General features: G+C 65.9%; 45 protein-coding genes, 1 tRNA gene, 2 rRNA genes and 1 riboswitch (2 of these 49 cut by a window edge). Of the genes, 16 read left to right on the top strand and 32 right to left on the bottom strand.

Annotation, left to right across the window (positions count from 1 at the left end; genetic code table 11):
- Positions 1-1,134, bottom strand: the 5' portion of a protein-coding gene (locus ACOEQ2_RS10460; protein ID WP_419727921.1) for an alpha/beta hydrolase-fold protein. It extends 51 nt beyond the left edge of the window; 1,134 of the gene's 1,185 nt are visible here — the first part of the coding sequence; its start codon is at positions 1,132-1,134; the stop codon falls past the left edge of the window.
- Between the two features lie 362 nt (positions 1,135-1,496).
- Here ACOEQ2_RS10460 and ACOEQ2_RS10455 point away from each other — a divergent pair, with 362 nt between their 5' ends.
- Positions 1,497-2,552, top strand: coding sequence for an aldo/keto reductase (locus ACOEQ2_RS10455; RefSeq protein ID WP_419727920.1), 1,056 nt, complete (start codon positions 1,497-1,499; stop codon positions 2,550-2,552).
- 73 nt (positions 2,553-2,625) lie between these two features.
- Here ACOEQ2_RS10455 and ACOEQ2_RS10450 read toward each other — a convergent pair whose 3' ends face one another.
- Positions 2,626-4,227 carry an aryl-sulfate sulfotransferase gene (locus tag ACOEQ2_RS10450; RefSeq protein WP_419727919.1) on the bottom strand — a complete coding sequence of 534 codons (1,602 nt, stop codon included), beginning with the start codon at positions 4,225-4,227 and terminating at the stop codon, positions 2,626-2,628.
- Positions 4,228-4,236: 9 nt separating this feature from the next.
- Here ACOEQ2_RS10450 and ACOEQ2_RS10445 point away from each other — a divergent pair, with 9 nt between their 5' ends.
- On the top strand, positions 4,237-4,677 hold the full coding sequence (locus ACOEQ2_RS10445) for a hypothetical protein (RefSeq protein ID WP_419727918.1): 441 nt from the start codon (positions 4,237-4,239) through the stop codon (positions 4,675-4,677).
- Positions 4,678-5,217: 540 nt separating this feature from the next.
- Here ACOEQ2_RS10445 and ACOEQ2_RS10440 read toward each other — a convergent pair.
- Genes ACOEQ2_RS10440 through ACOEQ2_RS10425 form a run of 4 tightly spaced genes read right to left on the bottom strand, consistent with a single transcriptional unit; the run spans position 5,218 to position 9,787 of the window.
- Complete coding sequence (locus ACOEQ2_RS10440) at positions 5,218-6,186, bottom strand: ABC transporter permease (RefSeq protein WP_419727917.1); 969 nt, start codon at positions 6,184-6,186, stop codon at positions 5,218-5,220.
- The gene (locus ACOEQ2_RS10435; protein WP_419727916.1) at positions 6,183-7,169 is read right to left on the bottom strand and encodes an ABC transporter permease; all 987 of its coding nucleotides are present in this window, start codon (positions 7,167-7,169) and stop codon (positions 6,183-6,185) included. The genes ACOEQ2_RS10440 and ACOEQ2_RS10435 overlap by 4 nt, the downstream gene beginning before the upstream one ends.
- Positions 7,169-8,695, bottom strand: a complete 1,527-nt coding sequence (locus ACOEQ2_RS10430; RefSeq protein ID WP_419727915.1) for a sugar ABC transporter ATP-binding protein — start codon at positions 8,693-8,695, stop codon at positions 7,169-7,171. The genes ACOEQ2_RS10435 and ACOEQ2_RS10430 overlap by 1 nt, the downstream gene beginning before the upstream one ends.
- 12 nt (positions 8,696-8,707) lie before the next feature.
- A complete protein-coding gene (locus ACOEQ2_RS10425; RefSeq protein ID WP_419727914.1) occupies positions 8,708-9,787 on the bottom strand; it encodes a substrate-binding domain-containing protein in 1,080 nt (359 codons plus the stop codon).
- Between the two features lie 220 nt (positions 9,788-10,007).
- On the opposite strand from ACOEQ2_RS10425, the gene ACOEQ2_RS10420 reads away from it, so the two are divergent.
- From ACOEQ2_RS10420 to ACOEQ2_RS10400, 5 genes are all read left to right on the top strand, one after another.
- A complete protein-coding gene (locus tag ACOEQ2_RS10420) occupies positions 10,008-11,009 on the top strand; it encodes a 2-keto-3-deoxygluconate permease (RefSeq protein ID WP_419727913.1) in 1,002 nt (333 codons plus the stop codon).
- Positions 11,002-12,273: a four-carbon acid sugar kinase family protein gene (locus ACOEQ2_RS10415; protein ID WP_419727912.1), complete on the top strand. Its 1,272-nt coding sequence runs from the start codon at positions 11,002-11,004 to the stop codon at positions 12,271-12,273. The genes ACOEQ2_RS10420 and ACOEQ2_RS10415 overlap by 8 nt, the downstream gene beginning before the upstream one ends.
- 6 nt (positions 12,274-12,279) lie before the next feature.
- The gene (gene pdxA, locus ACOEQ2_RS10410) at positions 12,280-13,290 is read left to right on the top strand and encodes a 4-hydroxythreonine-4-phosphate dehydrogenase PdxA (RefSeq protein ID WP_419727911.1); all 1,011 of its coding nucleotides are present in this window, start codon (positions 12,280-12,282) and stop codon (positions 13,288-13,290) included.
- A 16-nt stretch (positions 13,291-13,306) separates the two neighbouring features.
- Complete coding sequence (locus ACOEQ2_RS10405) at positions 13,307-14,074, top strand: DeoR/GlpR family DNA-binding transcription regulator (RefSeq protein WP_419727910.1); 768 nt, start codon at positions 13,307-13,309, stop codon at positions 14,072-14,074.
- 70 nt (positions 14,075-14,144) lie between these two features.
- Positions 14,145-15,839 (top strand): alginate export family protein, encoded by a 1,695-nt coding sequence (locus ACOEQ2_RS10400; RefSeq protein ID WP_419727909.1) that lies wholly within the window; start codon positions 14,145-14,147, stop codon positions 15,837-15,839.
- A 37-nt stretch (positions 15,840-15,876) separates the two neighbouring features.
- Here the strand turns inward: ACOEQ2_RS10400 and ACOEQ2_RS10395 are convergent, their stop codons facing one another.
- From ACOEQ2_RS10395 to atpH, 7 genes are all read right to left on the bottom strand, one after another.
- Positions 15,877-16,389, bottom strand: a complete 513-nt coding sequence (locus ACOEQ2_RS10395; RefSeq protein WP_419727908.1) for a hypothetical protein — start codon at positions 16,387-16,389, stop codon at positions 15,877-15,879.
- Positions 16,390-16,461: 72 nt separating this feature from the next.
- Positions 16,462-17,790 (bottom strand): GGDEF domain-containing protein, encoded by a 1,329-nt coding sequence (locus ACOEQ2_RS10390; protein WP_419727907.1) that lies wholly within the window; start codon positions 17,788-17,790, stop codon positions 16,462-16,464.
- 215 nt (positions 17,791-18,005) lie between these two features.
- Positions 18,006-18,413 carry an ATP synthase F1 subunit epsilon gene (gene atpC, locus ACOEQ2_RS10385; RefSeq protein WP_419727906.1) on the bottom strand — a complete coding sequence of 136 codons (408 nt, stop codon included), beginning with the start codon at positions 18,411-18,413 and terminating at the stop codon, positions 18,006-18,008.
- A 24-nt stretch (positions 18,414-18,437) separates the two neighbouring features.
- Complete coding sequence (gene atpD / locus ACOEQ2_RS10380) at positions 18,438-19,904, bottom strand: F0F1 ATP synthase subunit beta (RefSeq protein ID WP_419727905.1); 1,467 nt, start codon at positions 19,902-19,904, stop codon at positions 18,438-18,440.
- A 55-nt stretch (positions 19,905-19,959) separates the two neighbouring features.
- Entirely contained in the window at positions 19,960-20,844 is an 885-nt protein-coding gene (locus ACOEQ2_RS10375; protein WP_419727904.1) for a F0F1 ATP synthase subunit gamma, read from the bottom strand.
- 13 nt (positions 20,845-20,857) lie between these two features.
- Positions 20,858-22,396, bottom strand: a complete 1,539-nt coding sequence (gene atpA, locus ACOEQ2_RS10370; protein WP_419727903.1) for a F0F1 ATP synthase subunit alpha — start codon at positions 22,394-22,396, stop codon at positions 20,858-20,860.
- On the bottom strand, positions 22,396-22,977 hold the full coding sequence (gene atpH / locus ACOEQ2_RS10365) for an ATP synthase F1 subunit delta (protein WP_419727902.1): 582 nt from the start codon (positions 22,975-22,977) through the stop codon (positions 22,396-22,398). Before atpH ends, atpA begins: the two co-directional genes overlap by 1 nt.
- An 87-nt stretch (positions 22,978-23,064) precedes the next feature.
- Here atpH and ACOEQ2_RS10360 point away from each other — a divergent pair, with 87 nt between their 5' ends.
- Entirely contained in the window at positions 23,065-23,646 is a 582-nt protein-coding gene (locus ACOEQ2_RS10360; RefSeq protein WP_419727901.1) for a 2'-5' RNA ligase family protein, read from the top strand.
- Between the two features lie 15 nt (positions 23,647-23,661).
- Here ACOEQ2_RS10360 and ACOEQ2_RS10355 read toward each other — a convergent pair whose 3' ends face one another.
- Together ACOEQ2_RS10355 and ACOEQ2_RS10350 are read right to left on the bottom strand one after the other, a co-directional pair.
- Positions 23,662-24,654, bottom strand: coding sequence for a 1-phosphofructokinase family hexose kinase (locus ACOEQ2_RS10355; RefSeq protein WP_419727900.1), 993 nt, complete (start codon positions 24,652-24,654; stop codon positions 23,662-23,664).
- A gap of 134 nt (positions 24,655-24,788) precedes the next feature.
- Positions 24,789-25,148, bottom strand: a complete 360-nt coding sequence (locus ACOEQ2_RS10350) for a hypothetical protein (RefSeq protein ID WP_419727899.1) — start codon at positions 25,146-25,148, stop codon at positions 24,789-24,791.
- A 68-nt stretch (positions 25,149-25,216) separates the two neighbouring features.
- Positions 25,217-25,323, bottom strand: a riboswitch (SAM-I-IV-variant riboswitch).
- Between the two features lie 98 nt (positions 25,324-25,421).
- On the opposite strand from ACOEQ2_RS10350, the gene ACOEQ2_RS10345 reads away from it, so the two are divergent.
- The 3 genes from ACOEQ2_RS10345 to ACOEQ2_RS10335 all read left to right on the top strand — a co-directional run bounded on the left by ACOEQ2_RS10345 (position 25,422) and on the right by ACOEQ2_RS10335 (position 30,972).
- A complete protein-coding gene (locus ACOEQ2_RS10345; protein ID WP_419727898.1) occupies positions 25,422-28,916 on the top strand; it encodes a S41 family peptidase in 3,495 nt (1,164 codons plus the stop codon).
- A gap of 140 nt (positions 28,917-29,056) precedes the next feature.
- On the top strand, positions 29,057-30,064 hold the full coding sequence (locus tag ACOEQ2_RS10340; protein ID WP_419727897.1) for an SDR family oxidoreductase: 1,008 nt from the start codon (positions 29,057-29,059) through the stop codon (positions 30,062-30,064).
- 50 nt (positions 30,065-30,114) lie between these two features.
- The gene (locus tag ACOEQ2_RS10335) at positions 30,115-30,972 is read left to right on the top strand and encodes an SDR family NAD(P)-dependent oxidoreductase (RefSeq protein WP_419727896.1); all 858 of its coding nucleotides are present in this window, start codon (positions 30,115-30,117) and stop codon (positions 30,970-30,972) included.
- A gap of 24 nt (positions 30,973-30,996) precedes the next feature.
- Here the strand turns inward: ACOEQ2_RS10335 and ACOEQ2_RS10330 are convergent, their stop codons facing one another.
- The 8 genes from ACOEQ2_RS10330 to ACOEQ2_RS10295 form a co-directional block, all read right to left on the bottom strand.
- Positions 30,997-32,001 (bottom strand): ABC transporter permease, encoded by a 1,005-nt coding sequence (locus ACOEQ2_RS10330; protein ID WP_419727895.1) that lies wholly within the window; start codon positions 31,999-32,001, stop codon positions 30,997-30,999.
- The gene (locus tag ACOEQ2_RS10325; protein ID WP_419727894.1) at positions 32,001-33,524 is read right to left on the bottom strand and encodes a sugar ABC transporter ATP-binding protein; all 1,524 of its coding nucleotides are present in this window, start codon (positions 33,522-33,524) and stop codon (positions 32,001-32,003) included. Before ACOEQ2_RS10325 ends, ACOEQ2_RS10330 begins: the two co-directional genes overlap by 1 nt.
- Positions 33,525-33,554: 30 nt before the next feature.
- Positions 33,555-34,508: a sugar-binding protein gene (locus ACOEQ2_RS10320; protein WP_419727893.1), complete on the bottom strand. Its 954-nt coding sequence runs from the start codon at positions 34,506-34,508 to the stop codon at positions 33,555-33,557.
- Between the two features lie 175 nt (positions 34,509-34,683).
- The gene (locus tag ACOEQ2_RS10315) at positions 34,684-35,862 is read right to left on the bottom strand and encodes an acetyl-CoA C-acyltransferase (protein WP_419727892.1); all 1,179 of its coding nucleotides are present in this window, start codon (positions 35,860-35,862) and stop codon (positions 34,684-34,686) included.
- Positions 35,859-36,764: an SDR family NAD(P)-dependent oxidoreductase gene (locus ACOEQ2_RS10310; RefSeq protein ID WP_419727891.1), complete on the bottom strand. Its 906-nt coding sequence runs from the start codon at positions 36,762-36,764 to the stop codon at positions 35,859-35,861. Before ACOEQ2_RS10310 ends, ACOEQ2_RS10315 begins: the two co-directional genes overlap by 4 nt.
- A gap of 25 nt (positions 36,765-36,789) precedes the next feature.
- Entirely contained in the window at positions 36,790-37,557 is a 768-nt protein-coding gene (locus tag ACOEQ2_RS10305) for a TetR/AcrR family transcriptional regulator (protein ID WP_419727890.1), read from the bottom strand.
- Positions 37,558-37,616: 59 nt separating this feature from the next.
- On the bottom strand, positions 37,617-39,212 hold the full coding sequence (locus ACOEQ2_RS10300; RefSeq protein ID WP_419727889.1) for an AMP-binding protein: 1,596 nt from the start codon (positions 39,210-39,212) through the stop codon (positions 37,617-37,619).
- Between the two features lie 7 nt (positions 39,213-39,219).
- A complete protein-coding gene (locus ACOEQ2_RS10295; protein WP_419727888.1) occupies positions 39,220-40,578 on the bottom strand; it encodes an MFS transporter in 1,359 nt (452 codons plus the stop codon).
- Between the two features lie 418 nt (positions 40,579-40,996).
- Between ACOEQ2_RS10295 and ACOEQ2_RS10290 the strand changes: the two genes are divergently transcribed.
- Genes ACOEQ2_RS10290 through ACOEQ2_RS10280 form a run of 3 tightly spaced genes read left to right on the top strand, consistent with a single transcriptional unit; the run spans position 40,997 to position 44,157 of the window.
- On the top strand, positions 40,997-41,500 hold the full coding sequence (locus tag ACOEQ2_RS10290) for a winged helix-turn-helix transcriptional regulator (RefSeq protein WP_419727887.1): 504 nt from the start codon (positions 40,997-40,999) through the stop codon (positions 41,498-41,500).
- The gene (locus ACOEQ2_RS10285; RefSeq protein ID WP_419727886.1) at positions 41,497-42,618 is read left to right on the top strand and encodes an HlyD family secretion protein; all 1,122 of its coding nucleotides are present in this window, start codon (positions 41,497-41,499) and stop codon (positions 42,616-42,618) included. Before ACOEQ2_RS10290 ends, ACOEQ2_RS10285 begins: the two co-directional genes overlap by 4 nt.
- A 3-nt stretch (positions 42,619-42,621) precedes the next feature.
- The gene (locus ACOEQ2_RS10280) at positions 42,622-44,157 is read left to right on the top strand and encodes a DHA2 family efflux MFS transporter permease subunit (protein WP_419727885.1); all 1,536 of its coding nucleotides are present in this window, start codon (positions 42,622-42,624) and stop codon (positions 44,155-44,157) included.
- Positions 44,158-44,191: 34 nt separating this feature from the next.
- On the opposite strand, the gene ACOEQ2_RS10275 is transcribed toward ACOEQ2_RS10280, so the two are convergent.
- The 6 genes from ACOEQ2_RS10275 to ACOEQ2_RS10250 are packed head-to-tail and all read right to left on the bottom strand — an operon-like array spanning position 44,192 to position 49,420.
- A complete protein-coding gene (locus tag ACOEQ2_RS10275) occupies positions 44,192-44,992 on the bottom strand; it encodes a c-type cytochrome (protein WP_419727884.1) in 801 nt (266 codons plus the stop codon).
- A gap of 24 nt (positions 44,993-45,016) precedes the next feature.
- The gene (locus ACOEQ2_RS10270; RefSeq protein ID WP_419727883.1) at positions 45,017-46,639 is read right to left on the bottom strand and encodes a cbb3-type cytochrome c oxidase subunit I; all 1,623 of its coding nucleotides are present in this window, start codon (positions 46,637-46,639) and stop codon (positions 45,017-45,019) included.
- Positions 46,632-47,192, bottom strand: coding sequence for a hypothetical protein (locus ACOEQ2_RS10265; RefSeq protein WP_419727882.1), 561 nt, complete (start codon positions 47,190-47,192; stop codon positions 46,632-46,634). The genes ACOEQ2_RS10270 and ACOEQ2_RS10265 overlap by 8 nt, the downstream gene beginning before the upstream one ends.
- Entirely contained in the window at positions 47,189-47,359 is a 171-nt protein-coding gene (locus ACOEQ2_RS10260) for a hypothetical protein (RefSeq protein WP_419727881.1), read from the bottom strand. The genes ACOEQ2_RS10265 and ACOEQ2_RS10260 overlap by 4 nt, the downstream gene beginning before the upstream one ends.
- Positions 47,360-47,366: 7 nt before the next feature.
- Positions 47,367-48,650 (bottom strand): c-type cytochrome, encoded by a 1,284-nt coding sequence (locus ACOEQ2_RS10255; protein ID WP_419727880.1) that lies wholly within the window; start codon positions 48,648-48,650, stop codon positions 47,367-47,369.
- Positions 48,647-49,420 (bottom strand): c-type cytochrome, encoded by a 774-nt coding sequence (locus tag ACOEQ2_RS10250; protein ID WP_419727879.1) that lies wholly within the window; start codon positions 49,418-49,420, stop codon positions 48,647-48,649. Before ACOEQ2_RS10250 ends, ACOEQ2_RS10255 begins: the two co-directional genes overlap by 4 nt.
- Positions 49,421-50,539: 1,119 nt before the next feature.
- Between ACOEQ2_RS10250 and ACOEQ2_RS10245 the strand changes: the two genes are divergently transcribed.
- Complete coding sequence (locus ACOEQ2_RS10245; protein WP_419727878.1) at positions 50,540-55,111, top strand: DUF6531 domain-containing protein; 4,572 nt, start codon at positions 50,540-50,542, stop codon at positions 55,109-55,111.
- A 1-nt stretch (position 55,112) separates the two neighbouring features.
- On the top strand, positions 55,113-55,349 hold the full coding sequence (locus tag ACOEQ2_RS10240; RefSeq protein ID WP_419727877.1) for a hypothetical protein: 237 nt from the start codon (positions 55,113-55,115) through the stop codon (positions 55,347-55,349).
- A gap of 149 nt (positions 55,350-55,498) precedes the next feature.
- On the opposite strand, the gene ACOEQ2_RS10235 is transcribed toward ACOEQ2_RS10240, so the two are convergent.
- From ACOEQ2_RS10235 to ACOEQ2_RS10225, 3 genes are all read right to left on the bottom strand, one after another.
- Positions 55,499-55,575, bottom strand: a tRNA-Met gene (locus ACOEQ2_RS10235).
- 31 nt (positions 55,576-55,606) lie between these two features.
- Positions 55,607-55,722 (bottom strand): 5S ribosomal RNA (rrf, locus tag ACOEQ2_RS10230).
- Positions 55,723-55,860: 138 nt separating this feature from the next.
- A 23S ribosomal RNA gene (locus tag ACOEQ2_RS10225) occupies positions 55,861-57,671 on the bottom strand; it runs 932 nt beyond the window's last position.

Below are 57,671 nucleotides of genomic sequence, written 5' to 3'. Positions count from 1 at the left end.
GAACTCGTGGGCGTAACCGACCGGCGTGTAGAACTGATCCCTGAAGCCGAGCGATGTCAGCTCGTGCTGGAAATTGACGGTGTTCTGGTAGGCGATGTCGCCGGAAGCGCCCGCCGTGACGATGAACTCGCGCAACGTCTTGTTGGCCAGCGACGACTGCTTGAGGCCGTTATCGAGAACGCTACTGGTGAAACCGTCGATCGGGCCGCCGCTGAGTGAAATGATGGAGTTGAACGTGCCAAGATGGCCGAGGCCGGAAACCAGCGCCTGAATCCCGCCGAGTGAAAGTCCGGAGATGGCCCGCGAATTACCATTGGCGATCGTACGGAAGTTTCCGTCGATGTAGGGAACGACGTCCTTGATGAGCTCGGCATCGGCGGTAGCGGCGTTCTCGCTGATCGCCTGGGTCGAGTCGGTGGCGGCCTCGAGCAGTGGCTCGTCGGTTTGGGTGTCGGGCATCACCAGCATCATGGGTTTGACGAGGTGGAGTGCGAGGAGGTTGTCGAGTATTTCCGGGCCCCTGCCCTCCCGGGCCCAGCTCCAGATCGTGTCGCCGCCACCATGGTAGAAATACAGGACCGGATAACGGCCGCTCGACGCATCGTAGCCGGGCGGCGTGTAAACCAGCATGTGGCGCTCTTTCTTGAGCGCAGCCGAGTAGTAGGTCACCTCTCGGGTCTGCCCATGTGGGACGTTGTAGCTGTCATCGAGCAGGGAGCCGGGGATCAGGAAAAGACTGGTCGAGACTTGACGCTGCGGCTTCTGCAGCACTGCCCCGGTGTCGATCGAGCGGAAGCCGTCAACGTTGAAAAAGTATTCATACATGTTGGGCGCAAGATCAGCGGTTGCGGTCCAGGTGCCGGTACCGTCCCGTGTCATTGCCGTGACGGGCGGCGTAATACCTAGTCCTATATTGCCGTAAGACACGCTGACGTTCTTTGCATTAGGAGCATAGAGCCGGAACGTCACCTTACTACCGCTAACGGTCGTGATGTAGTTGATGGCCGGCGACGGCAATGCCGGTGGCTGCGGGGCCGATTGCGCGTGGGCAGAAATCACGGACAATGTCAGGCCGAGTGTGGTCAAGGCGGTTACACGCCTGCAAGCTGCAAGCGCCGTCATCTTGTTGAGCATTATGCGTCTCCCCAGGTTCCGGCTTTTTGCCGGATAGGCCGCCGTTACCCGACGACGTTATTACGTTACCGTGAGACGCAATTCGATACAATCCAGTTCGGCTGAGCTGGGGGGAGCCTGCGGACCGAGCGGGTTCTGGCTTGGGTAAACTCTCGTTACTCGGGCGCTGGCAGGTGGCTCGAAGGCCTGTCTTCATGTGCAGGTCCGGCAATCAGGCGGCGGTTCTCGACACCGGCATGATCCCTGGACCGGAGAAATGACGATTGAACCAACCAGCGCCGAGCCGGGTTACTTTCTGCATGGCTGAAGCCGGCTTGTGCGTGAGCACGACCCGGTCAGGCTCGACGTAGAAGGAGAAGCACATGCAATATCGCACTCTGGGACGATCGGGGTTGCGGGTGTCGACGCTCACCCTGGGCACGATGACGTTTGGCGGCGCCGGCAAGTTCGCGAAGGTCGGTTCGACGGATCTGGCCGGCGCGAAGCGACAGATCGACCTCTGCCTCGATGCCGGCGTGAATCTGATCGACACGGCTGACATCTATTCGACCGGCCTGTCTGAGGAAATCGTCGGCGAGGCACTCGTGGGCAAGCGCGACGACGTCCTCGTCGCCACCAAGGCGCGCTTCCCGATGACCCAGAACCCGAACGATGCGGGGCTGTCGCGCCACCACCTGATCCGCGCCTGCGAAGCCAGCCTGAAACGGCTGCGGACCGACTATATCGACCTCTACCAGCTGCATGAACGCGATGGCGTGACGCCGCTGGAAGAGACCATGGAGGCGCTCGACCATCTCGTGAAGTCGGGCAAGGTCCGCTATGTCGGGATCTCGAACTTCTCTGCCTGGCACCTGATGAAGGCCATGGGAATTGCCGAACGCCATCATCTGGCGCGGCCGATCAGCCAGCAGATCCACTACACGCTTCAGGCGCGCGAAGCCGAATACGAGCTGGTTCCGGCAGCACTCGATCAGGGCCTCGGGATCATGGTGTGGAGCCCGCTGGCCGGTGGCCTGCTCTCCGGCAAGCATCGGCGCGGCCAGGCGACCCCGGAAGGCACGCGCCAACTCGCCGAGTGGACGGAGCCGCCGGTTCGCGACACCGAGGCACTGTATGACATCGTCGAGGCGCTGGTCGAAGTGGCTGAAGCCCACCAGGTTTCCGCGGCACAGGTGGCACTTGCCTGGCTGTTGACGCGCCCCGCAGTGAGCACGGTCGTCGTCGGCGCGCGCACCGACGAGCAGCTGATCGACAACCTGAAATCAGCAGACCTCGTGCTGTCGCCTCAGGAGATCGCCAAGCTCGAGGAGGTCAGCCGGCCTCCGCTGCTCTACCCGTACTGGCACCAGGCGTGGACCGCCTCGGACCGCCTGTCGGAGGAAGATCTCACCCTGATCCGGCCGCACCTGGAGACCTAGCCGGACTCAGGACCGGCTCGGGACGGCGTCATGCCGCCGTTCCCGAGCCGCTGCTGCCTACGATCTGCCGGACCTAGTATTGCAGGATCTGGCTGGGAAGCGGTTCCGCATTCCATCCGGCACCACACGTGCTGGACTCCGGCGTGCGAAAGTCGAACACGACGTTCCCTAGGCTCCCGAGGCCCTGCAGCACCAGCATCTGGCCACCATTCGCCGCTGCGAAGTCGACGAGATAACTGCCGGCCCCCGCCTCGTATGCGCTGCCGCACACATAGCTGAAGATGCTCGGCGTCGGGGAATAAGTCAGGACACTGGTGGCAGTCATCGCCGCGGTATTGATCTGATAGGTCCGTGCGGCACTGTAGGTGCGGCTCGCGCCAGCCGGCACCTGCGTCAAGCTGCCGTAACCGTCATCGAAGAGGCCAAGATTGCCGCTGCTGTCGATCGAGACGGCATGTTGACCGATGGGCGGCAGGGTGTTCGGCCCGAGCTGCAAGGCGTATTTACGCAGGGACGGGTACTGATACCAATGCTTGGTGGTGTCGCCGAGGATCCAATGGATCTTCTTGATCCCGTCCGGCGGCGTATCGTAATCGACGTCGATCACGAAATTCTCCCGGCTCGACACGATGAGCGTGTTGTCGGCGGGGTTATAGGTCGTCGCGTTGTTGTGGAACCAGTCTGTGCCGACCGGAAGCACGAAATGACTGGGATCGTCGCCGCCCGCCTTCATGGCTGCGCTGATGATTGCGCCGAGGTCCCACTCGTTCAGGACCTTGCCGGATTCCGGGTCGATCTCGAGGTCGACCGCTTCGGTCTCCGTCGTGGTGTTGACGTCGAGCACGATGCCGTCGCGGCCGCGGTCGTAATTGTGGTGGCCGGTATAGGTCACGCCGTAGCTGGCATAATCCCCGATCTTGGTGGTGCCACCATAGAGCTCGAGACGGTCCACACCGGTGGCGCCATCGCTCACATAGATGCCGTTATTGTAGAAGATCGACGGCAGCGAGGCGTTGGACACGGTGCCGACCCAGCGGATATTGCCGTCGGTATCGACGATTGCCGGCGCGGTCTTGCTGCAATAGTCCTTCAGCAGAAAATAGTCGAACGACAGATCGCTGGTCGCATGCCGGTTCTGCTGAATGACCGGCCCGCTCGTTGCCCCACATGGGAGCGGGTAGGCGGGCGTGGTCACCGGAACGTTGACCTGGCTGATCGACCCGTCGGAAAAGCTGAACACGAGGTTCACGGTGTTCGTGGCGCCGGCATACAGACCGAAGACCGGGATGATCAGGCTGTTGCCGGACATGCCGCCCCGCGCAGCAAGGCTTGCCGCAGAGATCGACGCCGTGATCGGCCGTGTATAGGATCCGGCCTTGGGGACGACCGAGAACAGGACGTTGGTGAGCGTCCCCTGGGTAACGGTGGCGCTGATATAGTCGATGAATGGCGTAGGACCGGGTGTCTGCCCGCCGATGGCGACGACCCCCGAGGCCATTGCCTGGCCCCCCATCAACACAGCGAATGCTCCGCCTGACACGACGGCACCCAAGCCAGATTTGCCTCTGATCCGCGCTGATCGCATCGCCATCCGTCCCTCACGCCCGCCGTCATAAACCGGAATTATTGCTAGCCCGGATTCCGCGCGGAGCCTATAGGCGCGCCTGACGATCACGGCTAGTTCATGATCGATTTACCGTATCTGATGATGCCGATCTTCTTGCAGTCGATTGCAACGCGCATCGACAATACAGGCATCACGCCGTTGAAATATTCGGGAAAGTCGGGTCAGGCCCGATGCTGTTCATGCCATTCGACAGGCCGTGACGATCAGGGCGCCCAGGATTGCTGCCTGGACCTTTCCGATCCCCGCCGGTCGATGGCATCCGGCCAGCGTAGAGCCACCTCGCACCCACTGGCCATCGATGCCGAACAGCAGTTCGTCCTTTCCCTCGGGGTCGGCATGCGTTGGGTTCAGGTCCACCCCGACTACCGGAACATCCCAGCTAGGTCGCTTGCCGGCGATCGTCAGGGCGGTCAGGACCCCTGTCGCGGCGCCACCGTCTGCAGCCCGCACGCCCTTGATGTCCAGGAGGTCGATGACAGAAACATGAATATTGTCTGAGACGTGTCACGAACCAGATTGCGATCCACCTCGCGGCGATCTCCAGTTCGGGATGGTTTCCAGCGTGTCGGCAAGGCCCTTTGGCCGGTCGATGGCGGTCGAGATCCCGACGTAGCGGACGATGCCCCCGGCATCTGCCGGCCGGCATCCTCGTCGCTCGGCCCGATGAAGGCCCTGTGGCTCCGGAAATCGCCGGCTCGCGGCAGGAACCGCGGGGAGCTGTCGGTCATGATGACAGGGACGTTCGCTTCCCGGACCGGCTTCAGGCCGTGCGCCGGGATTTCCCAGCACGGGACCGTCGACCGGACGCGCAACCAGGCCCTCCAGCGACTTCACCATCCGGGTTCGGCACCACGAGGTTGACGCCGAACTCATCGGCAGCCTTGCGAATGCAGTCGACATACGTGTTCCAGAACTGCGCCGGTAGGGTCATGCTACGCACCAGCAGCTACCGCCTTATTGCCGAAACTGTAGCCCTGGATGATCGAGATCTCGCCCCCCCTGTCTTGTCATGCAGACAAGAAGCGGACGCCGCGCGGGTCAGCCTCGTCGCCGCGCAAACAGCAGCACCAACCCCAACAGGATCATCCCGAACACAACCTGGCGTAGCCCTTCCGACACGTTCAGGCTGACGAGCATCGCCTGCAGCAGGATCACCGAGAGGCAGCCGCCGATCGTGCCGAGATAGCCGCCTTTCCCACCGGATAGCCGCGTGCCGCCGATCACCACCGCCGCGACCGGGGGCAGCAGGTAGCCGTCACCCATGCCGAGATAGGCCTGCGACGCGTAACCGCTCAGCATGAGGCCGGCCAGCGCGGCGCCGATCCCGCTCGCGAGGTAGCTTGCGGCATAGATCCGCCCGACCGGGACACCGGACATCAGCGCTGCCAGCTCGCTGGTGCCGATCGAATAGACCCTCCGGCCGTACGGCATGGCGCGGAGTGCTACGATGGTGACCACCGCACAGCATGCCCAGGCGATCGCGGCGACCGGAATACTCGCGACATGGCCGAGTGCGAGCCAGCGCGCGACCGGCGGAACCGTCGGCGCCGACGCCGCGGCATTCGTGTAAACCAATGTCAGGCCCTGCAGGATCAGGTTCACGCTCAGCGTCCAGATCAGCGAATGCACGCGCAGTACCCAGACGCCCAGCGTGTTCAGCAACCCGACCGCGACACCCACCGCCAGCACCACCACGATCGGCACCCATGCATGCGGATGCGCTGCGTAGAGGTTGCTCGCCAGGATGCCCGAAAACGTCATGGTCCAGGGGATCGAGAGGTCGATCTGGCCCAGCAGGATCACCAGCGTCTCGCCGATCGCCACGATCCCGATCAGGGCTGCCTGCACGAGCTGCAGCCGGATCGTGCTCCACGACAGGAAGGCGGGGTTGACCGCGACGCTCAGTGCGAACACGACAAGCAGGATGATGCCGGACAACCCCGCGCCGGAAATCGGTCGCGACAGCCGCGACCCCCTGGCCGCCGGCTCCAGCGGCAAGCCGCTCATGCGCCACCGCGACGCAGCAGCCGCGTCCAGTCATCGATCCGCAGACGCTGCAGACCGGCTGCCGTGAGCACCATCACGAGCAGGCAGCCCTCGATGAGATCCTGCCAGAATGCCGGGACTCCGATGACTCCCAGCAGATTGAGGATCACCGACAGCACGATGCCGCCGAGGATCGCGCCGATCACTCCGCCGCGCCCGCCCGACAATGCCACGCCGCCCAGCACGGCAGCGGCGAGCGAGTTCAGCGTGTAGAGGCTGCCGATCCCGGCATCTCCGGATGTCGTTTCGGCTGCCAGGAACAGGCCCGCGGCGGATGCAAAGAAGCCGGATAGCGTGTAGGTCGCGATGCGGACGCGGCGGACCGGCAGCCCGGATGCGTAGGCACTATCGTCGCTGTCTCCTACCGCGAAAATGAAGCGACCAAGCCGGGAGCGGAACACCGGCAGCCATACGAGCACCAGCAACACCAGGAGAAGCAGCACCGAATTGGGAACGATGCCGATATTGCCGGTCAGCAGGTTCGCGAAGCTGTCGGCGATATGGCCACCCGGTTGCGGACGGATCATCAGGGCGAGACCGCCATAGATGAACAACGTCGAGAATGTGGCGATCAGCGGCTCGAGCCGGCCATAGGCGACAAGCATGCCGTTGATGGCGCCGGCGAGCGAGCCGAGCAGCAACGATCCTGCGGTGGCCAGCAGGATGCTCGACACGCTGTCGCCCATGACGGTGGCGGCAAAACAATTCACCAGGCTGACGATCGCGCCGATCGACAGATCGAGGCCACCCGCCAACAGCACGCAGGTCTGGCCGATCGCAACCAGCACCAGCGCCAGCGACGCGTTGCCCAGGCTGGTGAGCCCGAAACCGGATAACGCAAGCGGCTGCTCGATGAAATAGACCGCCAGGATAAGCCCGAGTGCGAGCGCGCAAAACAGGGTGGCGCCGTGTCGTCGGAGCAGGCGGCTCACTCGATCAGGCATCACGCCGCATCCTGCAGCGACATCCCGTCGGGGCTGCGAAACGACAATGCGAGGATGTTCTCCTCGGTGATGTCTTCCTGCTCCAGACTGCCGACGATACGACCGCCACGCAGCACCAGAACGCGCGAGCACAGGATATGGAACTCGTTCATGTCGGTCGAATAGACCAGGATCGCTTTTCCCTCGGCGGCAAGGCCGTTGATTGTCGCGTAGATCATCTCGCGTGCGCCGGCATCGACGCCGCGGGTCGGGTCACAGAACAGATAGACCTCCGCGCCATGTGCCAGCCATTTCGCGGCCACCACCTTCTGCTGGTTGCCGCCGCTCAGGCTGCCGAGGCTCGCATCCGGGGTGTCGCATTTGATCGCCAGGCGCTCGACCAGCGACCGGACGACACCGCCCTCCCGGCGGCGGTCGATAAACAGCGCGCGGCACAACCGGCCGATCACCGTGATCGACACGTTCTCGCGCACCGACAGACCGAGGAAGCCGCCCATTGCCTTGCGATCGTCCGGGATCAGCGCGAAGGACTTAGCGATGGCCTGACGCGGAGTCGTGGCACGGCAATCACGACCACCCAGGGTGACGGTACCTTGCAGGCCGTGCCGGTACAGGCCGAACAGCGCGAACAGCAGCTCCTTCTGGCCCTGTCCCTCGAGGCCAGCCAGACCGACCACCTCGCCGGGCCGCACGCTCAGGCTCAGCCCGGCCAGCCGGCCGGCCAGCCGAAGCTTGTGTACCTCCAGCAGCGGCGGCACGGAGGCGGGCGGCGGCGGACGCAACCGCTCCAGCTGGTTCTGGCTCTCGCCGAGCATCAGCTCGAGCGCCCGCGCCGGCTCGAAGGTCGCGCGGGTCATCGTGCCGACCACCTCGCCGCCGCGCAGCACCGTGACCTGGTCGGATAGTGCTGCCACCTCCTCCATCCGGTGCGAGATGAAGACGATCGCGCAGCCGCTGTCGCGCAGCCGGTCGATCACCCGCACCATGCGCTCCACATCACTGCGACCGAGAGCGGAGGTGGGTTCGTCGAGGATCAGCACGCGCGGCTCGAATGACATCGCCTTGGCAATCTCGACGAGCTGTTGCTGGGCCAGCGAAAGTTCTGAAACTGGCGTTCCCGGCGCGATATCATGAACGTCGAGTTGTGCCAGCAGGGCACGCGCGACGGCGATGGATGCGTCCTCCCGGATCCAGCCGAGCCGGTTCCGCTGCTCGCGCCCGATGACGACGTTTTGCGCCACACTCAGCTGCGGGAACAACGAAAGCTCTTGATGCACCGTGGCAACTCCAGAGCGGTAGGCAGCTTGCGGCGATGCGAACACCACTGGAATGCCCTCCAGCTCCAGGCTCCCCGTATCAGGCTGCACGATGCCGGCCAGGATCTTGACGAGCGTGCTTTTGCCGGCGCCGTTCGCGCCGAGCAGAGTATGAACCTCACCGGCTGCCAGTGCGATCGAGACGCCACCCAGAGCCGTCACGCCGCCATAGCGCTTCGAAAGCCCGACCGCCTGCAACACCGGCGCCACGGTATGGCTGACCTACTTCACCACGTCGCCGACCGGGATCATGATCCCGCATTTCGGGATATTGACGTCGGTCACGAAACTTCCGGGTTGGTCGGGGAAGTAATCGGCCCCGCTCTTCATCTGGTCGCCCGTCACCACCGTGAGCGGAATACTGGCCGACTGCGGCAGCGGTTTTCCCGACAGCGATGCGATCGCCGCGAGCACCCCGGCGGCAGCGAGGCTGGGCGACTGGCCTATCACCATGATCGGAACATGATGTTCGGCTGCCAATTTCATGAAGCCGTTATCAGATTCGCCGGTCATCGGCACGGTCGCCACGTTGAGCTGCAGGAATGCCTGCAAGGCACCCGTGGCGCCCTCGGTGCCCCACACGCCGCCGATGTCATGGTGCGTCGACAAGGCGTCCGCCGTCACCTTCTGGTTGGTGCCGACGTCCCAGTTGCCATAGACGTTGATGATCTTGAGGTTCGGGTGCTTCTGGAACACCGACATCGCGCCATCGGCCTGGCTGTTATCGACTGTTGTGCCGGCGAGACCGTGCACCATCAGGATCGACTTGCCCTCGGCGACGTGCGCGACCAGGAACTCGGCCCATTGCCGCCCCATCTCACGCTGGTCCTCGTTGACGGCGATGCCTTTCGGCGTGCTGACGACGTTGTCGAACGACACCACGACGATGCCGCGATGCGCTGCCTGGTTCAGCACGCTGTCAAGACCGGACGCGGACGCCGCATTGACGACGATCGCATCATATCCGGACAAGATCATTTCGCGGATCTGGGCGATCTGCTGGGCAACGTCGTTGCCGGCGTTATAGACCTTGAATTCCTTCAACTGTGCTGCGACGTCCGGCTGCTTTGCATATGCACCGACCGCGTTCAGCATTTCAGCGCGCCAGTTGTTTCCGTACAGCGAGTTGCTGAAGGCGATCCGGAATGGGCCGGTCTTGTGCTGTGGCGCGATGGTCGCGGTAGCGGGTGTCGCCTTCACGAAGCACTGGCTCAGCGTCGAGTCGGCCAGCAGATCGGCGCCGTTCGCGCCGCCGGCGGCAGTGAGCATGCAGCCTGCCAGGAGCAGAAGCGTCTTCCTCATCGTCGTGTTCCTCGCCTGTCGTGCCGCGTCATCCCGCACGGCCTGTTCAGGATGATGGAGCTTCGATCAGATCACGCAGCCTGTCCATCCTCTTTGCGCGGAACACGCAGCCGTTACGGCCACATCTTTTGCTGCACCGCAAAACATCCTGTCCCGCAGGCACGCTCGGTTGAAATATGCGCGAACCACGCATAAATCTGTGGAGACCGAGGGCCAGGCCATGCAGCTGCAGATCAAGCGGACGTTGGAGCGCATTCCTGGTGGGATGATGGTCGTGCCGCTCGCGATAGGCGCCCTGTTTGCGACCTTCATACCCGGCACGCCGGCGTTCTTCGGTTCGTTCACCGGCGCGCTGTTCCACGGCGCCTTGCCGATCCTGGCGGTCTTCTACGTCTGCATGGGCTCGACCATCGAGGTGTCCGCCCTGCCGCGGGTTGCCCGGCATGGCGGCGTACTGCTGGCCACCAAGATCGCGCTGGGTATCGCGTGCGGCCTCGTGCTGGGCCATTTCCTGGGTGAGGCGCCGATCGCTTCCGGCTGGTTCGCCGGCCTGTCGACCCTCGCGGTGGTGGCGGCGGTGAACGACACCAATGGCGGCCTCTATATGGCGCTGATGAACCAGTTCGGCCGCCCCGAGGAGGCCGGTGCCTACGCGGTGATGACGCTCGAATCCGGGCCGTTCCTGACCATGGTGACGCTCGGCGTCGCCGGCCTGTCAGCGTTTCCGTGGCAGACACTGGTGGGCGCCATCCTGCCCTTGGCGGCGGGGATCGTGATCGGCAACCTCGACCGGAACATGCGGACGTTCCTGGGCGCCGCGGCCCCGGCGATGATCCCGTTCTTTGCGTTTTCGCTCGGCACGTCGCTCGACCTGCACCGCGTCTGGAGCGCCGGCCTGCTCGGACTCGGCCTCGGCATCCTCGTGGTGGCGGTGTCCGGGGTCGCCCTCATCTTCACCGACCGGCTGTCGGGCGGAAACGGCACTGCCGGCATTGCCGCCGCCTCGACAGCGGGCAATGCCGCCGCGGTGCCGGCGCTGATCGCCGCCGCCAACCCGGTTTACAAGGCGGCCGCCGCGCCGGCGACGATCCTTGTGGCCGCCTGCGTCATCGTGACCAGCCTGCTCGTGCCCTTGCTGACGGCCGCGTGGGCACGGCGCATGGGGGTATCCGCGCATGCCGTGGACGGGGTGGTCCCCGCCGAGGCGCAAGACCATGCCTGAGATGGTCATCATCGCCGACGACCTGTCAGGTGCAGCGGATTGCGGGATCGCCTGCGCGGCCGCCGGTCACGCTACGCTGGTGGTGCTCGGCGAACGCGCCGACGAGCCGGACTGCACCGTCCTCGCCGTCGATGCCGATACCCGTGGCCGCAGCCGTTCGGAGGCCGCCGACGAGACCGCCCGCCTGGTACGGCTGCACGCGCCGCCCGGCCGGGTACTGTTCCGCAAGCTCGACTCGACGCTCCGCGGCCATGTCGCAGCGGAACTGGCCGCCACCCTGGCGGTGCGTCGTGAAACGGGACCTGCAGTCATCGTGCTCGCACCGGCATTCCCGGCGGCCGGCCGCACCACCCGCGGCGGCATCCAGCACGTGAACGACGTGCAGCTGCACGAGACCGAGATCTGGCGGCGCGAGCGCATCCCGGGCACCGCATCGCTGCCGGAGATGCTGGCAACCGCCGGGTTGCGCACCGCTGTGATCGGGCTCGAGCAGGTGCGGAGCGGTCGGCTGCACGAGGCGATGCTGCTGGCAGCGGACCCGGGCGCCGCGGATCAGGTCGACGTGCTCAGCTGCGACGCAGAAACCGAGGACGATCTGTACCGGATCGCCGCCGCGGGAGCCGGCCTCGGGGCACGGACGGTCTGGGCCGGTTCGGCAGGGCTTGCGCGGTTCATGCCCGAGTTCGTACTGCCACCCGTCACCGGCAATGGATGGTCGTCCGGCTTCGCCCCTGCGGAAGGTCCCGTGCTGTTCGTGGTGGGCTCGCTCTCGGCGGTCTCGGCACGCCAGGTTGCGGCGCTGACAGCGCAACCCGATGTGGAGGCGCTGGTGGTGGCCCCGGCCGTGCTCCGTGCCGGCGCCGACACGACCGCCTGGCAGCAGGCCGGACGCGACCTGGATCGCGCGATCGCGACCGGTCGGGACGTGGTGATCTCGCTCGCCGTCGAGCCCGATGCCGACCCGCGTGAAGGCCTGGTCCTGTGCCACGCGCTGGCCCGGCTGACGGCGCCGCATGCCAAGCGGATCGGCGCCCTGGTCTCTGCCGGCGGGGAGACCGCCCGTGCGGTGCTGCTTGCCTTCGGCGCCACCGGCCTGCGCCTGCTCGGCGAGGTCGAGACCGGCGTACCTCTCTCTCTTGCGGAAGGCAGCCGCCCGCTCCTGGTGGTGACCAAGGCCGGCGCATTCGGCACCGACGACACCTTCCTGCGCTGCCGCGGCGCGTTGCATGACGGCCGCATCCCTGAACCGTCCAACCCGGAGTAGCTCCCGATGAGCACCACGCACCACAACGAGCCGGTCGTCGGCATCACCATGGGCGATGCGGCCGGCGTCGGGCCCGAGATCATCATGAAAAGCCTGGCGCATGCCGAGCTCTACGACACCTGCCGTCCGGTGGTGATCGGTGACGCGAAACGGCTGCGGCGGGCGGCCGAAATCGCCGGCGTATCGGTGGCCGTGCGGCCGATCGCCACGATCGAGGAGGCGCGCTTCGAGGCTGGGACGGTGGACTGCATCGATCTCGGGCTGATCCCCGCGGACCTGCCGTTCGGCAAGCTGTCGCCGGTCGCGGGTGATGCCGCCTACCAGTACCTGCGCGTCGCCACCGAGCTCGCCGTCGCCGGCAAGATCGCCGCGATCTGCACGGCGCCGCTGAACAAAGAGGCGCTGCATGCCGGTGGGCATCATTTCCCCGGCCATACCGAGATGCTCGCGTCGCTGACCGGCACCGAGGAGGTGTCGATGATGCTGACCGCACCGAACCTCCGGGTGATCCACGTCACCACCCATGTCGGGCTGCTCGACGCGATCCGGAAGATCGAGCCGGGCCTGGTCGAGCGCACCATCGCCCGCGGCTACACGGTGCTGGAGAAGGCCGGGCTCGAGCGTCGCAAGATCGGCGTGTGCGCGATCAATCCGCATGCGGGCGAGAACGGGCTGTTCGGGCAGGGCGAGGAGGCCGAAAAAATCATCCCGGCGATCGAGGCGTGCCGGGCGCGCGGCTGGGACGTCGAGGGGCCGCTGCCCGCCGACACGCTGTTCTTCCGCGCCGGCCGCGGCGATTTCGACATGGTCGTGGCGATGTACCACGACCAGGGCCATGGGCCGGTGAAGGTGCTCGGGCTCGAGGCGGGGGTGAACATCACCGTCGGGCTGCCGGTGATCCGCACCTCGGTCGATCACGGCACCGCCTTCGACATCGCCGGCACCGGCAAAGCCGACGAGCGTTCGTTGCTGGAGGCGCTGCGCCAAGCGGTCGCACTGGCTCCGAAGCCGCACTGACCCCCCACCGGGCACCATGAAGGCCGCAAGAGCCAGGCGAGCCCGGATCGTCGACCAGATCGCGACCGGGACGACCAGCGCAGAGTCGCTGGCCGAGCGGCTCGGTGTTTCGCTGTCGACGGTTCGGCGCGACCTGGACATCCTGGCCCGCGACGGAGTTCTGCTGCGCACGTATGGCGGTGCGGTGCCGGTCGGCGCTCGGATGCCGGAGCAGTCCCTCGCCGAGCGCGCGACCGATCGACTGCCACAGAAGCGGGCCATCGCGCGTCTGGCCGCGGCGATCGTGCAGGACGGTGAATCTGTCATTCTCGATGCGGGCACCACGACTGGCGCACTTGCCGTGGAGCTGCGCCACCGCGCCGGCCTGCGCGTCATCACCAGCGGGCTGACGACCCTGACCGCACTGGCCGACGCACCGGGCATCGAGGTGCTGTCGGTCGGCGGCATGCTCCGGCCGATCAGCCTGAGCTTCGTCGGTCCGCATGCCGAGCAGGTGCTGCGTCGGGTCACCGCAGCGCGCGCCTTTCTCGGCGCGGACGGGGTCGTTGCCGGACGCGGCCTGTGCGAGGCGACCGCTACGCAGGCGGCACTCAAGGAGCTGATGACCCGGCAGGCCGACGCGCTCTATGTGCTGGCCACAGCCGACAAGCTGGGCCGGGCCGCATTCCAGGAATGGACGCCGCTCGATCGGCCCTGGACGCTGATCACCGATGCCGATGCGACGGAGGCCCAGCTGCTGCCGTTCCAGAAGCTCGGCATCGTTACGATCATAAAAGCGGATTGAGGGAGCTTAAGAAAATATAAAGGAAGGCTTGTCATTTTGCAGGGATGAACTGGCACGTAGGCGCATCCCCATGGTTAAGATACTGATCCCGACCGCCTGCGGCATGACGCGCGTTCTCCAAAGTCTTCTTCTGGGTGCTGGTGTCGGCGCCTTGGTTCACGTTCACGCAGCCGCAGCGCAGACAGCCACATCGCAGCCACCCGCCGCGGCCGGAGCCGCCGTATCGGTGCCGACAGCGCCGTCGCTGCTGGATCGTCCGCCCGCCAGCACGCTGCCGGAGACCGTGCAGCTTCCCACCAAGGCTCAGGCACCTACAGTTGTGCATCAGGGCGACTGGGGAGTGTTCAACGGCAATGATGGCACCGCCGCCGGTTTTGGCCCTGTCGCGCGCTACGGCGTCTCACGCTGGGCCGAGGATTGGCAGGTCCTGCGAGACCCCTCCAAGCGTGACGATTTCTTTGATCCGCTGAAATTCATCGCTCTCAATGACAGCAAGAGCATCTACCTGACCCTGAGCCTCGACGAACGGCTGCGCAACTGGTTCGAGAACCGGCCCTTCCTCGGCAAGCAGAAGCCGTACGATTCCGGCCGCATGACCGTGCGCGGGCTGTACGGTGCGGACCTTCATCTCGGCGAACACTTGCGGGTGTATGCCGAGTTGATCAACGGCGATGCCGCAGGCTGGGCCGGCTACGGCTACAACACCCTCTATCGAAAGCGGCTCGACCTGCAGCAGGCGTTCATCGAAGCAAAAGCCACGCTTCTCGGCGCCAGGACGGGGGTGATATTGGGCCGACAATCCTTTCTCGATGGACCCGCCTATCTTCTGAGCAACCGCGACCAATCGAATGTTCCGATCACCTGGGACGGCGTCAGGGCATACGCGATCTGGCAGCGCGCCCGTCTCGACGTCTTCGATTTCGTGCAGACCAACACGACCGAAACCAAGATGTTCCATGACAACCAGAACTGGAACAGCCGCATGTTCGGTGCCTATGAATCCTGGGCGCTGCCGAGCTTCAAGGTCGACCGGCAGCCGGGCCAGGTATTCCTGGACTTCTACTATTACGGCTACCTGCTCGGCGGTTCGTCGGCGGCAATCCCAACTGCGAAGATCAGCGCCACCCAGGCAGGCTCGACCCTCCGGCACAACCCGGGCACGCGCCTCTGGGGCAAGGCTGGCCCGGTCGAGTTTTCGCTGGGCGCCCTCTATCAGGGTGGCGAGTTTCGACCTGCAAAAAGCAACGTGAGCCGGGACGTCAGCGCGTTCGCTGCGAACAGTTTTGTGGGTGTTCGTCTTGCCCAGGTTATCGGCAAGCCGATCCTTGGCGTACAGACGGATATTTATTCCGGCGGCAACTACAAGGAGAAGACAGGCTCGGTGGGAACCTTCATTGCTCCCTACAGCCCGGTGTGCGGCTATACCGACATGACGACGTACATCACCGAAGCCAACCTCGTCGCCACTTCTCCTGTACTCGAGGTCGCGCCCATTCCCCGCCTGTTCGTGCGCGTCAAGGCACCGGTACTCTGGAGGGAGAGCACGAACGACGCAGTCTATGGTAGCGGCCGCATCTATAGTTTCCGCGGAAATTTCAGCGGTGGCTATATCGGCACCGTCCCGCAAATGAGTGCCGCTCTGAAAATTACCCGTCACCTGACCTGGACCAACGACGTGGCTCGCTTTCTGGCCTCGAGCCAGTTCCAGAAAGCCGGCGCCCAGAACGGAACCTACTATATGTCGACGGTCGATTTCCGCTTCTGATCGCCAGCCAGGCGCGAATCATCCTGCGGACAGGAGATCATCTCACGTCGATATGAAACCCGAGGTTTCCAGCCCTGCCGTCAGGCTCGATGACTTCGAGTTCGACGTAATCCGGACCGACATAGCCCGGGGCGGACTGGTACCACGCCGCCATGCCTTCAGCCGGCTGGCTGTTGCAGACCGAGCGCGAGTTGGTGTGCGGGTAGTTCGGGTAGAACAGACCGCGCTCGACGGTGGCCGTTCCATGTGCCGGCGACACCACGACCCGCACGGTCATGTAGCCTTCCAGCGAGCAGTCCGGGTTGAGTGAATGCATGCTGGCAAGGCGTGCCCGCTTGCCGCTTGCGGCGACAAAGATCGGCGGGGGCCGCCGCACCAGGACCACCGTTCGAGACACGACCCTCGGCGCGGCAGGACCGGCGGACGGCGCCACCGCGAGGTTGGTGTTGGTACTGGTCACGCATCCGGCGAGACCGGCAAGAAGGGGGACCAGCGAAATTGCCGGCATGATGGTCTTGCGAATCGATTGTTTGGGAAATCTGGTCGACATCGTCGGCTCCGGAGGCACTCCGGAGAAGTATGTCATACTATGGCTGGATCGCCAGCCAGGCTCGGTGGCCGGTCAGGAACCGCCGGACGGCGCATCCGACCAGCATACGCGATCACGGCCCTGGCCCTTGGCGTCGTAGAGCGCCTGGTCGGCGGCACCGATCAGCTTCTCCAGGCTGGACAGGAGATTTGCCTGGCTGCTGGCGACACCGATGCTGGCGGTGACGACCGGAGGTCCGCTCCTCCGCGCGTCGTGCGGGATGCCGCGCCCATGAATCGCATGTCGAATGCGTTCGGCGACGATCAGCGCGTCCGCAAGCGTGCAATCCGGCAGCAGCACCGCGAACTCCTCGCCGCCGTAACGGGCCAACAGATCACGCTCACCTCGCAACATGCGGGACATCGTTCCGGCAATATCCTGCAGGCAGTCATCGCCCGCCTGGTGCCCGTAGCGGTCGTTGAACGCCTTGAAGAAATCGACATCGATCAGCAGCACACAGAGTGGCCGCCCGGAACGCGACGCGGTGCGCCACATCTCGATCGCAACCGCATCGAACTGCCGCCGATTTGCGACCGCGGTCAGCCCGTCGGTACTGGACAACGCTTCCAGGGCCCGGCGCGCCTCCACCTGGGCGGTGATATCGACCAGATAGCCCGACAGCACTGCGGCCGTACCCTCCGCAGTCCGGACGTGGATACGCGCCCGATCAACGACCCAGATATAGCTGCCGTCGCGGCAGCGCAGTCGATACTCGCTCTGGGAGCTTTCGACGCCGTGCCGATCGTTACGGCGAATGGTAGCCAGCACGACGGAGCGATCCTCCGGATGCACCAGGTCGAGCCAGCCCTTGAGGCCCACCTGCATTTCGGAAGCGCTATAGCCGAGCATGACGTCCCAGTGCCGGCTGCGTACTACCGTGTCCGACTTGACGTCATACCACCACGCCGCGATCTCGACGTTGTCGAGGAAGCTCTCGACGTCCTGCGGCCAGGACCGATGCTGCAACACCCAGCGCGCCTCGTCGGCTTCCGACGTCAGGCCGACGAGCCGCTCGGGCATGCCGGCGGGGCAGCGTTGCGTGACCTGGCCACGCAACGTGATGCAGATCCAGTTGCCGTCGTCGCGGAGTATTTTCGGGCTGATCGAGAAGGTAGAGATGGTGCCGGAGAGCACGCTCTGGATGATGCCGAGAGCTGCCGGCTGATCGTCGGCATGCATCCGGCTCACGATCCCCTGCGGGGTCTGCGGGAATGGCGCGCTCCAGCCGGCGATGACAAGGGACTGTCGGTCGAGGCGCACCAGGTTCTCTGCAACATCCCATTCCCAGATCCCCATCCCGGTCATTCCGAGCAGGTCACAGAGCTGAGGCTTGCCGATCCCGGTGACGTCAAGCAGCGTCACATGCCGATCCGACCGGTCCGCCTGGCCGCGTTGCTGATGGCTGGCATTCACTTGAGCCGGTCCATCATGCCGTTACGTCTAGCTCCGGAAGGAAAGAGACTCTCTCGTAGCACGAGATGAGGCACGTGCCTCGTCACGGATATGTAAACACAGGTTTGGGCCACAGGCCATCGAAGCTGGCGTCTCCGAGGCCGTGGACGCGTGGAAAGCGCCGATCAGCTGCCTGAAGCGGTCTCCACCCAAGCGCGAGCGGACTGGATGCGGTCGAACAGCGGCTCGAGTGTGGTGATGTCGGTCTTGTCTGCGGCCTCGTAGGCGGCCTCCGCATCGCGCAGCCGGATCTCACCGTCAGCCCGCGACAGGTCCGACACCGGCGTCGCCAGGTCCGCCAGGATCGTGCACCGGTCCCCGGTGATCTCTGCGAACCCGCCGGCAACGAAGAAGCGATCCGTTACCTGGCCACCCTGGTGCAGCGACACCACGCCGCCGCGCAGCAGCACGATCATCGGTGCGTGCTCCGGCATGGCGGCGAGATCGCCCTCCGAGCCCGGCACCACGACCATGTCCACCGCGCGCGCCAGCAGGCGCTTCTCCGGGCTGACGATCTCGACGTCGATCGGCATCGTCCTGCTCCCTGCTTCCGCCGCCTACTTGGAGCCGCCCTTCATGCCCTCGGCCTTGGCAACCGCCTCGTCGATCGAGCCAACCATGTAGAAGGCGCTCTCCGGCAGGTGGTCGTATTCGCCGGCGACGATCGCCTTGAACGACCTGACCGTGTCCTCGATCGACACCAGCTTGCCCGGAGCGCCGGTGAACACCTCGGCGACATGGAACGGCTGGCTCAGGAAGCGCTGCAGCCGGCGGGCACGGGCGACGGTCTGCTTGTCGTCCTCGGACAGCTCATCCATGCCGAGGATGGCGATGATGTCCTGCAGCGACTTGTAGCTCTGCAGGATACGCTGCACGTCGCGCGCCACCTGGTAATGCTCCTCGCCGACGATCTTCGGGTCGAGCGAGCGCGAGGTGGAATCGAGCGGATCGACCGCCGGGTAGATGCCGAGCTCGGCGATCGAGCGGTTCAGCGTCGTGGTGGCGTCGAGATGGGCGAACGAGGTGGCCGGCGCCGGGTCGGTCAGGTCGTCGGCGGGCACGTAGATCGCCTGCACCGATGTGATCGAGCCCTTCTTGGTCGAGGTGATACGCTCCTGAAGTGCGCCCATATCGGTGGCCAGCGTCGGCTGGTAGCCCACCGCGGACGGGATACGACCCAGGAGGGCCGAGACCTCGGAGCCGGCCTGGGTGAAGCGGAAGATGTTGTCGACGAAGAACAGCACGTCCTGGCCTTCCTCGTCGCGGAAGTATTCGGCGACGGTCAGGCCGGACAGAGCCACGCGGGCACGGGCGCCCGGCGGCTCGTTCATCTGGCCGTACACCAGGGCCACCTTGGAGCCCTCGGTGGTGCCCTCGCCCAGCTTGATCACGCCGGCATCGATCATCTCGTAATAGAGGTCGTTGCCCTCGCGGGTGCGCTCGCCGACGCCGGCGAACACCGACACGCCGCTATGCGCCTTGGCGATGTTGTTGATCAGCTCCTGGATCAGCACCGTCTTGCCGACGCCGGCGCCGCCAAACAGTCCGATCTTGCCGCCCTTGAGGTAGGGGCAGAGCAGGTCGATCACCTTGATGCCGGTAACGAGGATCTCGGACGACGCAGCCTGCTCCTCGAAGGACGGCGCGTCGCGATGGATCGGGTAGTACGCCGCCGCCGGCACCGGACCGCGCTCGTCGATCGGCTCGCCGATGACGTTCAGGATGCGGCCCAGCGTGCCAGGCCCGACCGGCATCATGATCGGCGCGCCGGTGTCCTGCACCTCGGTGCCGCGGACCAGGCCGTCGGTGGTGTCCATGGCGATGCAGCGGACCTCGTGGTCGCCGATCTCGAGCGCCACTTCCAGCACCAGCTTCTGCTCGCCGATCTGGCAGGTCAGCGCGTTCTGGATGAACGGCAGCTCGCCTTCGAACTGCACATCCACCACCGGCCCCTTCACCTGGGTGACGCGGCCGACGACGTTGCTGGCCTTGGTGGCGGCGGGAGCCTCGAGAGTGGTGGACATACGATCAGCTCCTAAGCTGTGGGTCGGGGCTGGAAATCGGGGCTGGACATCGAAATCAGACGGCTTCGGCGCCGGAGATGATCTCGATGAGTTCCTTGGTGATATTCGCCTGGCGGGTGCGGTTGTAGTTCTGTGTCAGCCGGTCGATCGCCTTGCCGGCGTTGCGGGTGGCGCTGTCCATCGCCGTCATGCGGGCACCCTGCTCGCCGGCGGCACTCTCGAGCATCGCCCGGTAGAGCTGGATCATGAGGTTGCGCGGCAGCAGCCGGGCCAGGATCGTTTCCTCGTCCGGCTCGAACTCGTAGGTGGCGCCGTTCGTGTCGCCGACCTCGTTGTCGTTCGACGGCAGCGCCAGCGGCACCAGCTGGATCTCGGTCGGCGTCTGCGACATCACGTTGTTGAAGCGGTTGAACACCAGCGTGGCGACGTCGAACTCGCCCTTCTCCAGCATCGTCGTGACGCGCGCGCCGAGCTCTTCCGCGGCCGTGAAGTTCACGTCGCGACCGCCCGAGCCGGGGATGCGATCGACGATGCGGTCGCGGTATTCCCGGGCCAGATAGTCGCCGCCCTTGCGGCCCACCGGCAGCAGCTTGACGGTCTTGCCCTCGCCCTCGAGGCGCTGCACCAGCCGGCGGGTGGCGCGACCGATATTGGCGTTGAAGCCGCCGGCCAGGCCACGGTCGCTGGTCACCGAGATGATCAGGTGCACCTGGTCCTTGCCGGTCCCGGCGAGCAGCTTGGGCGCACCCTCACGACCGGCAACGTTGCGGGCCAACGCGGCAAGCATGCGCTGCATCGCCTCGGCGTACGGACGTGCCGCCTCCGCACGCACCTGGGCGCGACGCAGCTTGGCGGCCGCGACCATCTTCATGGCGCTGGTGATCTTGCGCGTCGACTTCACGCTGGTGATCCGCGCGCGCAGCTCCTTGAGCGAGGGCATGCCTTAGGTGCCCTCAGCCCTGCGTGATGCGGCGCGTGAAGTCGGTCAGGAACTTGGTCAGCTTCTCGTCGGTGTCCTTCTTGATCTCGCGCTGGTCGCGGATCGACTCCAGGATGCCGTCGCCATTGGCGCGCAGCTCCGACAGGTACTGCCGCTCGAAGCCGACCACCTTGTCCACCGGCACCTTGTCGAGGAAGCCGCGGGTGCCGGCGAACAGCACCGCCACGGACTCCTCGACCGGGTAGGGCGAGTTCTGCGGCTGCTTCAGCAGCTCGGTCAGGCGCGCGCCACGGGCCAACTGCTGCTGCGTCGCCGCGTCCAGGTCGGAGGCGAACTGCGAGAACGCCGCCATCTCTCGATACTGCGCCAGCTCCAGCTTGATCTTGCCGGCGACCTGCTTCATCGCCTTGATCTGTGCCGCCGAACCGACGCGCGACACCGATCCGCCGACATTCACCGCCGGGCGGATGCCGCGGAAGAACAGCTCGGTCTCGAGGAAGATCTGGCCGTCGGTGATGGAAATGACGTTGGTCGGGATGTAGGCCGACACGTCGCCGGCCTGGGTCTCGATCACCGGCAGCGCCGTCAGCGAGCCCCCGCCGAACGCGTCGGACATCTTGGCGGCGCGCTCGAGCAGGCGGGAATGCAGGTAGAACACGTCGCCCGGATAGGCTTCGCGAGCCGGCGGACGGCGCAGCAGCAGCGACATCTGGCGATAGGCGACCGCCTGCTTCGAGAGATCGTCATAGGCGATCAGCGCGTGCATGCCGTTGTCGCGGAAGAACTCGCCCATGGTGGCGCCGGTGTACGGCGCCAGATACTGCATCGGGGCCGGATCGGAGGCTGTCGCGGCGACCACGATGGTGTACTCCATCGCGCCGTTCTCCTCGAGCGTGCGCACGATCTGCGCGACGGTGGAGCGCTTCTGGCCGATGGCGACATAGATGCAATAGAGCGACTTCTTGTCGTCGCCGAGCGCGTTCACCGTCTTCTGCGCGATGAAGCTGTCGAGGACGATCGCGGTCTTGCCGGTCTGGCGGTCGCCGATGATCAGCTCGCGCTGGCCACGGCCGATCGGCACCAGCGCGTCGATCGCCTTGATGCCGGTCTGCATCGGCTCCGACACGGACTGCCGCGGCATGATGCCGGGCGCCTTCACCTCGGCGCGCCGGCGCTCGACATCGACCAGCGGACCCTTGCCGTCGATCGGGTTGCCGAGCCCGTCCACCACGCGGCCGAGCAGGCCACGGCCGACCGGCACGTCGACCACGGTGCCGGTGCGGTTGACGGTGTCGCCCTCGCGGATCGCGCGGTCGTCGCCGAAGATCACGATGCCGACATTGTCGCTCTCGAGGTTGAGCGCCATGCCGCGCACGCCGGCGCGGGGGAACTCGACCATCTCGCCGGACATCACGTTCTGCAGGCCATAGGCGCGGGCGATGCCGTCACCGACCGACAGCACGGTGCCGGTCTCGGCAATGTCGCTCTCGGTGTCGAAGTTGGCGATCTGCTGCTTGAGGATGTCCGAAATCTCGGCGGGACGGATCTCCATCACGCGGCTCCCTTCATGGCGTAGTGCAGGCGGGCAAGGCGGGACTGGAGGCTGGCATCATACAAACGTGGCCCGACGCGGACCACGAGGCCGCCGAGCAGCGCCGCATCCACACGCTCGCGGATGTCGACCCGGCCGTAGCCGGCTTCGGTCAGGCGGGCGCGCAGCTGGATGCGCTGCAGGTCGGTCAGCGGGGAGGCGCTCGACACCTCGGCGCTGATGATGCCGCGGCGGCTGGCGACCAGGGCGGCGAAGGCGGCCACGATGCCACGCAGGTCGGAGAGGCGGCGGTTGTTGGCCACCACGCCGACGAAGTGCTGCAGGATCTCGCCGAACCCCTGTGCCACCATCACCGCCAGGATCGCGTTGCGGCCCTGGGCGACGTCGAGCACCGGATTGGCGAGCAGCGACCGCAGCTCGGCGCTGCCGTCGATCAGCCGGCCGAGCGCGTCTGCCTGGTCGACCACGGCGTCGAGGTCGTGGCGCTCATCGGCAAGATCGTACAGCGCGGTTGCGTAACGGCCGGCCGCGCCGGAGGGACGCCGGGCGATCGGAGACGTTGTGGTGCCGTCCGAAGTCACTCTGGCTCGTCCCTTCCATCGTCGGCTTGCAATTATCTGCGGATTTTTGCCCGCCTCGACCGTTGCCCGGCGTCTAGCATGGGGCATATGACCACGCAACACGATGACCAGCCTGGCTCCGCGGCCGACCCGACCTCCTCACGCGGGCGTGCGCCGCTGCTGCTGACGGCGACGTTGGCCGAGCCTGTCCAGGCCCTGTTCCAGACCCTCCGAAACCAGCATTTTCCGGCCGATCGCAATGTGGTGCCGGTGCATGTTTCGTTGTTCCACCACCTCCCGGGCGAGGCCCGCGCCCCGATCGTACGGCGGCTGCAGGCGCTTGCGCTGGGCGACCTCCCGGAGCGCCCGGTGGTGCGTGTTGAGGCGCCGTTCCCGCTCGGTCGCGGCGTCGCGTTCCGGTTGCAGGCACCGGTGCTGCAGAGGATCCGGGCAGAGCTGGCCCGGGATTGGGCGGCCTGGCTGACACCACAGGACGCCCAGGGGTGGCGGCCGCACGTGACGGTACAGAATAAGGTGGAACCGCCGACCGCGCGGGCACTGCTCGATCAGCTGGCGCGCGGATTCGTGCCGTTCGAGACCGAGGCGGCCAGCCTGCAGCTCTGGCGCTATCTCGACGGCCCGTGGGAGCTGCTGGACACGTTCGCGCTGAAGCAGAGGGTGCCTGGGTAGCACCCTCAGGAATATTCAGGCCGGCGGTGGCAGGCGCTCGATCGTCATCTTGCCGAACTGCGCGAGCACCGCCGCGCGGTCCGGCAGGTTCGGGCCATGCTGAGCGAGCTTGGCCGCCGCGAACGACAGTGCCAGGCGTGCCACCCGTTCCGGCTCTGCCTTTTCCGACAACGCCGCCACCAGCCCCGCCACCAGCGCATCGCCGGCACCGACCGTGCTCGCGACATTCAGAATCGGTGGCCGGCCGAGCAGGACGTGGCGCTCGCTCACGAACAGCGCGCCCTCGGCGCCGCGCGACACCACTACCAGGCCGATCCCCTGGCGGCACAGCCGGTGTGCCGCCCGGACCATGTCGCCGAGGTCGGCAAACCGGCCACCCGCCCAGGCTTCGAGCTCCTGCTGGTTCGGCTTCACCGCCCACGGCATTGATTCGGGCGGCGAGGCCATGGCGTCCCGGAAGGCGCGGCCGCCGGCATCGAGGATCGCGCGAGCGCCCTGCCGGTTCAGCCCGGTGAGGATCTCGCGGTAGGTGCTGGGCGCCAGGCCCGGCGGCAGGCTGCCCGACAGCACGACGATCGAGCCTGGCACGACATCGGCTGCCAGCATCGCGCGGAACTGGTCCAGCTCGGTCTGCTCGGGGGTCAGGCCGGCCGGGTTGATGTCGGTGATGTCGCCCGTGGTGTCGTCCAGCAGCTTGATGTTGGTGCGGGTGTGGCCGGGGATCCGCACGAAGCGGTCGATGATCGCCTTGGCGGCGAAGAAGCTCTCGAAGGTCGGCGCATTATCGGCACCCAGCAGGCCGGTCGCGATGATCTGCGGTTCGTGCGACTGGCGCCAGTCGGAGAGACAGCCGGCCACGTTGATACCCTTGCCCCCGGCGGCCCACGCGGCGTCCGAGGCCCGGTGCACTGTGCCGGGGATCAGCTCCTTGAGCCGCATGGTCAGGTCGATCGCTGGGTTCAGCGTGACGGTGACGATGCCAGGCGTCGACGCGGGCTGGGTGGTCATCGGTTGGCGTCCTTTCCGGATACTGCCGGGCTGGTTCGTAGCCTCGCAGCCTACAGCCCGGACCGGAAGGGGCCACGACATGAAAGGCTGCTCATGCCCCCACCTTCATGCCGGCCACCTTCATGCCCGCCACCTCATGCCAGGCCGAGTGCCGCCCGGACCGCGATGCGGCGCAGCGCCTCCCGGGCGTCGCCGGCGCAGGCACGGGCGAGCAGCACCATCACGTGGCCACCATGATCGGGCAGCACACGATACAGGTGCGTCCAGGTCTCGCCCCCTGCCCGATGCAGCACCAGGTGCCAGGCCGCGGGGCGCGCACGGCCGAGATGGTCGGTCAGCGCGCTGGAGCAGACATACTCGGTCTCGTCACCGGCCCCGACGAAGAGCGGACGACGCAGCCGGTCATCGGCGCTGACGACGCCGGGCATGGTCGTGTCGGTACTGGTCGGGCTGGTCCGGGAAGTTTCAGCCTTGGTCGGCACGTCCAGCAGCACTATCCAACTCCGTCCGTCGGAGCCGGCTGGCCGTCGTCATGGATCGCGTGCGGCCCGCCTCGTGAGGCAGATGTCCCGTGGTTTGCCGGAAACGGCCGCATCTCCCTGACGGGACGCCACCTTGCCCGGGGAGGCAGGTTGGCGTTGGGGGCCAACCCAACTCCTGATGCGGGCGGGACGCTAGCGGCGCTGCAACTCGGGTGCAAGTCGCTTGACGCTCATCCGCACATGCCGTCCCCTCGAAACTCCCTTGTGGTCCAGGAACCCGTCTCGATGACCAACACGATCCGGTGTCGCCTCGCCTTGCTGATGGGGCTGCTGTCGGCGACGGCGCTGTCGACCGGAACCGCCCTCGCCCAGGGTGCCGCGCCCGCGGTGCCGCCGACGCTGATGCGATTCCCGAACTCGCATGGCGACCGGATCGTGTTCGTGGCGCACGGCAATCTGTGGACGGTGTCGAAGTCGGGTGGCACGGCGCAGCGGCTCACTGCCGATCCGGGCCAGGACCTGATGCCGCGCTATTCGCCGGACGGGCAGTGGATCGCCTTCACCGCCAGCTACCAGGGCAACCAGGACGTCTATGTGATCCCGGCCGGCGGCGGCGTGGCCCGGCGGCTGACCTTCCACTCCGACGTGGTGGCCAAGGCGCCGACCCGCTGGGGTCCGGACAACATGGTCGTCACCTGGACGCCGGACTCCAAGAACATCGTGTTCATGTCGCGCCGGATGGACTGGAATCCGTCGGTGCACCGGGTGTTCCAGGTGCCGGTCGCAGGCGGATTGCCGACGCCGCTGCCGCTCGATCGTGCCGGGCTGCTGACCTACGGGCCGGACGGCCACAGCATCGCCTACACCCGCATCTTCCGCGATTTCCGCACCTGGAAACGCTATGACGGCGGCCGTGCGCCGGACGTCTATACGTACGACTTCAACAGCAAGCAGCTCGTGCGCATCACCGACTTCAAGGGCAACGACACCTCGCCGATGTGGTACGGGCGGAAGATCTATTTCCTGTCCGACCGGGATGCGGCGCGGCGCGCCAACATCTGGGTCTATGACCTGGATAGCAAGCAGTTCACCCAGGTCACCCACTTCACCAATTACGACGTGGATTTTCCGTCGCTCGGCGTGAGTGCAGGGGCTGCCGCCACCATCACCTTCCAGCAGGGCGGCAAGCTGTGGTCGATCGACCTGCCGAGCCAGCAGTTGCACGAGGTCACGGTCAGCGTGCCGGATGACGGAACCCGGACGCAGACGCGTTGGACCAAGGTGGCCGACGCGATCCGCGCCACCGACACGTCGCAGAATGTCGACTACGCGCTGTCCCCGAACGGCGCGCGGGCGGCGTTCTCGGCACGCGGCGACCTCTTCACGGTGCCGGCGGAGCATGGCGCGATCCGCGATCTCACCAACACCAGCAACGCCGACGAGGACCACCCGGCCTGGTCGCCGGACGGCCGCACGATCGCCTACACCACCGACATCGGCGGCAGCCAACAGATCGCCGTGCGACCCGCGGTCCCCGGCCAGCCGATGACGCAGGCGACCGGCCAGAGCCCGGGCCAGACTGCCGGCATGCCCGCGGCTGGCGAGCGGCTCATCACCCACTTCAGGACGGGGTTCTATTACACGCCGGTATGGTCGCCGGACGGACGCACGCTGGCGGTGCCGGACGGCAACCATAATCTCTGGCTGGTCACCACCGACGGCAGCGAGCCCAGGCTGGTGGCGTCCAACACATACAACGAGATCCATGACGCGGCGTTCTCGCCGGACGGCAAGTGGCTCGCCTTCAGCACGCAGCGACCGAACCAGATGCAGGCGATCCATCTCTACGAGATCGCCGTGGGCCAGGACACGATCGTCAGCTCGCCGATGAACAGCGATTTCGATCCGTCATTCTCGCCGGATGGCAAGCTGCTACTGTTCGTGTCGAGCCGCCACGAGTTGCCGACTTTCTCCGATGACGAGCAGAATGTCGCCGCGCTGAAATCCAATGGCATCTACGCGGCGACCCTTTCCGCAACTGCAGCGTCGCCGTTCGCGCCGCAATCGGATGAGGGCATTGTCGACACCATTGCGACGCCGGCCGCTCCGCCAGCCCACGCGGCGCCTGGTCACACCACGAGCGCCCATGCTGATGCGGCGAAGGGCGACGCGAAACCATGGCAGCCGGGACTTTCGGCGCCGATCCATATCGATTTCGACGGCCTGATGCAGCGCGCCGTGCCTGTCCCGATCGAGCCCGCCGACATTACCGCAATGGATACGCGCGGCAGCCGGATCTTCTACCAGACACAATCGCCGCCATTGATCGAGGGCAACCTGCCCGGCGAGAAATCCGCCCTGCACGTGTACGACCTGACCACGCGCAAGGATGCGATCGTGGTCGAGGGGCTCGACAACTACGCGCTCTCCGCCGACGGGACCAAGGTCCTGTACAAGCAGGACAAGGAGTGGCACGTCATCGAGGCGAAGCCCGGTCACAGCAACGACAAGACCCTGGCACTCGACGCCATGCGCGCACGGATCGAGCCGACCCAGGAGTGGGCCGAGATGTTCGAGAACGCCTGGCGGCTGGATCGGGACCTGTTCTACAGCGCGGTGATGAACGGAAACGATTGGCAAGCGGTGCACGACAAGTACGTGAAGCTGCTGCCGCTGGTTGGCACGCGAGAGGACCTGAACTACCTGATCGGCCAGATCCAGGGCGAGATCGGCAACTCGCACACCTATGTTGGCGGCGGCGACGACGGCAACCCGACCGACGCGGTGAGCACGCCGCTGCTCGGCGTCGATTATGCGCTCGACAGTGCCAGCGGACGCTACCGGTTTGCGAAAATCTATCCCGGCGACAACACCCGCAAGCGCTATCGCAGCCCGCTCACCGAGCCCGGCGTCAATGTGCATGAGGGCGATTATCTGCTCGCGGTGAACGGCCAGCAGCTGAAGGCGCCTGCGGACCCGGAAAGCCTGTTCGTGGGACTGCAAGGTCCGGTGACGCTGACGGTCTCGGCATCCGCCACGGCAACGCCCCGCGACGTGACGGTGGATCCGATCCCGAACGAGCTGGCAGTGCGAGAGCAGTACTGGATCGACCACAACCGGCAGAAGGTGGACAAGCTCTCGGGCGGTCGTGTCGGCTACATCTACCTGTCCGACATGGAGAGCCTGGGGATGGAGCAGTTCATGCGCCAGTTCTATCCACAGATCGACAAGCAGGCGCTGGTCATCGACGACCGCTGGAACAATGGCGGGTTCATCGACCAGATGGTGCTGGAGCGGTTGCGTCGTGTGCTGATCGGCATGTCCACCAACCGCGAGCGCGCCGCGATGACGATCCCGCGGCAGCTGGTGGACGGGCCGAAGGTGACGCTGATGAACCACTACTCGGCGTCGGACGGCGACATCTTCCCGTACTATTTCCGCAAGTACGGGCTCGGCAAGCTGGTCGGCACCCGCACCTGGGGCGGCGTGCGCGGCATCCGCGGCGAGTGGACGATGCTCGATGGCGGCTACATCACCGTCCCCGAGGACAGCCTGTACGGCACCGACAGCCAGTGGATCATCGAGAACCATGGCGTCGATCCGGACGTCGAGGTCGAGGATGTGCCGTCGGAGTACCAGACCGACCACGACATCCAGCTCGAGACCGGGGTGAAGCTGCTGACCGACCAGCTCGGCCAGACCCCGCACGGGGTGCCGGCGCCGCCCCCGCTGCTGCCGGCCTATCCGAAGGACGGCCAGGTCCCGCCGATGAGCCACTGAACCCGGAACAGGCATCGGCCCGGCAGGCGTTCACGAGTTCGTTCGACGCCGGCTTTTGCCCGGGGGCGGGCGTTGGTTCGCACGTCGCCCGACCCAGCTGATGGTCGGGTGCGGGCCTTTGCCCGGACGTGGGGGCAGGCATGTCGGAACAGCAAACATCAGGCGTCGTCATCATCACCGGCGGCTCGTCGGGGATCGGTCTCAGCACCGCCCAGCTTTTTGCCCAGAAAGGCTGGCGCGTCGGCCTGATCGCGCGCGGCATCGCGGCACTGGACGCGGCGGCGGAGTCGCTGGCCGCGGACCCCGCAAGCGTTGCGACCGCAATCGCCGACGTGACGGACGGCGCCGCACTCCGCCAGGCGGCCGCGACGATCATCGAGGCGCTCGGTCCGGTCGATGTCTGGATCAACAATGCCGGGGTCAGCACCTTCGCGCATTTCACCAACATGTCGGACGAGGAATTCCGCCGCGTCACCGACGTCGTCTATATGGGCACGGTCAACGGCACACGTGTCGCGCTCGAGCAGATGCGGCCACGCAACGCCGGCACCATCGTCAATGTGTGCTCGGCGATCGGCCTGCGCGGCACTCCGCTGCTCTCGGCCTATTCCGGTGCCAAGTGGGCGATGCGCGGCTTCACCGAGGCGGTCCGGGCCGAGCTGATCGCCGAGCGCAGCCGTGTGCATATCAGCGTCGTCTATCCGCCAAGCGTCAACACGCCGTTCTACAGCCACGCCACCGCCCGGATCGACGGCCTGCCGCGGCCACCGCCGCCGGTCTATCAGCCCGAGCTGGTCGCGGACGCGATCCATTTCGCCGCGACCAGCCGCCGCCGCGATGTCCTTGTCGGCGGCCAGACGGTGCAGCTCGGACTGCTCAATGCGGTCGCCCCGGCGCTCGCCGACCGGCTGCTCGCCAGTTTCGGGCCGCGCAGCATGACCTCGTCGAACCAGGGCATCGCCGACGCGCGCGACGAGAACCTGTTCCGGCCGACGTCGCGCGTGTCCTCGACGCACGGCCCATTCGACCGTGAGGCGCGGTCCAGGAGCGTCCAGCTCTGGGCCACCAAGAACCGCCCCAGCCTCAAGTCGGCACTGACCTTCGGCGCCGCGGTGTGCGGGCTGATGGTGGTGGGGCGTCCGCGTTAGGCAAGGAGAGATCGCATATGTCGGATCAAGCGCAGGTTGACGCCGGTCGCATGTTTCGCCTCGATGGCAAGACCGCACTGGTGACGGGGGCTGCACGCGGCATCGGTCGCGCCGCGGCCATCGCGCTGGCCCGGGAAGGCGCGCACGTCATCGGTGCGGACGTCGCCTCCGCCGTCGACCAGACGCTCGAGGTCGTGCCGGCGACAGCGGCGGAGCTGGCCGAAACCGGCCGGCTGGTGGAGGCGGCCGGTGGGCGCTGGATGAGTGTCACCTTCGACCAGCGCGATATTGCCGCCGTTCGGCAGGCGGCGGCGCACATCAAGACCGAGATCGACGGGCTGGACATCATCTTCGCCAATGCCGGGGTGCAGGCCTTCAAGCCGTTCCTGGAGATGGCGGACGAGGATTGGCACACCCAGATCAACGTGAACCTGAACGGCACTGCCAACGTGCTGCGGGTGTTCGCACCGATGCTGGTGGAGCGCGGCGCCGGGCGGATCATCGTGACGTCCTCGACGCAGGGACGGCACGGCACGAAGTTCGGGGCGGCGTATTCGACGACGAAATGGGGCCTGATCGGGCTGGCGAAGTCGCTCGCCATGGAGCTGGGACAGCACCACATCACCGTCAACGTGCTGATCCCGGGGCTGATCGACACGCCGCTCACCCGCAACGAGGGACGCTACAAGCAGGCCATCCAGGTGGCAGGCAAGGAGCCTTCGGGGGATGAGTCGAAGGACGAGGAGACCGCCAAGGAGGGCCTGATCGCGAAGTCGCCGCTGGGCGTGCCGTGGATCGATCCGAACGACGTCGCGCCGATGGTGGTGTTCCTGGCCTCCGACGAAGCCCGGATGATCACCGGCGCCAGCTTCGAGGTGACCGGCGGCGACAGCGCCAACATGCCGTAGAGCCCAGGTTGGTTCCGCAGGCGGTCAAGGGGCCGCCTGTGTCTGCTTCCTGACTTCCGCAGCCGTCGAGCGCAGTGACCGTATCGACGGGATCGCGCGACGGATGAAGGGCTGGTCCGCGAGAACACCGATCAGGATGACCGTCCCCATGACCGCGAAATTCAGCGAACTCGGGATGCCCAGGATATTCACCAGGTTCTGCAGCACCTGGAGCAGGGCGGTGCCGAGGACGATCCCGATGATCGAGCCCTCGCCGCCACGCAGGCTGCAGCCGCCCAGCACTGCGGCCGCGATCGCGTAGAGCTCGTAGAAATTGCCGAACGAGGATGGCGAGACCGAGTTCGTGTAGAACACCAGGCAGATCGTCGCGAGGCCGGCCAGCCCGCCGCTGATGATGTAGGCGCCGGTGACGATCGCGCCGGTGCGGATGCCGGAGAAGCGCGCCGCTTCCTCGTTGCGACCGATCGCGAACAGGTAGCGGCCGAACACCGAGCGGTGCAGCAGCACGCCCATGACGACAGCAACCAGGATCAGCAGGATGAACGGGTGCGGGATCCCCCAGGTGCGACCCGATGCCAGCCAGCCGAGCCAGTCGAAATCGTCGCTGTACCCGAACCCCATGGTGGCGTCGGTGGTGTAGTAGCGGGCGGCACCACGGTAGATCAGCAGGCCGCACAGGGTGACGACGAAAGGCTGGAGGCGGGCCTTGGTGACCAGCAGGCCCTGCACGGCGCCGAGCACGATGCCGCCCAGCACGATCGCCAGGATGGCGAGCGGCCAGGGCACGCCGCGATTGACCAGCAGGTCGATGAAGATGACTCCGAGCAGCGAGAACATCGAGCCGACCGACAGGTCGATGCCGCCGGTGATCACCACCAGCCCCTCGCCGATCGAGAAGATGCCGAACAACCCGATGAGGTTGGCCATGTCGAGCAGGTTGACCGCGGACAGGAAGCGCGGGTTCAGGATCGCGGTGATGCCGCCGACGACGATCAGGAGGAGCAGGAGCCCCCAATCCTTGCGGGCCATTAGACAGACTCCAGATGTTCGGCGGGCTGGCCGATGGCGAGACGCAGGACGTTGATTTCGGAAAAGTCGGCGCGATCGAGGATGCCGCTGATCTCGCCCTCATGCATGACGGCGACGCGATCGGAAACGCCGATGACCTCTTCCATGTCGCTCGAGATCATGACGATGGCGACGCCGTCATCGGCGAGTGCGCGCATCAGCGTGTAGATCTCGCCCTTGGCGCCGACATCGATGCCGCGGGTGGGCTCGTCGAAAATAATCAGGCGCGGCGCCATCGAGAGCCACTTGGCGAGCACCACCTTCTGCTGGTTGCCGCCGGACAGGGTCGCAGCGTGGATTTCGACATTGGGCGTCTTGATCCGGAGCGAGACCTGCTGTGCGCGTGCCGTCGTCGCCTCGGCGTCGCGATCGATCAGGTTGAAGCGGGCGTAGCGGCGCAGGCTCGCGAGCGAGATGTTCTCCGAGAGCGGCATCTCGAGGACCAGGCCCTGGCCCTTGCGGTCCTCCGGCACGAGGTAGATGCCCTGCGCGATCGCCCCGCGCGGCGAGCGGACCTCGACACGCTCTCCGGCCAGGCGGACCTCGCCGGACAGGATCGGATCGACCCCGAACAGCGCCCGGGCGAGCGAGGTGCGGCCGGAGCCGACCAGTCCGGCAAGGCCGAGGATTTCGCCGCGATGGACGCTGAGCGAGATTGCGCGATCCGGAAAGGCGCTGGTGACGACACGATCGACGACGCAGAGCTCGCCCCCGGCGGGTGTGCGCGGCGGGGTATAGAGGGAGCGCAGGTCGCGGCCGATCATCAGGCGGATCATCGCGTTATGGTCGATCTCGTCCCGCGACAGCTCGCCGGCGACGCGTCCATCGCGCAGACAGACGACGCGGTCGGCGCACAGCTTCACCTCGTGCAGGCGGTGGCTGATGTAGATGACGGAAACGCCGGACGCACGCAGCTCGGCAATGACCTGCAGCAGGCGGTCGGTTTCCTGCAGGGTCAGGCTCGAGGTGGGCTCATCCATGATGATGACGCGCGCATCGACCGACAGCGCCCTGGCGATCTCGACGAGCTGGCGTTGCGCGATGAGCAGCCGCGACACGCTGGTTTCCGGGCCGAAATCGGCACCGAGGCGTTCGAGCAGCGGGCGCGCCAGGTCGTGCATGCGCCTGGTGCGGACGAGCCGCAGCGGACCGCCCGCGACCGGCTCGCGCCCGAGGAAGATGTTGGCGGCAACGTCGAGATTGTCCAGGACGGTCAGTTCCTGGTGGACGAAGGCGATGCCGGCCTGGGCGGCGTCGGCGACGGTCATGGTGCTGTGCGCCACCCCGTCGACGACGATGCTGCCGGCACTCGGCTGCACGACGCCGCCGAGGATTTTCATCAGCGTCGATTTGCCGGCGCCGTTCTCGCCGATCAGTCCGAGGACGATGCCAGCCTCGACGGTGAGGCTGACATCCTCCAGGGCTCTCACACCTGCATAGGACTTGCTGATCCCGACCAGGGACAGCAGCGGCGGGGGCGACATGCGAGGCGCTGCCCTGGAGCTATCCCTGCGCTACTTCGCAGCCAGCATCTTGCGCATGCTCTGCTGGAACTCGTGCACGTTGTCCTTCTGGATGACCCGCGTCGGAATGATGATCAGGTGGTTGGCGGGGATGAAGGACTTGTCGCCGTTGATGTATTTCACCAGGTCGGTCATCGACTGGTAGCCGAACTCGAACGGCTGCTGCACGATGGTCGACTGGATCGTGCCGTCGGCGACGCCGCGCAGCGTCTGCGCATCCTCGTCGAAACCGACGACCTTGATCTTGCCGGACATGCCGGCATCCTTCACCGCCGAGTAGATCTGCGGCGTGTTGTAGTTGTAGAGCCCGACGAGAACATCGAGGCCGCCCTTGGCGAGCGCGTCCTGTACGTTGGCTTTCGCCTTGGCGAAGTCGCCGCCATCGGTGCGGATATCGACGATCTGGATGTTGCTGCCCTGCAGGCCTTCCTTGATTCCCTCGACGCGCTCGCGAGCGTTATCGGCGTCCATGGTGCCGACGAAGGCCATCATCTTGCCGCCGTTCGGCAGCGCCTTCTTGATTTCACCGGCAGCCTGCAGACCGGCTGCCTTGTTGTCGGTGCCGATATACAGCACGCGGTTGGAGTTCGGGGCGTCGCTGTCGGTCGTGAACAGGACAGCCTTGCTGGCGACCTTGTTGAATTCCTCGGTGGAGTTCTTCGGGTCGATCGCGGAGATCGAGACGCCGGCGATCCCGTTGGCGAGCAGGTCGTCGAGTTCGCGACGCTGCTCGGCTGCCGTTGCCTGGCCGGTGACGATGACCTGCATCGTGTAATCGGGATGCTCGCCCTGGGCCTTCATGACGCCGGCGCGGGCGACTGTCCAGAAATCGGCCGAGACGTTGGTGATCAGCGCAAGGGACTTCTTCTGCTGGGCACCTGCTGGTGCACCGCACAATGACAGGGTGGCCGCCCCCATGAGAGCAGCCTGGATCAGGCGACGCATATTTCCTCCGGGTCTTTGTTTTTTATCCGGCGCTCTTGGCAGCGCTTCGGCGATGCTAGGTCACTTCATTGCGGTCTGGATAGGTGGTTCCTCGACGGCGCTCTTCACGGTAGCGAAAATCTGATGGCGATCGAGGACGGCGCGACACCGATCAGGTCGCGTTCCACCGTGCCGCCTACAGGACCTCGAACAGGCCGGCCGCTCCCATGCCGCCGCCGACGCACATGGTCACGACGACTCGCCTGGCTCCGCGACGACGACCCTCGATCAGCGCATGCCCCACCATGCGGGCGCCCGACATGCCATAGGGGTGTCCGATCGCGATCGACCCGCCATTCACGTTGAGGCGCTCCTCGGGAATCCCGAGCCGGTCCTGGCAGTACAGCACCTGCACCGCGAACGCCTCGTTCAGCTCCCAGAGGTCGATATCGTCCACCGTGAGCCCGAAGCGTTCGAGCAGGCGCGGGACGGCGAAGACCGGGCCGATCCCCATCTCGTCCGGCCGGGTACCGGCGACCGCCATGCCGACATAGCGCCCGAGCGGTTCGAGGCCACGACGCTCGGCTACACCGGCTTCCATGAGCATGCTGCAGGCGGCCCCGTCCGAGAGCTGGCTGGCGTTGCCGGCGGTGATGATGCCGCCGGGCAGCACGGTCCTGAGTGCGGCGAGCCCGTCCAGCGTCGTGTCCGGGCGCGCGCCCTCGTCCCTGGCCAGGGTGACTTCGCGCAGGCTGCTCTCGCCGCTCGCCTTGTCCACCACCCGCATGTGCGCGGTGACCGGGACGATCTCGTCGTCGAACAGGCCGGCCTCGTTCGCCGCCCGCACCCGTTGTTGCGAGCGCAGCGCGTAGCGGTCGCAGCGGTCGCGGTCGATGCCGTAGCGCTCGGCTACCACTTCGGCGGTTTCCAACATCGGCATGTAGGCGTCAGGCTGGTTCTGCGAGAGCCAGGGGTCGCGGTCCAGCCGGTATGCGTCGGTCTGCACCAGCGAGATCGATTCGACGCCGCCGGCGAGCACGACATCCATCCGGTCGACGATGATCTGCTTGGCCGCCGTCGCGATCGCCATCAGACCGGACGCGCATTGCCGGTCGAGGGTCATCGCCGGAACACTGGCCGGCAATCCAGCTCGCAGCACGGCGTTGCGCGCGATCGTGACCTGGATGCCCTGCGGCATCGCGCAGCCGAGCAGCACGTCGTCGATCTCGTCCCCGGCCACCCCGGCGCGCGCCACCGCCGCGGTGATCGCGTGTGCTGCGAGTTCCGTGGCCGGCGTGGCGTTGAAGGCGCCTCTGTATGCGCGGCCGATCGGCGTGCGTGCGGTCGAGACGATGACGGCGTCACGCATGCTCATGCCCCCTCTCCGGCCGTTGCGGCGCGTTCTGCGCTCGCCACTTCGCGCTCGGCCTGGACGAAGCCACGCTCGGGCACGATCGCCTGCGTTCGATCGGCGATGGCGCCGAGTTCCGCGACCACCCGCTCCGCCGCGTCCGCACCGCCGCCGATGAACCGGCCGGCCGAGAGATCGATGCTCGCGGCCGCGAAATGTCCGGCACCGGCGCACAGGATCATGCGTGTCGGCGCCGCATCGCCGGCCAGTGCCAGCAGCGCCGGACTGACCAACGCGGGATCGAGCCGCTCGAGGCTTTCCGGGGGCAAGACGCCCTCGGTCATTCCTGTCGCGGCGGACGGCGCCAGGCAGTTCACCCGGATCCCGTACCGCTCGCCCTCGATCGCCAGCGTCTGCATCAGGCCGACGAGAGCCATTTTCGCAGCGCCATAATTCGCCTGGCCGAAATTGCCGAACAGGCCGGACGATGATGTCGTCAGCACGATGCGGCCGTAATTCTGCGCCCGCATCGTGTCCCAGACCGCATGCGTGCAGATCACCGCACCCATAAGATGGACCTCGACGACCAGCCGGAAGGCGTCGAGCGTCATCTTGCCGAAGCTCTTGTCGCGCAGGATGCCGGCATTGTTGACCAGGATGTCGATGCGGCCGTGGCGCTCCACTACCGATTGCACGAGGGCGCCGATCGCAGCTTCGTCGGTCACCGAGGCGGCGATCGCCAACGCCTGGCCACCCGCTGCCGCGATCTCGTGCGCCACCGCATCCGCCGCCGCCTGGTCGAGGTCGTTGACCACGACCCGTGCGCCACGGCGGCCGAGGAACAGCGCGTGCTGGCGGCCGAGACCGCCGCCTGCCCCGGTGACTATCGCGACACGACCCTCGAACGCCATCGACAGCTCCTTCATGGTGCAGGACCAGTCTAGGTCCGGACTACTTCACTCTCAAGGGAGTGAATGACTGACCACCCCGAGCCTTTCTGGCACCAGCAGGAGTCCGTGGCTGGGCGTTTCCGGGCGCCGTCGGACCGCTGCACATCGCAACGAGGCCGGCTGCCATGAAGCGGGCCATCCGCGCCTTGACGGCGGGAAAGTCGTCGGACCTGCACAGCCCGCCCGAGAGCGTGTCGATCCGGCCGGTGCGGGCCAGGGTCAGCAGCAGCGCGCCGGTAATGAAGTGGTAGCCCCAGAAGATGTCCTCCGGCGGACAATCCGGCAGCGCCTGCCTGAGCAGCCCGATCAGCCGCATGACCACCGGATCGAAATGCCGGTTCATCAGGTCGGCGCCCCATTCCGGCGTGCTGGCCACCTGGGCGCCGAGCGCTCCGTAGTTCTTCCAGGACTCGCCCCCCTCGATATAGAGGTCGAAATCGGTGTCCAGAAACGCGTGCACCGCGCCCTCGACGGTGGGACTGCCGTTGCACGCCGCCTCGTACTCGTCGAGCGCCTGCATGCGCCGGCTGACCGACACTGCCGCTCGCCTGGCGAATACCGCCTCGAACAAAGCGGGCTTATCGTCGAAATAATAGTTCAGCAGCGTGTGGTGCACCCCGACCCGACCTGCAACGTCCTTCAGGGTGACGCCATAGAAGCCGTGCCGGGAGAAGAGATGCTCGGCCGCGTCGAGGATCAGCTCGGTGGTGTCGGCCCGTTGCGCGGCCTTGGTGGTGCGCTTGCGCGGGGGCGTAGGGGTTTCGGTCAAGCTGCTGCCTTATCCTGGTCGCGGTCACGACCGAGGGGGGCAAATGCCGCATGCCTTCCTCAGCCGCCTCCATATGTCGATCGCAGCCGTATCTTGTCGATCTTCCCGGTCGGTGTCAGGGGCATGGCCGGGAGCAGGACCACCGTGTCGGGCAGCCACCAGGACGCCACCCGGCCACGCAGCGTCTCGATGAGCGTCTCGCCGGCGACCGCACGGCCGTCCCGCGTCTCGACCAGCAGCACCGGTCGCTCGCCCCACTTCGCATCCGGGCGGCCGATCACGGCGGCCAACGCCACGTCCGGATGGGCGCCGACGATGGCCTCGATCTCGCCCGGATTGATCCACTCGCCACCTGACTTGATCAGGTCCTTGGCGCGGCCGGTGATGCTGAGATTGCCGTCCGCATCAATCCGGGCCAGGTCGCCGGTCGGGAACCAGCCAGACGCGTCGGTCGCCGGCTCCGCCTCCCCGAAATAGCGCTCGATCACGCTGGCGCCACGCACCCGCAAATGCCCCTCCGGCCCACGCTGGTCCGGCAACGGCACACCGTCCGCATCGGTCAGCAGCAGGTCCATGCCGATCGCGGGCTTGCCGGACAGGCCGGCGGACCGCTCCGGGGCATTTGCCGGCGACACCGTCCCGGACGGCGACAGCTCGGTCATGCCCCAGCTGGTCTGCACCTTGACCCCGAGCCGGCGCTCGAGCCGCGCCATCAGGGCCGGCGGCAGCGGTGCGCCGCCCATCAGGATCCGTTGCAGCGAGGGCAGCGTGCCGCCGGTCGCCTCGAGATGGTCGAGCAGGCCGAGCCAGACCGTGGGCACGCCGACCGCGATCGTCACCGCCTCGGCCGCGATCAGCTTGGCCAGGCTGGCGCCATCCATCTGCCGCCCCGGCAGCACCAGTTTCGCCCCAGCCGCGGGCACCGCGAAGGGCAGGCCCCAGGCGCAGGCATGGAACATCGGTACCACCACCAGCACGCTGTCCGCCGCGCTGATCCCGATCACATCGGTCTGCAACAGGCGCAGGGCGTGCAGGAAGCTCGCGCGGTGGGTGTAGGTGACGCCCTTCGGAGGGCCGGTGGTGCCGGACGTGAAACACAGGCCGGCAGGCGCCCGCTCGTCGAACTGTGCCCAGGCGGGATCCGGCTCGCTGGCCCAGCCGATGAGAGGTTCGAGCGCGCGCTCGTCGGCTCGCACAGCCTCGGGGTCCTGGCGGGTCGCCTCGCCATCAATGACCAGGACGTGCTCGATGCTGGGCGCGAGAGCTGCCAGCGCGCGGGCCAGCGGCAGGAGGTCGGCGCTGGCGATCAGCACGCGGTCGGACGCGGCGGTGGCCATGGCCCCGAGCTGGGATGCCGTCTGCCGCGGGTTGAGCGTGTGGCAGACCGCGCCGATCCCCATGATCCCGTACCAGCTCTCGACATGCGCCTGCGTGTTCCAGGCGAGCGTCGCCACATGCTCGCCTGGTCCCACACCGAGCCCGGCGAGCACGGTGGAGATGCGCCGGCTGCGATCCCGAAGTCCGGCGTAGCCGATCCGCTCGACCTGGCCCGCATTGCCGGCGGTGACCACCTCGCGACGTGGATGCCACCTGGCCGCATGGTCGAGAAACCGATCCAGCCGGAGCGGGAAGTCCTGCATGGCCCCGTCGATCATCCCGGCGTCACTCCAATGCAGCTTGCGTGACACCGGCAGGCGGAGCTGCCTCGGGATCACGCCGGATGCGGCTCAGCAGGAAGATCGGCACCAGTGCCACCGCCGAGCAGATCGCGATCACGACGAAGCCGGAGCTGCTGTGGCCGGACCAGCTTTCAGCGATGCCGAACAGATACGGTCCGACGAATCCGCCGGTGAGGCCCATCGTGTTGATGGCGGCGAGCCCGGCCGCAGCCTGCACGCCGTTCAACTGCCGCATCGCGATCGCCCAATAGACCGGGAGCACGCCCACGCCGAAGGCCGACCCGCAGATGATGAGCAGCAGCTTCAGGACATGATCGGTCGTGGTGGAGAAGCCGAGCCCGCACAGCAGGAAGCCGATCGTCACGGCTGCCAGGAACAGGCTGTCGCTCGAAACGCGGCGATGCACCCGAGGGACCACCAGCACGCCGATCAGTGCGCCGATGCCGATGCTGCTCGACAGCACGCCGACCAGGAGCGGCGACGTGACGTTCATCTGGTGGATGGCGCTCGGCGTGAAGAACACCAGGCCGAGCCAGCCGACCTGGTTCAGGAAATAGATCAGGCCGATCAGCAACGTCGTGGGAGACGCCAGCGCCCTGGCCCAGCCCTTGGCCTCGATCGCCGCATGCTGTTCCACCGTCGCGATGGCGCGCCGCTCCAGCAGGCCGGCCTCGTCGGCCGTCAGCCATGCCGCCGCGCGTGGCCGGTCCGGCAGTTTGAACCACAGGAACACGCCGATCAGGATGGTCGGCAGGCCCTCGATCAGGAACATCCACTGCCAGCCACGTAGTCCCCCGGTGCCGTCCAGGGTCATCAGTGCGCCGCCCAGAGGGTTTCCGAAAATCAGCGCGATCGGCGGCCCGAGATAGAGCCAGCTCACGACGATCGCGCGCTCACGGTAGGCGAACCAGCAGGTGATGAGATAGAGCAGGGCTGGAAACAACCCGGCCTCGGCTGCACCGAGCAGCAGGCGCAGCGCATAGAACGAATAGTCGCCGCGGACGAAGATCATGGCCGCGGACACCGCACCCCATGTGACGGCGATGCGCGAGATCCAGCGGCGTGGGCCGATCCGGTAGGCGATGAGGTTGCTGGGCACCTCGAGAAACGCATAGACGAGAAAGAACAATCCGGAGCCGAGCCCGTAGGCGGCCGGCCCGATGCCGAGCTCATGCTGGAACGCCGGTTTTGCCAGCGCGACATTGCTGCGGTCCAGGAACGAAAACAGGTAGATCAGGATGATCATCGGCACCAGCACGCGCATCGCCTTGCGTGCGGCCGCGTCGTAGGCTCGGTCCTCGGCCGGATTGGGCTGTCGTAGGGCCGCGATTTCGATCGTCATGGTATTTCCCCTCTCTCATCCGGCTCTGGCGGCCGGTTGCAAAGAATTCGTTATGGCGGCGTGGTGGTCATCTCGCCGTGCAGCACCCGGCGGTCTCGTTGCCTGTGCCGGTTTGCCGTTGGTCCGGGCGACCGGCATCGATGCGACCTTGCGGGGCCATGGCGGTTCTCCTCAGGGGGCCATCTGACGCGGTCCCTCCGACCACACATTATGTCCGCCCGGCCGCCGGACTGCAAACTCACTATCGTCCGAGTGAACATTTTTCCGGATGGTCGGGCGCGCTCCGCCGGGGTCACGATCGGGAATAGCGGCGCATTCGCATGCGTCTTGACCCTCTCGATGGGCCGATGCGTGTCGCTTGCATCATGATAGCTACTAGCCTAGGTTCCCTCCAGCACGGAAGCGATTGGATTGGACCATGCAGCGGACGAGCCTTGCCGATACGCAGTGTCCGATCGCGCGCAGCCTCGATCGGGTGGGCGAGTGGTGGAGCATGTTGATCCTGCGGGACGCCCTGACCGGACTCACCCGCTTCGACCAGTTCGAGAAAAGCCTTGGTATAGCCCCCAACATGCTGACACGGCGGCTGTCGGCGCTGGTGGATGCGGGCCTCCTCGAGCGGCGGCGCTACAGCGAGCGGCCGCCGCGCGACGAGTATGTGCTGACCGAACGTGGGCGCGATTTCCAGCCGGTGCTGTGGGCGATGGTCGCCTGGGGGAACCGGCACTTCGCGCCAGAGGGCGAGAGCCTGGTGCTGGTGGATCGGCTGACCGGCGCAAGGGCGGAGCCGGTGCTGGTCGACCGGGTCAGCGGCAGGGAGATGACGCAGGCGGAGTTCCGCGGCGCGCCCGGGCCGGCAGCCGGCGACCGACTGCGGCGACGCTATACCGCGGCAGATCCTGACCCTGGCGTGACACCATGAGCGGGACCGTCACCGCGCGCGTGATCGCACCGGCGCAACGCGAGGCCGGGCTGCGGCCGCGTGCGCGGACGGTCCTGAAGCGGGCGGCGATGCTAGCATCGGGGGTCGCGATCGCGGCCGGCATCGGCTGGTATGGCTACCAGTACTGGGCCAACGGTCAGTTCATCGTGTCGACGGATGATGCCTACGTGGGCGGCGACGTCACGACGATCGCGCCGCACGTCGCCGGCTTCATCAGCGATGTCGCCGTTGTCGACAACGAGCATGTGCGCGCGGGCCAGTTGCTGATGCAGCTGGATGCGAGGGACTTCCAGGCCGCGTACGACAGAGCCCAGGCAACGGTCCTCGCCCGGCGCGCGGCATTTCAGGGACTGCAGGCGGCGTCCGAGGCGCAACGGGCGACGATCCAGGATCGGGAGGCTGATCTGCGGGCAGCCGCGGCAAAGCTCGTGTTCGCACATGTCGAAGGCGCCCGGTATGCGGCGCTCGCCCTCACCCCGGCCGGATCACGTCAGGACGCGGAACGGACCCGGGCTACCGACCAGGAAGCGGCTGCCTCGGTCAGTGGTGCCGCGGCGGCGGTCGAAGCGGCGCGAGGTGAGTTGGACGTGCTGGCAGCGCGGGTGGCTGAGGCTCAGGCAATGGTCCAGGTGGCCGAGGCCGATCTCCGGACGGCCGGTCTCGATCTCGGTTACACGCAGATCCGCTCGCCGATCGACGGTTATGTCGGCAACCGGGCAGCACGCGTCGGCGCCTACGTGTCGCAGGCCAGCTACCTGCTTTCGGTCATTCCCGCACACGGGCTCTGGGTGGATGCGAACTTCAAGGAGGACCAGCTCGCGCGGATGAAGCGGGGGCAGACGGCCGACGTGATCGCGGACGTGGCGCCCGGGATCGTGTTCCACGGCCGCGTCGACAGCCTGGCGCCAGGTACCGGGGCAGTGTTCAGCGTGATCCCGCCGGAGAACGCCACCGGGAACTTCACCAAGATCGTGCAGCGTGTTCCCGTCCGAATTGCGCTCGACGTGGAGGATGCAACGCTGTCGAGGCTCCGCCCGGGCCTGTCGACGACCGTAAGCGTCGATCTGCGAACCAGTCACTTCCAGACGGGACACTGAACCGTGCAGCCGAGCGTGCTGCCGTTCGTCGTGATGTGCGCCGGCATGTTCATGGCGCTGCTCGACATCCAGATCGTGGCCTCGTCGCTGCAGGATATCGGCGGCGGCCTGTCGGCGGCGCAGGACGAGATCAGCTGGGTGCAGACCGCGTATCTCATAGCCGAGATCATCGTGATCCCGCTGTCCGGTTGGCTGACCCGGGTGTTCTCGACGCGCTGGTTGTTCACCGCCTCGGCAGCCGGTTTTACCGTGTCGAGCATGCTGTGCGGGATGGCGTGGAACATCGAGAGCATGATCGTCTTTCGCGCGTTGCAGGGGCTGCTTGGCGCGTCGATGATCCCGACCGTCTTCACCTCGTCGTTCCACTTCTTCCAGGGCACGAGGCGGGTGTACAGCGCCGCGGTGATCGGAACGATCGCCTCCGTGGCCCCGACACTGGGGCCGGTGATCGGCGGCTGGATCACCGACACCCTCGACTGGCACTGGCTGTTCTACATAAACCTGGTGCCCGGCCTTGTGGTGACGGTGCTGGTGCCGCTGCTGGTGGACATCGACAAGCCTGACCTGAAATTGCTGCGCGGTGCCGACTATCCCGGCATGGTCCTGATGGCGATCGGCCTGGCGACCCTCGAATACGTGCTCGAGGAAGGCACGCGCTGGAACTGGTTCGACGATGCCACGATCACCGATTGCGCCTGGATTTCGGGGCTGACGCTCCTGGGCTTCGTCGTGCGCAGCCTGGTGGTGGCAAATCCGGTTGTCGATCTCAGGGCATTCACGAACCGCAATTTCGCGCTGGGTTGCATCCTGTCGTTCATCACCGGGATCGGGATTTTCACGACGATCTACCTGACGCCGCTGTTTCTCGGCTACGTGCGCGGCTACAGCGCGTGGCAGACCGGAATGGCGATCTTCTCGACCGGCGCCGCATCGCTGCTTGGAACGCCGGCATTCATCCTGCTGTCGAAGCGTTTCGATCCGCGCTGGCTGATGATGGCCGGAATGGCGTGCTTCGCGCTCGCGATGTGGAGCTTTTCCTTCATCACGAGCCAGTGGAGTGCGGCGGAGCTGCTGATCCCGCAGATCCTGCGCGGGTTTCCGCAGGTGTTCGCGGTCGCGCCCAGCGTCAATCTCGGGCTGGGGAGCCTGTCGCCGGCGCGGCTCAAATATGCGAGCGGGCTGTTCAACATGATGCGTAATCTGGGAGGTGCGGTCGGCATCGCCGTGAGCGCTGCAATCCTGAACAGCCGGACCAACCTGCATTTCGACCGCATCGCGTCACATCTGACGCCGTCCAACGGTGCGATGAACCGGTTCGTCGCGGCGGCGAACTCCCGATACGGCGCGCTCCCCGCCGGCTCGGATCCGGGACATGCGGCGGCGCTTCACACGCTTTGGCAGACGGCATACCGTGAGGCGTCGACGCTCGCCTATGCGGACGCCTTCAGCGTCATCATGGTGGTGTTCGTCATCGGCACGCTGATGGTCCCGTTTCTCCGGTCGGTCGCGCCGGCGAAGGCTCCGTCTGCGGCGCATTGACGCGAGCCGACGGCGGTTGGTCGCGGATGCGGTCCTATCTGAGAGGCTGGTTCGCATAGTAGGCGGCCGCTTCCGCCATCTCGACCGGTGTCATGTCGTGGGCGACGTTGCGCATCTGCCTGCTGATGTCGTTATGGCGATCACCCGATGCGAAGGCATGCAGTTGAGCCAGCAGGTAGCGTTCGGGCTGCCCCTCGAGCCAGGCGCTGCCGGTCTTGTTGGCCAGGCCACCGTGGCAGGCGCCGCAGGGTGCGATGCCGCGCATCGGCGCGCCGCCCGACACGATGGCCGGCATCGGCCCCGAGCTGACCGGATGATACGGCGGCAGCGCCGGCAGGTATGCGTAGTAGGCAGCAAGATCACGCATCTCCGGATCGCCGAGATGCGCGACAAGCGGGCCCATGACGCTGCTGGGGCGAGCGCCCGATGCGAAGTCCCGGATCTGCTTGTAGAGCACCACGCGGTATTGTCCGGCCAGATTGGGCGAGTTCGCGTCGCTCAGCCCGCGCGCGCCATGGCATACGGTGCAGCGAAGGGCGAAGGTCGCGCCGCGGCCGATATCCTCGGCGGTCGGAGCGGCCAGCATCTGCGGCGTCATCACGACCTGCGAGGTCAGCACGGTCGGCCCGACCACCGGCTCGACCGAGGCGTAGCTGCGCACCAGCCCGGCCGCGCCGCAGATCTGCTGCCAGAGGGTTTCCCGATTGTCGCTCGACATCAACGTCGGAAACCAGACGAAGCCGGCTGCGATCGACAGGCCTGCCACGCCTGCGATGATGGCGGCGCTGACGACCGCCCAGCGGTCCCTCCCGGTCGGCGGCCGCTCGGCGCTCATGGCTGACCCTTCACGGCCGGGGGCTCAATGCTGGCCGGCACTGGCGATCGCCGGCACTTCGTTGCCGTGTCGGGCGAGCAGGTTGGCAACAGGAAAGCCGTAATTCAGCACGGTCAGCGCGATCATCAACCCGGACCAGAGGCCGAAGCCATTCAGTGCGGCCGGGACGTGGCGAGGAACGTGCACAGCCATGCTGAAGCGGTAGGTGCCGGGATCCGTCAGGCTGGTTCTCTGGGCGCGCAACAGCACGAGCAGGAACAAGGCGCCCGATACGACCAGGACGGCGCCACCGACGACCGACATGATGACCGGTAGCGCCATGCGGGCGATCGCCGGATCGGTGTAGTCGTAGAAGGCCATTCGCCGCGGCATGCCGATGATCCCGACATAGTGCCACGGCAGGGTCAGCACCATCATGCCGACGAACCAGGTCCAGAGTTGCGCACGGACCAGGGCCAGGTTGCCGAGCGCACGGCCGGTGAGATGCGGCCACACGTCATAGGCAATGGCGAAATACATGATGACGATGGCGCCGCCGAAAATCAGGTGGAAATGGCCGGTGACGAACTGGGTGTTGTGGATCGTCGCGTTGAGCTGGGAGCTCATGTTGATCAGCCCACCGGCGCCGCCGATGCCGAGCATGATGAACGAGAAGGCAGCGGCCAGCATGATCGGGTTCTGCCAGGGCAACGCGCGCAGCCAGCCCAGCGTGCCCTTGCCGCCGCGCAGTCTTCCGGCGATCTCCACCGAGGCGCAGATCGTGAAGACCGTCAGCAGCGTCGGCAGCGCCACCAGCGCGGTGAAGGTCGAGTGCAGGAACTTGAAGCCGGCGCCGACTTCCGGGTCGGCGAACAGATGATGGATCCCGATCGGCATAGACACGACCAGGAACAATGCGAAGGACAGACGGCCCATCTGGTCGCTATAAAGTCGGCCGCCGATCGCCCGCGGCACGATCGTGTAATAGGCGATGTAGGCCGGCATCAGCCAGAAATAGACGATGGCGTGCAAGGTCCAGGAAAACAACACCCGCGACAGGCCGGCATCGATCGTGCTTTTCAGGCCCAACGCCACCGGCAGGATCTGGAACAGGATCTCCATCGCGGCTCCGACGGCTGTCCAGCCCCACAACAGGGCGCCGGCGACGGTGGCGAACATGGCCAATGGCACCGGCTGGCCGGGGTTTGCGCGCTTCCAGGCGGCCAGGTTGATCGCCATCAAGGCGACCCAGATCCAGGAACCGACCACGACCAGCACGATGCCGAGGTAGAACCCCGGGTTTGCGATCATCGGCGGGTAGAACGTGTAGAGGACCGAGGCGAGGCCGAGCGAGATCGGGATGGTGGCCAGAACCGCGCCTGCTGCGACCAGAGCGAAGCCGGTCCATGCCCAGCGCCGGCCGATCAACGGCTGCTGCAGGGCTGTCTCGGACACGAAATAGCCGAAGCCCATGGCGACCAGCGTGGGCAGCACGTAGGCCATCGCGACACCGTGCTCGGTCACCGACCGGTAGTAGTGCTCCGCGTCGCCGAGCCAGGCATGCAGCGGGCTGCGGACGAACATCTGCCACTCGCCGAGCAGCAACGCCGCCCCGAATGTTGCGAAGGCAAGCCAGAAATGCGCGAGGATCAGTCGCCTGTTAACCACCACAGTCGTTTCTCCGCCGGTCGGCCGCCAACTGCATGAAGGTCGTCCGGTCGACCACGCGCACGCGGCCCCACATGCCTTCATGACCGATGCCGCAGAATTCGTGGCAGGGCATGTGGCGGTCACCCAGCCGGGTGAACCGCGTCGGCGCGCTCGAGATGTATCCCGGGACCAGCATGAGGTTGACGTTGGTGCCATCGATCAGCAGGCCATGCACCGCGTCGGCGCTGGTCGCGCGGATGTTCACGGGTACGTCGGCCGGCACGACGATACATGCGGGCGTGAAGGAGTATTGCTGCGCGATGAGGCGCACGGTCACCGAGCCATCCGGCTCGAGGCCGGTGCCGAGATTGCTCTCGATGAATTCGCCGGACACATGCAGCGTGCGTGGATCGACGAGCTCGACTTGCCGCTGCGGCATCGCGGCCTGGTGGATGCCACCGAAGGCAGCCATCACGACGAGGCTTGCAACGATCGCGACCGAAATCGCGGCCCAGCGACGTTCGACGCGGTTGGCTATCTTTTCTGCCGCACTGTCGATCGGCGGGATCATGGTGCGGCCGCCCGAGGCATGAAAACGACAAGATAGAAGATGAGCCAGATCGCGATCACGATCGCGGTCGTCGTCCCGGCCAGGACCAGCGCGCCGAGCGGGCCGGCGGCAACGATCCGCTCCACCTTGGCCTGATCGTCCTGATCGGGGGTCTCGCTGTTGATCATGGCATCATCAATCCAGCGATGCGCGGCGGAGCGCGTTGGCCTGACCGGCGGAGATGGAGGTGCCGCGGTTGCCCCACGATGCGCGAATGTAGGAGACCACGGCAGCAACTTCGTCATCCGATAGAGTCTGGGCGAACGGTGGCATTCCGTAGGGCGCGGGGTTGCCGGTGGTGCCGGGCGGGTAGCCGCCGTTCAGCACCATGCGGATCGGGTTCACCGCGGACGTCATCTGGATCGACGCATTGCCGGCGAGCGGTGGATAGTCGGGCGGCGCACCGACGCCGTCGGCGCCGTGGCAACTCGTGCAGTTGCCCTGGTAGATGTCGTGGCCCAGGTGCAGCAGCAGGCTGGTCTCGGTCGAGGACACCGACGCCGCCGGCGCACTGGACGGATGGCCCTGACCCAGACTTTTGAGATAGACGGCCATCGCGTTGATGTCGCTGTCGTCGAGATATTGCAGGCTGTCGTAAACGACCTCCGCCATCGGGCCGTAGACGGCGCCGCGCTGCGAGATCCCTGTCCGCAGCAAGTCGGCAATGTCCTGCAGGCTCCACTCGCCCAGGCCGGCTTCCTTGTTGGAGGTCAGCGAGGGCGCATACCAGTTCTGCATCGGAATGAGGCCGCCCTCGAACGCCCGGGCCGGCGAACTGCCGCCGAGCGCGTTGGTCGGCGTGTGGCACATTCCGCAATGCCCCGGTCCCTGCACGAGGTAGGCGCCGCGGTTCCAATCGGCCGTTTTAGTCGGGTCGGGAACGTAGCTGCCCGCACGGAAGAACAGGGTTCTCCAGCCCAGGATCAGGATCCGATTATCATAGGGAAATTGCAGCTCGCTGGCGCGGTCGATCGCCCTGACCGGTGGAACCGTGCGGAGATAGGCGAAGATGGCGTCGGAGTCTGCGCGCGGGAGCTTGGTGTAGGAGCCGAACGGCATCGTCGGGTAGATCAGCCCGCCGTCCGGGCTGCGGCCATCGTGCAACACGCCGTAGAACTGACCCGCGGTCCAGCCGCCGATGCCGGTCGGGTCCGGCGTGATGTTGGTCGAGTACATGGTGCCGAATGGGGTCTGCATCGGCAGGCCGCCCGCGAACGGTTTTCCGCCGGGGCCTGTGTGACAGGCAACACAATCGCCGGCGCGAGCGAGGTATGCACCCTTTGCCAGTTCCGGGTCTGACCTGAGCAGCGGTGGCGACGACCGCGCCGCGACCGGGATCTGCGTGCCGGCAAGCAGCAGCAGCGCAAGGCCAAGCCACCGACCGGCCAGCCGCGGCAGCGCCCACCGGCCCCGCGTCACTGCGGCTCGCTCCCGCACCGCGTCGGTATTTTAACGGCGTGTTGCTCCATCGGCGCAGGATCCGGTGGGATCGGCTGTGCGGCCAGCCATGCAGCGACAGCAGTGGTGTCGGCTTCGGTCAGGGCGGCGGCCACGACCTGCATACAGTCAGGCGCCGCGGCCGTACGCGTACCGTACCGCCATGCACCGAGTTGCGCACTGATGTAGCTGGCGCGCAGCCCGATCAGGCCAGGGATGGCGGGCTGCATGCCAGTGAAGCGGGCCCCGTGGCAGGCGGCACAGGCGAGAGTGCCGGCGGCCTGGTTACCCTCGGTGGCGATGGAACGGCCACGCTGAAGTGTTGCCGGGCTGATGTCGGACCGGACTTGCGGCCGCAGTACGGGATGGCGGCTCGCGTAGTAGTCGGCGACCTGATGCAGGAAAGCGTCGTTCTGATACTCGAGCAGATAGTTCATCGGCAGATAGCTGCGTCGACTGTCGCGAAAGGCGACGAGCTGATGCATTAGATACTCGGCAGGCTTTCCAGCCAGGCGCGGGAAGTCTTCATTCGTGGTCCCTTCGCCGTCGTTGCCGTGGCACGCTGCGCAGGCCTGTAATCGTGCGGCGATCGTATCTGGCGCCTCGGCGCGGCTTTGAGCTGAAGTCGAAGCCGGGATGCAGGTCAGCGCCAGGACAAAGACCGCAGCCCAGAGGCCGTAGCCTCTGCCGTTTGCGTGACGCAGCGGAGACGAAACTGGCACGGAACACGGGCTGGATGAAATCTTGGACATCAAGTTGGTCAGCTACTAGGCCAGACTGATCGGATCTGGAAAACAGTGCCCGTTGATCAGAGTGATTTCGGTGTTGAAGACGCCAGCCGAGCGGTTCGCCATGGCAATCTCCAGTGTCATACGCGGCGCAGATTGGGGAACGAGCAACGTTCAGTGTGCCGGACGTGTCATTCCGGTAGCGCACACTGTCCTCGGCAATCGCCGTTGGCGACCCTCGGAAAGTACCCATGCCGCGCTCATGATACATGCACCGTTACGGCCCGGCACGATGAAGGCACATCACGCTGCGCCCGTGGTGTGGCGCCTGACTTCATACGCGCGACCAGTGTCGGAGCGATAAAGCAAGGCGTTCGGCTTATGCCGCGGGCAGGCGTTCGACGTGCTGGCATATCCCGGGACGATCACTGGCGTCTCGTCGGGCGCGGATGATTATTCGTCCCAGCTGCCGTCGTGGTCCCGCTGGCTAGCGGTATCAGCGAGATGCGCCGCGGCATGGTTGGCTGGGGGACTTTGGGTCCCGCAGGCGCTGGAGCGTGATCCCCGTGCCCGCGATCTCGACGGGTGTTCCGTCGGCACGACCGGCTTGGCATGTCGTGCCATGGAATGCGGCCGGATCGCGAGTAGGGAACATTGTGTGACGCTCACGCCGGGCGCAAAATTGCCCGACGCGCTCCGTGTCGGGGCTGTCGGGCGAGCTGCGGTTGAGCCTGGTGGCCCGGCGCGTCTGCGTGATCGACGATGCGTGTTGATTACGGGGACGCATAACCACGAACGATTGATGCTCCCGTCCATACCTGCTGAAGCCCTCAAGTAACCAGCTTGAGCCGAAGCAGCTGGTTAAGAGTTTGAGCGTGTTGATCGGATCAAGCGGTCTTGACTTGCCTGAATTAGAGTGAGGCAGGCACGCCGGGCGCGACGAGCCGGAACCCGGGTCCAACGGTGACCAAAGCGCGGACCCGATCATAAGCCGCGTCAGGACGGCAGAAACTCCGCCAGTGTCGCGGGCAGAAGCCGCTGGGCAACACGCAGAGGATGTGCTGCTCTCAGCTCCAGAGCCTGGGCAGCAGCCTCGGTCGAGAGGCCAGAGGACGAGATTCGCTTGCGCGGAATGACGCCCGCATGAAAGCTCCGCCCGCGCAGGTGCTGGAACTCAGGGCGGGAGACGTCACCGTCTTCCTGGGCCCGTTATCGGCGCACGGGATGGGCGAGCTTGGAACGCTCGGGGTCCTGGACAAGCCGACCGAGACCAGCAACGACCGCCTGGCGATCAGGGCGATCGAGAGCCTGAAAAGCGACAGCTGGCAGATCGAGAAGCTGCAGAGCTGGATGGCACGGCCGGACATCGCGGTCGGCGCCAGCATCACGGTCCGGACGTCGGCACATCACGACGCCCACCACGTCGTCGAGACACTGCGCCACCACCTGCGGACGCACCGCCTGCGCGCGATCGTGGTCAGGAACCATGACCGGCATGCCGTGTCGTCGTCACCAAAGCGCGGCGGAGCGGCGCCGGTGGCCGTGGCCGCCGCTCCGGCCGGTGGATCACAGCATGCGCTCGCAACGCCGAGCGGCTCGGCACCAGGGTCCTCCGGCAGTGGCGTGCAGGCGCATGGCGGGCCGGTCAGCATCGCCGGCTGGTCGACCGGGCAGCGCCTGCAGACGCTGCTCGAGGATGCGCTGCCGCTGCTGGGCAAGGAGCTGCAGGCGCACATCCGGGCGATGCTGACCGGCCCAGCGCTGGCCCAGACGATCGCGGTCATGGGCGTGATGGCCGGGGTGCAGGCGATCCCGGTGATAGGCGAGGCGCTGGACGCCGTGTTCGTCGGCTATGCGGTCGCCTATGCCGGGTGGGACGGGCTGCGGGCGATCGTCAGGCTGACCAAGGCCGTGCGGACAGCGGTGTATGCCGACAGCGCAGCCGAGATCGCCGCCGCTGCACCCGAGGCCGCCAAGGCAATCATCGCCCTGGGCAGCGACTTCTTCGATATGGCGCTGCTGCGCGCGGCCAAGCGGAACACCAGCGGCGGCGGCGCGGCAGCTGGCGGTGCCGCAGAGGACGAGGCCGCCGCGTCCGGCGTCAACGCCGATCGAGGCAAGGGCGTCGGCGGGTCTGGGAAGTCAGGCGGAGGGAGCTCGACAACCGGACAGGGATCGACTCAACCCGGCGGCCACACGAGCGAGAACACCGCCACCTCGGAGAGCGTGGGCCATCCGGTCAATCCGGCGACCGGGGTGGTGTTCACCGAGCAGACCGACTTCACCCTCCCGGGCCCGCTGCCGCTTGCGTTCAAGCGGATCTGGATGTCGTCCTCGACCATCACCGGTGAGCTGGGCCATGGCTGGCACCACAGCCTGGATATGGCCTTGATGCCGCGCGCCGACGGTCGTCAGACGCTGCGGCTCGGCGACGGCCGCCTGCTGGTGTTGGACACGCCCTCACCCGGCAGGCCCAGCTTCGACCCCCTCGAGCGCATTCAGCTCTGCGACGTGGACGGCGACGTCGCTGCCGTCGATTACAGCGGCATCCGCTTCCGGTTCGGCCCGTCCGTCGGTTTCGTGCCCGGCATCCCGGCGATCCGGCACCTGGTGTCGATCGCCGACTCGAACGGCAACGAGATCGCTCTGACCCGCGACCGGTCCGGCCGCTTGAACGGCATCCGCGACAGCGCCGGGCGGGAGTTGCAGGTGCGGCATGACGCGCTCGGCCGAATCATCTGCATCGATGCGCCGCATCCGGACGGCGACGGCCTGCTGACCCTGACTGCCTTCGAGTATGACCGCGCGGGCGACCTGACCGCCTCGACCGATGCTGTCGACGGCCGCTTCCGCTATCTCTACGAGCGCCACCTGTTGGTCGAGGAGCGCCGTCCGGCCGGGCTCACCTTCCATTTCCGCTGGGACAACACCGCCCGGCGCACGGCCGCGCGTTGCATCGCCACCTGGGGCAGCGCAACCCTACAGGGGCTGTCGCTCTACGACCGCACGCTCAGCTATGACGACGCCGCCCGCCGCACCACGGTGCGCAGTCCGCGCGGTGCCGTCTGGCATTATGAGTGGAACGCCGAGGGCCGCGTGGTTGCGGTTGTCGACGCGCTGGGCCGCCGCGAGACCCGTCGCCTGTCGCCGGAGAACCTGCTGTTGGGCGTGGTCCGCGCGGATGGTGCCACACGGAGCCGCTCTTATGACCGCTTCGGCCGGGTGGTCGAGACCCGCGATTTCGACGGTGCGCGTCGCGTGCTGCGATATGCGGAGCCAGCGTCGGACGGGCTGGTCACTGCCCTGCCGCTCGAGATCACCACGCCGACAGGGGCCAGCGAGCAGTTCGTCTGGGACGACCGGCTGAACCTTGCCGTGCATACCGATGCAGCAGGACGCGCGCGTCGGTTCCTGCGTGACCCGCGCGGCCTGACACTTGCGGTCCAGGACGCGATCGGGCCGCTGCGTCGCTTTGGCTGGACCGAGCGCGGCGAGCTGGCATGGGATGCTGCCGGCGATGGAGTTCGGCGCACCCAGTTTACCTACGACCCGCTCGGCCGCATGAGCGAGAGCCGCCGGGCCGGAGAAGCACCAACCCGTTATGTTCGTGACGCGGCCGGACGGTTGGCGGAAATCCGGCGCTCCGATGGCGGCATCATCCGGCTGACCCACGACCCGGAAGGTCATGTCACCAGCCACCAGGCCGCTACTGGCGCGATCACACGCTGGAGCTATGACGGCTTGCCCTTCCCGATCCAGCGGCTGAACCCGGATGGTAGCAGTCTGGGCTACCGCTATGACGCCGACCTCAACCTGGTCGGGCTGACCAACCAGAAGGGCGAGCGTTACACGCTGGCCTACGACCTGGCGGACCAGCTGGTCGAGGAAATCGGCTTCGACGGCCGCCGTCGCAGCTACCGCTATGACGCGGCTGGTTTCCTTGTGGCGCATGACGACGCCGAAGCCCGCGGCGCATCCTACGCACGCGACGGGCTCGGCCGATTGCTGGAGCGCAGGCACAGCGACGGCCTGACCGACCATTATGCCTACGATGTAGCAGGTAGGTTGATCCGCGCGGCCAACGACTGGGGCGAGATTGGCTTCGCCTACGGGCCGGATGGCGCGCTGCGTGAGGAGACCAGCCCGGTTGGCACGATCCGCCATCGCCAGGACGCCCGCGGCCGCCGCGTCGCCACGACACTGCCCGACGGGCGGGAGATCGAGACCGCCTACGACACGCAGGACAATGTCGTCCGCATCGACTTCGACGGCCGTCTGGTGGCGTCGTTTGGACGGGATGCGTTGGGCCGCGAGACGGAGCGCCGCGCCGGCGCCCTGACCACCGTGTCCGAATACGACCCGCAAGGCCGCCTCACCCGGCAGACCTCTCGCAGCGCCAACGTCCAGCCGCTGATCGAGCGCCAGTATCGCTGGGACAACGCCGACCGGCTGATCGAGACGCTGGACCTCGCAAGCGGCGTGCGGCGCTACCAGTATGATGCCAATGAGCGCCTGGTCGGCGTCGAAGGTGACCTGCCCGAACGCTTCGTCATCGATCCGGCCGGCAACATCCTGGGCGCCAGCAGCGACACGGGTGCCGGCACCCCGGGTGGGGCCACCGGCGACCGCCTGCTGCTACGCGGCGATCGCAAGTTCGAGTATGACGGCTGCGGCAACCGCGTGCGCGAGGTCCGCGGTGCCGGCGGCAACGTCGAGCGGCTGTATCGCTACCGCGCCGACAACCAACTCCTGGAGGTTGAGGAACTCAGTCGCCTCGGGCGCCGCATTACCTCGTTCATCTACGACGCGCTGGGACGGCGCACGACCAAGCAGAGCGTCTTGTGGGGCCCGGTGCCGGCCAACGAGGGCCGGGCCTCAACTGTAAGCGAGACACGCACTGAATTCGTATGGTTGGGCAACCTGCTGTTCGCAGAAAGCAGTACGGCGGCCGACCCGCTGGCGAAGGTTTATCTCCACGAACCGAACGGCTTCCGCCCGCTCGCACAGATCTGCCGAACAAGCTCGGTCAGTTCCGGCACGCTCTTCCACTATCAGCTCGACCACCTAGGTACGCCACAGGAGATCACCAATGACGACGGCCGCCTGGTCTGGCGGAGCGGTTTCACCGCCTGGGGCTCCGTCACTCAAACAATTATCGAGGAGATCGCCCAACCGGTTCGGTTCCAGGGCCAATACCTCGATGCCGAGACTGGGCTGCACTATAACCGGTTTCGCTACTACGCACCGGATGAGGGCTGCTATGTCCAGCAGGATCCGATCAGGCTGGGAGGCGGCACAAATCTCGCTTCCTACGTGCCAAGCCCAACACACTGGATCGACCCATTCGGGACTTGTGATTTCGTTGACACTCCGTACGGGCCGGCTGTCCAGGATAACAGTCCCGAAGCCCTGTCGGCTCGAGCTCAGGTTGCGAATGGTGCAACACTTTATAGAACAGGCACCATGGGGACGAGTCAGGCTGGAGAAGCGCAGTTCTGGGCGCTGGAAAGTCCGTCGTCACCAGGTTACGCTGCAAAGTATGGCATTCCTCCGGAGAATGTCTCCAACGCGAATTTCGTTGAAACCGGAACCTTGAATTCAGGATCAGATTTCATCACGCGTGTGGCACCTCCGGTGGGGACAAATCCAGGGGGTGGTATTGAGGTGGTCACTCCCCCGAACGCCGTCACACTCAATTATTTCGGGACAAGATAGCATGGCGATTGATTATTACGAGGAAGCAAGAGAGATATCCGGATCCATCCACGAGATCGGACTTAACGAAGAAGGAAAGACGCTAGACGATGCATTGAAGTGTGGGTCCACAAGTACCGAAATTCTTATGGCGTTGAGATATCACCTTCAAAGGATTGTCGGCGATACCAGGCTTCCCGAAGAGCTAAGAGGCAGATGTACCGCCCTTATCGAAGATATCAACTCCGTTCTGAGCTGACTATTACGTGGACCGATGGAACTATGCTGTAAGAGAACATGCGTACCGCAGGATCCCGCCGTCTTGAACACGAAACTCACGCGAATTCCCGCCCTGGTTCGGGCAAGGATCCGGATGGTGACGTTGTCGATCTAGCGACGCTGGATCACTGGTTGCGGGGACAGGATTTGAACCTGTGACCTTCAGGTTATGAGCCTGACGAGCTACCGGGCTGCTCCACCCCGCGTGGGTGATGGTGTTGTGTGGTGTGTTGGAAGACCTGGCGGCGACCGACTTTCCCGCGTCTTAAGACGCAGTATCATAGGCGCTGGGGGTTTTCACGGCCGAGTTCGGGATGGGATCGGGTGGATCATTCCCCGCCATGGCCACCAGGTCGTCCAGCACACCCGGGTGAGCCGGTGTGTAGGACGTGTGGGGTTGGTGCGTGCGTTTGTATGTGTGTGTGGTGTCGTTGTGGTGTTGTGGATGATTTCTATGCATGTGGTTTTGGCTCGTTTGACGGAGCCGGATGTGGTTTGAGCCTATTGGGCGATTAGGACCAGTTAGCTGAGCGCATTACTGCGCGTATACATCTGGCCTATCAACGTGATGGTCTATCACGGCCCTCGGGGAGACCTGGTTTTGAGGTAAGTTTCTCGCTTAGATGCTTTCAGCGATTATCTCGTCCGCACGTAGCTACCCGGCCATGCCGCTGGCGCGACAACCGGTGCACCAGAGGTGCGTCCATCCCGGTCCTCTCGTACTAGGGACAGCTCCTCTCAAGTCTCCAACACCCACGGCAGATAGGGACCGAACTGTCTCACGACGTTCTAAACCCAGCTCACGTACCACTTTAATCGGCGAACAGCCGAACCCTTGGGACCTGCTCCAGCCCCAGGATGTGATGAGCCGACATCGAGGTGCCAAACCTCCCCGTCGATGTGGACTCTTGGGGGAGATCAGCCTGTTATCCCTAGAGTACCTTTTATCCGTTGAGCGATGGCCCTTCCACGCGGGACCACCGGATCACTATGGCCGACTTTCGTCTCTGCTCGAACTGTCGCTCTCGCAGTCAGGCGGGCTTATGCCATTGCACTCAGCAGCCGATGTCCGACCGGCCTGAGCCCACCATCGCGCGCCTCCGTTACACTTTGGGAGGCGACCGCCCCAGTCAAACTGCCCACCATGCAGGGTCCCGGACCGGGCTGACCGGTCGCGGTTAGACATCAGAAAAATTCAGGGTGGTATTTCAAGGATGGCTCCACCTGAGCTGGCGCCCCGGCTTCAAAGCCTCCCACCTATCCTACACAGCATTTTCCTGATGCCACTGCAAAGCTACAGTAAAGGTTCATAGGGTCTTTCCGTCTGACCGCGGGTACCCCGCATCTTCACGGGGAATTCAATTTCGCTGAGCCGATGCTGGAGACAGCGGGGAAGTCGTTACGCCATTCGTGCAGGTCGGAACTTACCCGACAAGGAATTTCGCTACCTTAGGACCGTTATAGTTACGGCCGCCGTTTACCGGGGCTTCAATTCAGTGCTTGCACACCTCCTCTTAACCTTCCGGCACCGGGCAGGCGTCAGACCCTATACGTCGTCTCTCGACTTCGCAGAGCCCTGTGTTTTTACTAAACAGTCGCTACCCCCTGGTCTGTGCCACCCACACATGGTTGCCCACCTATGGGTCTCGCTTATCCCGAAGTTACGCGAGCAATTTGCCTAGTTCCTTCAGCATCGTTCTCTCAAGCGCCTTGGTATACTCTACCAGTCCACCTGTGTCGGTTTAGGGTACGGTCTATACGCCAGAGCTATTTCCCGGAATGCTCAAAAAGCCCATCCAATCCGATAAGGACAGACAACATCTCGCATTCGTCACTTCTGGCAGGCTGGGGAATATTCACCCCATTCCCATCGACTACGGCTTTCGCCCTCGCCTTAGGAGCCGGCTCACCCTGCGCGGATTAACCTTGCGCAGGAACCCTTGGACTTTCGGCGACAGTGTTTCTCGCACTGTTTGTCGCTACTCATGTCAGCATTCGCACTTCCGATACCTCCAGGAGACATCACCATCTCCCTTCACAGGCCTACGGAACGCTCCGCTACCGCGCATACATCAAAGTATGCACCCACAGCTTCGGCACGTGGCTTGAGCCCCGTTACATCTTCGGCGCAGAGTTTCTATTAGACCAGTGAGCTATTACGCTTTCTTTAAAGGATGGCTGCTTCTAAGCCAACCTCCTGGTTGTTTTGGAATCTCCACATCCTTTCCCACTTAGCCACGATTTGGGGGCCTTAGCTGGTGGTCTGGGCTGTTTCCCTCTCGACGATGGACCTTAGCACCCA

The sequence above is a fragment of the Lichenicola sp. genome (assembly GCF_965198575.1).
In the GTDB taxonomy this organism is placed as follows: domain Bacteria; phylum Pseudomonadota; class Alphaproteobacteria; order Acetobacterales; family Acetobacteraceae; genus Lichenicola.
Note: the sequence above shows the minus strand (reverse complement) of the source record. Positions and strands in the feature narration are given on the sequence as shown.

What these genes read in the sequence shown, in the direction of transcription:
- ACOEQ2_RS10440 (WP_419727917.1), bottom strand. Translation starts at nt 6,186, where the DNA reads ATGAGCGGCTTGCCGCTGGAGCCGGCGGCCAGGGGGTCGCGGCTGTCG.
- ACOEQ2_RS10405 (WP_419727910.1), top strand. Translation starts at nt 13,307, where the DNA reads ATGAAGGCCGCAAGAGCCAGGCGAGCCCGGATCGTCGACCAGATCGCG.
- ACOEQ2_RS10435 (WP_419727916.1), bottom strand. Translation starts at nt 7,169, where the DNA reads ATGCCTGATCGAGTGAGCCGCCTGCTCCGACGACACGGCGCCACCCTG.
- ACOEQ2_RS10340 (WP_419727897.1), top strand. Translation starts at nt 29,057, where the DNA reads ATGTCGGAACAGCAAACATCAGGCGTCGTCATCATCACCGGCGGCTCG.
- ACOEQ2_RS10260 (WP_419727881.1), bottom strand. Translation starts at nt 47,359, where the DNA reads ATGATCAACAGCGAGACCCCCGATCAGGACGATCAGGCCAAGGTGGAG.
- ACOEQ2_RS10275 (WP_419727884.1), bottom strand. Translation starts at nt 44,992, where the DNA reads ATGAGCGCCGAGCGGCCGCCGACCGGGAGGGACCGCTGGGCGGTCGTC.
- ACOEQ2_RS10420 (WP_419727913.1), top strand. Translation starts at nt 10,008, where the DNA reads ATGCAGCTGCAGATCAAGCGGACGTTGGAGCGCATTCCTGGTGGGATG.
- ACOEQ2_RS10360 (WP_419727901.1), top strand. Translation starts at nt 23,065, where the DNA reads ATGACCACGCAACACGATGACCAGCCTGGCTCCGCGGCCGACCCGACC.
- ACOEQ2_RS10330 (WP_419727895.1), bottom strand. Translation starts at nt 32,001, where the DNA reads ATGGCCCGCAAGGATTGGGGGCTCCTGCTCCTCCTGATCGTCGTCGGC.
- ACOEQ2_RS10425 (WP_419727914.1), bottom strand. Translation starts at nt 9,787, where the DNA reads ATGAGGAAGACGCTTCTGCTCCTGGCAGGCTGCATGCTCACTGCCGCC.
- ACOEQ2_RS10295 (WP_419727888.1), bottom strand. Translation starts at nt 40,578, where the DNA reads ATGACGATCGAAATCGCGGCCCTACGACAGCCCAATCCGGCCGAGGAC.
- ACOEQ2_RS10345 (WP_419727898.1), top strand. Translation starts at nt 25,422, where the DNA reads ATGACCAACACGATCCGGTGTCGCCTCGCCTTGCTGATGGGGCTGCTG.
- ACOEQ2_RS10375 (WP_419727904.1), bottom strand. Translation starts at nt 20,844, where the DNA reads ATGCCCTCGCTCAAGGAGCTGCGCGCGCGGATCACCAGCGTGAAGTCG.
- pdxA (WP_419727911.1), top strand. Translation starts at nt 12,280, where the DNA reads ATGAGCACCACGCACCACAACGAGCCGGTCGTCGGCATCACCATGGGC.
- ACOEQ2_RS10395 (WP_419727908.1), bottom strand. Translation starts at nt 16,389, where the DNA reads ATGTCGACCAGATTTCCCAAACAATCGATTCGCAAGACCATCATGCCG.
- ACOEQ2_RS10300 (WP_419727889.1), bottom strand. Translation starts at nt 39,212, where the DNA reads ATGATCGACGGGGCCATGCAGGACTTCCCGCTCCGGCTGGATCGGTTT.
- ACOEQ2_RS10290 (WP_419727887.1), top strand. Translation starts at nt 40,997, where the DNA reads ATGCAGCGGACGAGCCTTGCCGATACGCAGTGTCCGATCGCGCGCAGC.
- ACOEQ2_RS10455 (WP_419727920.1), top strand. Translation starts at nt 1,497, where the DNA reads ATGCAATATCGCACTCTGGGACGATCGGGGTTGCGGGTGTCGACGCTC.
- atpC (WP_419727906.1), bottom strand. Translation starts at nt 18,413, where the DNA reads ATGCCGATCGACGTCGAGATCGTCAGCCCGGAGAAGCGCCTGCTGGCG.
- ACOEQ2_RS10315 (WP_419727892.1), bottom strand. Translation starts at nt 35,862, where the DNA reads ATGAGCATGCGTGACGCCGTCATCGTCTCGACCGCACGCACGCCGATC.
- ACOEQ2_RS10285 (WP_419727886.1), top strand. Translation starts at nt 41,497, where the DNA reads ATGAGCGGGACCGTCACCGCGCGCGTGATCGCACCGGCGCAACGCGAG.
- ACOEQ2_RS10355 (WP_419727900.1), bottom strand. Translation starts at nt 24,654, where the DNA reads ATGACCACCCAGCCCGCGTCGACGCCTGGCATCGTCACCGTCACGCTG.
- ACOEQ2_RS10250 (WP_419727879.1), bottom strand. Translation starts at nt 49,420, where the DNA reads ATGTCCAAGATTTCATCCAGCCCGTGTTCCGTGCCAGTTTCGTCTCCG.
- ACOEQ2_RS10240 (WP_419727877.1), top strand. Translation starts at nt 55,113, where the DNA reads ATGGCGATTGATTATTACGAGGAAGCAAGAGAGATATCCGGATCCATC.
- atpD (WP_419727905.1), bottom strand. Translation starts at nt 19,904, where the DNA reads ATGTCCACCACTCTCGAGGCTCCCGCCGCCACCAAGGCCAGCAACGTC.
- ACOEQ2_RS10335 (WP_419727896.1), top strand. Translation starts at nt 30,115, where the DNA reads ATGTTTCGCCTCGATGGCAAGACCGCACTGGTGACGGGGGCTGCACGC.
- ACOEQ2_RS10445 (WP_419727918.1), top strand. Translation starts at nt 4,237, where the DNA reads ATGATCGATTTACCGTATCTGATGATGCCGATCTTCTTGCAGTCGATT.
- atpA (WP_419727903.1), bottom strand. Translation starts at nt 22,396, where the DNA reads ATGGAGATCCGTCCCGCCGAGATTTCGGACATCCTCAAGCAGCAGATC.
- ACOEQ2_RS10415 (WP_419727912.1), top strand. Translation starts at nt 11,002, where the DNA reads ATGCCTGAGATGGTCATCATCGCCGACGACCTGTCAGGTGCAGCGGAT.
- ACOEQ2_RS10325 (WP_419727894.1), bottom strand. Translation starts at nt 33,524, where the DNA reads ATGTCGCCCCCGCCGCTGCTGTCCCTGGTCGGGATCAGCAAGTCCTAT.
- ACOEQ2_RS10320 (WP_419727893.1), bottom strand. Translation starts at nt 34,508, where the DNA reads ATGCGTCGCCTGATCCAGGCTGCTCTCATGGGGGCGGCCACCCTGTCA.
- ACOEQ2_RS10400 (WP_419727909.1), top strand. Translation starts at nt 14,145, where the DNA reads ATGGTTAAGATACTGATCCCGACCGCCTGCGGCATGACGCGCGTTCTC.
- ACOEQ2_RS10245 (WP_419727878.1), top strand. Translation starts at nt 50,540, where the DNA reads ATGAAAGCTCCGCCCGCGCAGGTGCTGGAACTCAGGGCGGGAGACGTC.
- ACOEQ2_RS10310 (WP_419727891.1), bottom strand. Translation starts at nt 36,764, where the DNA reads ATGAAGGAGCTGTCGATGGCGTTCGAGGGTCGTGTCGCGATAGTCACC.
- ACOEQ2_RS10265 (WP_419727882.1), bottom strand. Translation starts at nt 47,192, where the DNA reads ATGATCCCGCCGATCGACAGTGCGGCAGAAAAGATAGCCAACCGCGTC.